At 70.6% G+C, this 57671-nt stretch carries 50 protein-coding genes (2 of these 50 cut by a window edge); 18 read left to right on the top strand and 32 right to left on the bottom strand.

From position 1 onward, the window contains the following. From LUX31_RS30905 to LUX31_RS30875, 7 genes are all read right to left on the bottom strand, one after another. Positions 1-953: the start of a sarcosine oxidase subunit alpha family protein gene (locus tag LUX31_RS30905; RefSeq protein ID WP_235478591.1), read on the bottom strand. The gene continues 2323 nt to the left of window position 1, outside the view; only the first 953 of its 3276 coding nucleotides appear in the window; its start codon is at positions 951-953; its stop codon lies off the left edge, out of view. Between the two features lie 24 nt (positions 954-977). Next, entirely contained in the window at positions 978-2210 is a 1233-nt protein-coding gene (locus LUX31_RS30900) for a sarcosine oxidase subunit beta family protein (RefSeq protein WP_235478590.1), read from the bottom strand. A gap of 41 nt (positions 2211-2251) precedes the next feature. After that, positions 2252-4699 (bottom strand): GcvT family protein, encoded by a 2448-nt coding sequence (locus LUX31_RS30895; protein WP_235478589.1) that lies wholly within the window; start codon positions 4697-4699, stop codon positions 2252-2254. 488 nt (positions 4700-5187) lie between these two features. Continuing rightward, a complete protein-coding gene (locus LUX31_RS30890; RefSeq protein ID WP_235478588.1) occupies positions 5188-6171 on the bottom strand; it encodes an ABC transporter substrate-binding protein in 984 nt (327 codons plus the stop codon). A 13-nt stretch (positions 6172-6184) separates the two neighbouring features. After that, entirely contained in the window at positions 6185-8203 is a 2019-nt protein-coding gene (locus LUX31_RS30885) for an ABC transporter permease (RefSeq protein WP_235478587.1), read from the bottom strand. Beyond that, a complete protein-coding gene (locus LUX31_RS30880) occupies positions 8200-9312 on the bottom strand; it encodes a quaternary amine ABC transporter ATP-binding protein (protein ID WP_235478586.1) in 1113 nt (370 codons plus the stop codon). Before LUX31_RS30880 ends, LUX31_RS30885 begins: the two co-directional genes overlap by 4 nt. Positions 9313-9332: 20 nt before the next feature. Further along, complete coding sequence (locus LUX31_RS30875; protein WP_235478585.1) at positions 9333-10805, bottom strand: aldehyde dehydrogenase family protein; 1473 nt, start codon at positions 10803-10805, stop codon at positions 9333-9335. Positions 10806-11047: 242 nt separating this feature from the next. On the opposite strand from LUX31_RS30875, the gene purU reads away from it, so the two are divergent. Next, positions 11048-11932 carry a formyltetrahydrofolate deformylase gene (gene purU, locus LUX31_RS30870; RefSeq protein ID WP_235478584.1) on the top strand — a complete coding sequence of 295 codons (885 nt, stop codon included), beginning with the start codon at positions 11048-11050 and terminating at the stop codon, positions 11930-11932. Between the two features lie 250 nt (positions 11933-12182). On the opposite strand, the gene LUX31_RS30865 is transcribed toward purU, so the two are convergent. The 4 genes from LUX31_RS30865 to betA form a co-directional block, all read right to left on the bottom strand. Continuing rightward, positions 12183-12410, bottom strand: a complete 228-nt coding sequence (locus LUX31_RS30865; RefSeq protein ID WP_235478583.1) for a hypothetical protein — start codon at positions 12408-12410, stop codon at positions 12183-12185. Further along, a complete protein-coding gene (locus LUX31_RS30860) occupies positions 12407-15883 on the bottom strand; it encodes a DUF4132 domain-containing protein (RefSeq protein ID WP_235478582.1) in 3477 nt (1158 codons plus the stop codon). The genes LUX31_RS30865 and LUX31_RS30860 overlap by 4 nt, the downstream gene beginning before the upstream one ends. Positions 15884-16081: 198 nt before the next feature. Beyond that, positions 16082-16927, bottom strand: coding sequence for a 5,10-methylenetetrahydrofolate reductase (locus tag LUX31_RS30855; RefSeq protein WP_235478581.1), 846 nt, complete (start codon positions 16925-16927; stop codon positions 16082-16084). Between the two features lie 3 nt (positions 16928-16930). Further along, entirely contained in the window at positions 16931-18604 is a 1674-nt protein-coding gene (gene betA / locus LUX31_RS30850; protein ID WP_235478580.1) for a choline dehydrogenase, read from the bottom strand. A gap of 201 nt (positions 18605-18805) precedes the next feature. On the opposite strand from betA, the gene LUX31_RS30845 reads away from it, so the two are divergent. Next, the gene (locus LUX31_RS30845) at positions 18806-19552 is read left to right on the top strand and encodes an IclR family transcriptional regulator (RefSeq protein WP_235480121.1); all 747 of its coding nucleotides are present in this window, start codon (positions 18806-18808) and stop codon (positions 19550-19552) included. A gap of 75 nt (positions 19553-19627) precedes the next feature. On the opposite strand, the gene LUX31_RS30840 is transcribed toward LUX31_RS30845, so the two are convergent. The 6 genes from LUX31_RS30840 to icmF form a co-directional block, all read right to left on the bottom strand. After that, positions 19628-20749, bottom strand: a complete 1122-nt coding sequence (locus tag LUX31_RS30840) for an aromatic ring-hydroxylating oxygenase subunit alpha (protein ID WP_235478579.1) — start codon at positions 20747-20749, stop codon at positions 19628-19630. A gap of 154 nt (positions 20750-20903) precedes the next feature. After that, positions 20904-22070: an NAD(P)/FAD-dependent oxidoreductase gene (locus LUX31_RS30835; protein ID WP_235478578.1), complete on the bottom strand. Its 1167-nt coding sequence runs from the start codon at positions 22068-22070 to the stop codon at positions 20904-20906. Further along, a complete protein-coding gene (locus LUX31_RS30830; protein ID WP_235478577.1) occupies positions 22067-22429 on the bottom strand; it encodes a bifunctional 3-phenylpropionate/cinnamic acid dioxygenase ferredoxin subunit in 363 nt (120 codons plus the stop codon). The genes LUX31_RS30835 and LUX31_RS30830 overlap by 4 nt, the downstream gene beginning before the upstream one ends. A 260-nt stretch (positions 22430-22689) precedes the next feature. Beyond that, positions 22690-23337, bottom strand: a complete 648-nt coding sequence (locus LUX31_RS30825) for an MBL fold metallo-hydrolase (RefSeq protein WP_235478576.1) — start codon at positions 23335-23337, stop codon at positions 22690-22692. Next, positions 23337-24422, bottom strand: coding sequence for an S-(hydroxymethyl)mycothiol dehydrogenase (locus LUX31_RS30820; RefSeq protein ID WP_235478575.1), 1086 nt, complete (start codon positions 24420-24422; stop codon positions 23337-23339). The genes LUX31_RS30825 and LUX31_RS30820 overlap by 1 nt, the downstream gene beginning before the upstream one ends. Before the next feature lie 123 nt (positions 24423-24545). Continuing rightward, the gene (gene icmF / locus LUX31_RS30815) at positions 24546-27773 is read right to left on the bottom strand and encodes a fused isobutyryl-CoA mutase/GTPase IcmF (protein WP_235480120.1); all 3228 of its coding nucleotides are present in this window, start codon (positions 27771-27773) and stop codon (positions 24546-24548) included. A 299-nt stretch (positions 27774-28072) separates the two neighbouring features. Between icmF and LUX31_RS30810 the strand changes: the two genes are divergently transcribed. Continuing rightward, positions 28073-30091, top strand: a complete 2019-nt coding sequence (locus LUX31_RS30810) for an NADPH-dependent 2,4-dienoyl-CoA reductase (RefSeq protein WP_235478574.1) — start codon at positions 28073-28075, stop codon at positions 30089-30091. Positions 30092-30101: 10 nt separating this feature from the next. Then, a complete protein-coding gene (locus tag LUX31_RS30805; RefSeq protein WP_235478573.1) occupies positions 30102-30656 on the top strand; it encodes a PadR family transcriptional regulator in 555 nt (184 codons plus the stop codon). Here the strand turns inward: LUX31_RS30805 and LUX31_RS30800 are convergent. Continuing rightward, positions 30646-31677, bottom strand: a complete 1032-nt coding sequence (locus LUX31_RS30800) for a medium chain dehydrogenase/reductase family protein (protein ID WP_235478572.1) — start codon at positions 31675-31677, stop codon at positions 30646-30648. The genes LUX31_RS30805 and LUX31_RS30800 overlap by 11 nt on opposite strands. Before the next feature lie 95 nt (positions 31678-31772). On the opposite strand from LUX31_RS30800, the gene LUX31_RS30795 reads away from it, so the two are divergent. Beyond that, positions 31773-32426 carry a TetR/AcrR family transcriptional regulator gene (locus LUX31_RS30795; protein ID WP_235478571.1) on the top strand — a complete coding sequence of 218 codons (654 nt, stop codon included), beginning with the start codon at positions 31773-31775 and terminating at the stop codon, positions 32424-32426. Positions 32427-32550: 124 nt separating this feature from the next. Here LUX31_RS30795 and LUX31_RS30790 read toward each other — a convergent pair whose 3' ends face one another. From LUX31_RS30790 to LUX31_RS30765, 6 genes are all read right to left on the bottom strand, one after another. Next, positions 32551-33870, bottom strand: coding sequence for a cytochrome P450 (locus LUX31_RS30790; RefSeq protein WP_235480119.1), 1320 nt, complete (start codon positions 33868-33870; stop codon positions 32551-32553). A 127-nt stretch (positions 33871-33997) separates the two neighbouring features. Then, positions 33998-34591 (bottom strand): GTP-binding protein, encoded by a 594-nt coding sequence (locus LUX31_RS30785; protein WP_235478570.1) that lies wholly within the window; start codon positions 34589-34591, stop codon positions 33998-34000. Continuing rightward, positions 34566-34946 (bottom strand): DUF742 domain-containing protein, encoded by a 381-nt coding sequence (locus LUX31_RS30780; protein ID WP_235478569.1) that lies wholly within the window; start codon positions 34944-34946, stop codon positions 34566-34568. Before LUX31_RS30780 ends, LUX31_RS30785 begins: the two co-directional genes overlap by 26 nt. Beyond that, complete coding sequence (locus LUX31_RS30775) at positions 34943-35344, bottom strand: roadblock/LC7 domain-containing protein (protein ID WP_105973205.1); 402 nt, start codon at positions 35342-35344, stop codon at positions 34943-34945. Before LUX31_RS30775 ends, LUX31_RS30780 begins: the two co-directional genes overlap by 4 nt. Continuing rightward, positions 35341-36552 (bottom strand): ATP-binding protein, encoded by a 1212-nt coding sequence (locus LUX31_RS30770; protein ID WP_235478568.1) that lies wholly within the window; start codon positions 36550-36552, stop codon positions 35341-35343. Before LUX31_RS30770 ends, LUX31_RS30775 begins: the two co-directional genes overlap by 4 nt. Positions 36553-36902: 350 nt before the next feature. Beyond that, positions 36903-37088 (bottom strand): DUF2087 domain-containing protein, encoded by a 186-nt coding sequence (locus LUX31_RS30765; RefSeq protein WP_235478567.1) that lies wholly within the window; start codon positions 37086-37088, stop codon positions 36903-36905. Positions 37089-37336: 248 nt separating this feature from the next. On the opposite strand from LUX31_RS30765, the gene LUX31_RS30760 reads away from it, so the two are divergent. Further along, positions 37337-37624 carry a chaplin gene (locus LUX31_RS30760; RefSeq protein WP_235478566.1) on the top strand — a complete coding sequence of 96 codons (288 nt, stop codon included), beginning with the start codon at positions 37337-37339 and terminating at the stop codon, positions 37622-37624. A gap of 73 nt (positions 37625-37697) precedes the next feature. Here the strand turns inward: LUX31_RS30760 and LUX31_RS30755 are convergent, their stop codons facing one another. From LUX31_RS30755 to chpG, 7 genes are all read right to left on the bottom strand, one after another. Beyond that, positions 37698-38561, bottom strand: coding sequence for a tyrosinase family protein (locus tag LUX31_RS30755; protein ID WP_235478565.1), 864 nt, complete (start codon positions 38559-38561; stop codon positions 37698-37700). Further along, positions 38545-38997 (bottom strand): tyrosinase cofactor, encoded by a 453-nt coding sequence (locus LUX31_RS30750; protein WP_235478564.1) that lies wholly within the window; start codon positions 38995-38997, stop codon positions 38545-38547. Before LUX31_RS30750 ends, LUX31_RS30755 begins: the two co-directional genes overlap by 17 nt. An 82-nt stretch (positions 38998-39079) precedes the next feature. Continuing rightward, positions 39080-39589, bottom strand: coding sequence for a hypothetical protein (locus LUX31_RS30745; protein WP_235478563.1), 510 nt, complete (start codon positions 39587-39589; stop codon positions 39080-39082). 152 nt (positions 39590-39741) lie between these two features. Further along, complete coding sequence (locus LUX31_RS30740; RefSeq protein WP_235478562.1) at positions 39742-40239, bottom strand: DUF5949 family protein; 498 nt, start codon at positions 40237-40239, stop codon at positions 39742-39744. 152 nt (positions 40240-40391) lie between these two features. Beyond that, positions 40392-40682 (bottom strand): hypothetical protein, encoded by a 291-nt coding sequence (locus tag LUX31_RS30735; protein ID WP_235480118.1) that lies wholly within the window; start codon positions 40680-40682, stop codon positions 40392-40394. Between the two features lie 167 nt (positions 40683-40849). Further along, positions 40850-41617, bottom strand: coding sequence for a hypothetical protein (locus tag LUX31_RS30730; protein WP_235478561.1), 768 nt, complete (start codon positions 41615-41617; stop codon positions 40850-40852). Between the two features lie 218 nt (positions 41618-41835). After that, positions 41836-42075: a chaplin ChpG gene (gene chpG, locus LUX31_RS30725; RefSeq protein ID WP_235478560.1), complete on the bottom strand. Its 240-nt coding sequence runs from the start codon at positions 42073-42075 to the stop codon at positions 41836-41838. Between the two features lie 338 nt (positions 42076-42413). On the opposite strand from chpG, the gene LUX31_RS30720 reads away from it, so the two are divergent. The 9 genes from LUX31_RS30720 (at position 42414) to LUX31_RS30680 (ending at position 53118) form a co-directional block, all read left to right on the top strand. Then, entirely contained in the window at positions 42414-43517 is a 1104-nt protein-coding gene (locus tag LUX31_RS30720) for a DUF3344 domain-containing protein (protein WP_235478559.1), read from the top strand. Positions 43518-43562: 45 nt separating this feature from the next. Next, positions 43563-44744, top strand: coding sequence for a glycosyltransferase (locus LUX31_RS30715; protein WP_235478558.1), 1182 nt, complete (start codon positions 43563-43565; stop codon positions 44742-44744). After that, the gene (locus LUX31_RS30710) at positions 44741-46204 is read left to right on the top strand and encodes an exopolysaccharide biosynthesis polyprenyl glycosylphosphotransferase (protein ID WP_235478557.1); all 1464 of its coding nucleotides are present in this window, start codon (positions 44741-44743) and stop codon (positions 46202-46204) included. The genes LUX31_RS30715 and LUX31_RS30710 overlap by 4 nt, the downstream gene beginning before the upstream one ends. 77 nt (positions 46205-46281) lie before the next feature. Further along, positions 46282-47541 carry an O-antigen ligase family protein gene (locus LUX31_RS30705; protein ID WP_443046081.1) on the top strand — a complete coding sequence of 420 codons (1260 nt, stop codon included), beginning with the start codon at positions 46282-46284 and terminating at the stop codon, positions 47539-47541. Positions 47542-47579: 38 nt separating this feature from the next. Further along, entirely contained in the window at positions 47580-49430 is a 1851-nt protein-coding gene (locus LUX31_RS30700) for a lipid II flippase MurJ (protein WP_235478555.1), read from the top strand. Continuing rightward, positions 49360-50166, top strand: coding sequence for a polysaccharide deacetylase family protein (locus LUX31_RS30695; RefSeq protein WP_443046015.1), 807 nt, complete (start codon positions 49360-49362; stop codon positions 50164-50166). The genes LUX31_RS30700 and LUX31_RS30695 overlap by 71 nt, the downstream gene beginning before the upstream one ends. A 5-nt stretch (positions 50167-50171) precedes the next feature. Continuing rightward, on the top strand, positions 50172-51326 hold the full coding sequence (locus LUX31_RS30690; protein ID WP_235480116.1) for a glycosyltransferase: 1155 nt from the start codon (positions 50172-50174) through the stop codon (positions 51324-51326). After that, positions 51323-51970, top strand: coding sequence for a lipopolysaccharide biosynthesis protein (locus LUX31_RS30685; RefSeq protein ID WP_235478554.1), 648 nt, complete (start codon positions 51323-51325; stop codon positions 51968-51970). The genes LUX31_RS30690 and LUX31_RS30685 overlap by 4 nt, the downstream gene beginning before the upstream one ends. Further along, a complete protein-coding gene (locus LUX31_RS30680; RefSeq protein WP_235478553.1) occupies positions 51967-53118 on the top strand; it encodes a GNAT family N-acetyltransferase in 1152 nt (383 codons plus the stop codon). Before LUX31_RS30685 ends, LUX31_RS30680 begins: the two co-directional genes overlap by 4 nt. 22 nt (positions 53119-53140) lie before the next feature. Here LUX31_RS30680 and LUX31_RS30675 read toward each other — a convergent pair whose 3' ends face one another. Then, positions 53141-54445 carry a glycoside hydrolase family 26 protein gene (locus tag LUX31_RS30675; protein WP_235478552.1) on the bottom strand — a complete coding sequence of 435 codons (1305 nt, stop codon included), beginning with the start codon at positions 54443-54445 and terminating at the stop codon, positions 53141-53143. Positions 54446-54569: 124 nt separating this feature from the next. Here LUX31_RS30675 and LUX31_RS30670 point away from each other — a divergent pair, with 124 nt between their 5' ends. The 3 genes from LUX31_RS30670 to LUX31_RS30660 form a co-directional block, all read left to right on the top strand. Continuing rightward, entirely contained in the window at positions 54570-55868 is a 1299-nt protein-coding gene (locus LUX31_RS30670; RefSeq protein ID WP_235478551.1) for a carboxylate--amine ligase, read from the top strand. Continuing rightward, a complete protein-coding gene (locus tag LUX31_RS30665; RefSeq protein WP_235478550.1) occupies positions 55868-57133 on the top strand; it encodes an NAD(P)-binding domain-containing protein in 1266 nt (421 codons plus the stop codon). Before LUX31_RS30670 ends, LUX31_RS30665 begins: the two co-directional genes overlap by 1 nt. 105 nt (positions 57134-57238) lie before the next feature. Further along, positions 57239-57671: the 5' portion of a hypothetical protein gene (locus LUX31_RS30660; protein ID WP_235478549.1), read on the top strand. It continues 146 nt past the right edge of the window; only the first 433 of its 579 coding nucleotides appear in the window; the start codon lies at positions 57239-57241; the stop codon falls past the right edge of the window.

Below are 57671 nucleotides of genomic sequence, written 5' to 3'. Positions count from 1 at the left end.
TCGTCCACCCAGTCGAGGTGCTCGCCCGTGCCCAGGAGGCTGCCGCCCGGCTCCGGGCGGTCGTCCGCGAGGATGACGCGGGCGCCGGTGCGGGCGGCGGTCGCCGCCGCGGCGAGGCCTGCGGGGCCCGCGCCGACGATCAGTACGTCGCAGTGGGCGTGTACGGCGTCGTAGCGGGCGGGGTCGGGGGTGGTGGCGAGGCGGCCCTGGCCGGGGAGGCTGGTCGCGACCAGGCCGTCGTACAGCTCCACCGTGGTGGCGGGGAGCATCGGTTCGGGGAACGGGGCCTCGATCTGGATGACCGCGTTGGGTTCCTCCGGGCCGGCGGAGAAGATGCCTCGGGGGCGGCCGAGTTTGATGCTGGTGCCGGTGTGGATGACGCCGTTGGCGAGGAGGGCTGAGGCGAGGGTGTCGCCTTCGTGGCCGTGGTATTCGGTGCCGTCGAAGGTGAAGGTGAGGGGGTTTTCGCGGTTGACTCGGCCTCGGGTGGGGAGTCTGAACGGCTGGTTCTTCTCCCCCACCCCACCCCTTCCCGAAATTTCTGAGGGCTCCGCCCCCAGGCCCCCGGTCGGCCCTGAAGGGGCCTCGTCCTCAAACGCCGGACGGGCTGGATGGGTGCCCCCGGACTCAACAGGTGCCGTAGGAGCTGGAAAGGCGCGCCCCTCCTCAACAGGTACCGGAGCTGCCGGACGGTCCTCCCCCGCCCTGTACACCGCCAGGATCTCGTTCGTCCCCGTGTCCCGAACGGCGTTGAACCACCTGCGGCAGCCCGCCGAGTGGGTCCAGCGCTCGGCGAACGGACCCTTCGGGTTGGCGCGGAAGAACAGGTACCGGGCCCACTCCTCGTCGGTCAGGGCCGACGGGTCCTCCGGGTAGGGGACGTGGGCCTGGCCGCCGTAGTGGAACTCGGCCTCGTCGCGGGGCCCGCACCACGGGCAGGGGATGAGCAGCATGTCGTTCGGCTCCCTTGAGGATCCCTAGTGGGCCACCGCGGCCGCGCCGTGCTCGTCGACGAGCGCGCCGGTGGTGAAACGGTCGAGCGAGAAGGGGGCGTTGAGCGGGTGGGGCGTGTCGTGGGCGATCGTGTGGGCGTAGACCCAGCCGACGCCCGGGGTGGCCTTGAAACCGCCCGTTCCCCAGCCGCAGTTCAGGTACAGGTTGTCCACCGGGGTGAGACCGACGATCGGCGACGCGTCGGGACTCACGTCCACGATGCCGCCCCAGGTGCGCAGCACATGGGCTCGGGCGAACACCGGGAAGAGTTCCAACGCCGCCGACATCTGCTCCTCGATGATGTGGAACGCGCCGCGCTGCGTATAGGAGTTGTACGAGTCGATGCCCGCGCCCATCACCAACTCGCCCTTGTGCGCCTGGCTGACGTACACGTGCACCGCGTTGGACATCACCACCGTCGGATGCACCGGCTCCAGCAGCTCGCTGACCAGTGCCTGCAACGGGTGGCTCTGGAGCGGGAGTTCGATGCCCGCCATCGCCGCCAGGACCGAGGAGTGACCCGCCGAGCAGAGCGCCACCTTGCCCGCCGCGATCGGGCCCAGGGTCGTCTGAACCCCAACCACCCTCCCCCCGACCACATCCAGGCCCGTGACCTCACAGTTCTGGATGATGTCGATGCCCGCCGCGTCCGCCGAGCGGGCCAGCCCCCACGCCACGTGGTCGTGCTTCGCGATCCCGGCGCGGGGTTGATACGTACCGCCCATCACCGGATAGCGCACGTCCGGTGAGATGTTGACGATCGGGCAGACTTCCTTGACCTGCCGCTCGTCGAGCCATTCGGCGTCCACGCCGTTGAGGCGGTTCGCCTCGACCCGGCGCACGCTGTCGCGGACGTCCTGGAGGCTGTGGGCGAGGTTCAGCACGCCTCGCTGGGAGAAGAGGATGGGGTAGTCCAGCTCCTCCTCCAGTCCCTCCCACAGCTTCAGCGCGTGCTCGTAGATCCCCGCGCTCTCGTCCCACAGGTAGTTCGAGCGGATGATCGTGGTGTTGCGGGCCATGTTGCCGCCCGCCAGCCAGCCCTTCTCCAGCACGGCGACGTTCGTGATGCCGTGGTTCTTCGCCAGATAGTGGGCCGTGGCAAGGCCGTGCCCACCACCGCCCACGATGACCACGTCGTACGAACGCTTCGGCTCGGGCGTACGCCACAGCCAGTCGGGATGCTCCGGCAGTTCGGCGCCGGGGGTACGGGGGCTCATCGCGCGTCTCCGTCTTCTGCTGCCATGAGTGGACTGGGGTTCTAGCCCCGGAGGCGGGACATCGTCGGGTCGAACAGGGGCTCCTCGGCGACCACCGCCTCGACGCGCTCGTCGAAGTAGCCGATGTGCAACACCGTGCCGGGGGTGGCCAGTTCGGCGGGCAGCCAGGCATACGCGATGCCCTTGCCGATCGTGTAGCCGTACGCGGCGCTCGTCACGTAACCGACGGCCCGCTCCCCCTCGTACACCGGCTCCTTGCCCATGACGACCTGTCGCGGGTCCTCGATCGTCAGGCAGGTGAGCTTTCGCCGGACATCGGCCTTACGGCGTTCCAGGGCCGCCCTGCCGATGAATTCGCCCTTGTCGAGCTTCACCGCGAAGCCGACGCCGGCCTCGTACGGGTCGTGCTCGTACGTCATGTCGGTGCCGAAGGAGCGGTAACCCTTCTCCAGGCGGAGGCTGTTGAAGGCGCCGCGGCCCGCCACGATGCCGCCCAGGGGCTGTGCCGCCTGCCAGAGGGTGTCCCACAGCTTCTGGCCCTGGTCTGCCGTCGTGTACAGCTCCCAGCCGAGTTCGCCGACGTACGACAGACGCATCGCCGTCACCGGGACGCTGCCGATGTAGGCGCGCTTGGCGCGGAAATACTTCAGGCCGTCGTTCGAGAAGTCCTCGTCCGTCAGGGGCTGGAGGACCTTGCGGGCCAGCGGGCCCCACAGGCCGACACAGCACGTGCCCGGGGTGATGTCGCGGACCTGGACCGTGCCGTCGGCCGGGAGGTGGCGGGTGAACCAGTCGAGGTCCAGGTTGCCGTTGGCGCCGACCTGGAAGAGGTCGCGGGCGAGGCGGGCGACCGTGATGTCGCTGCGGATGCCGCCGTCGTGGTCCAGGAGGAGCGTGTACGTCACCGAGCCGACGGACTTGGCCACCTTGCTGGTGGTGAGGCCCTCCAGGAAGTCGGCGGCACCGGGGCCGGTCACCTCCAGGCGCTTGAGGGCCGTCATGTCGTACATCGCGACCGTCTCGCGGGTCGCCTGGGCCTCGGCTCCGACGATCGGGGACCAGAACTGGGCCGCCCAGTCGTTCGGGGTGGGCACGGAACGGCCTGCCACCAGGCCCGCGTTGGCCTCGTACCACTGCGGGCGCTCCCAGCCGTTCGCCTCCAGGAAGAAGGCGCCCAGGTCGCGCTGGCGGGTGTGGAAGGGGCTGGTGCGGATCGGGCGGGGGTGCCCGGACGGCTGGAGGGGGTGGAGGATGTCGTACACCTCCACGAAGTTCTGGCAGTCGCGGGCCAGGACGTACTCCGGGGACAGCTGGTGCGGCTCGAAGCGGTTGAGGTCGCACTCGTGCAGGTCGAAGGAGGAGCAGTAACCGTCGACCAGCAACTCGGCGACGGCACGGCCGACGCCCGCGGAGTGGGTGACCCAGACCGCCTCCGCCACCCAGAAGCCCTTGACGTCAGGGGACTCGCCGAGGAGGGGGAAGTTGTCGGTGGTGAAGGAGAACAGGCCGTTGATGCCCTCCTCGACCTTCGCGTCCTTGGTGGAGGGGAGGAGCGACTGGGTTTCCGTCCAGGCGGGCTCGAAGTCGTCCTCGGTGAACTTCAGCACCGAGGGCATTCCCCCGGCCGTGTCCGACTCGTCGAAGGAGAGGATCTCGTCGGCGGTGATCGGCATCGGGCAGTGGCCGTAGTAGCCGATGCCGATGGCGTCGAAGCGGTCGCGGTAGTAGAGGTCGGCGTCCTGGTGCCGCAGGATGGGCCGGACCGCCTCCTCGGTCTGGCCCGCGAGTGCGGGGACCGGCCCGGTCCAGGCGAGTTGATGCGCGAGGGGAGTGAGGGGGAGGTTCAGCCCGACCATACGGGCGATCTTCGGCCCCCAGATACCGGCGCAGCACACGACGATGTCGGCAGGGATCTCGCCCTGGTCGGTGCGGACGCCCGTGACCTGACCATCGACCTGCTGGACGTCCAGTACCTCGTGGCGGGGCAGGAAGGTCACGCCGCGTTCGGTGGCGCGGCGGATCTGGGCCTCGACGGCGAGGACCGCTTTGGCGAGACCGTCGGTGGGGACGAGGAGGCCGCCCAGGACGCGGTCGGGGTTGAGGAGGGGGTGCTGTTCCGCGCACTCCTCGGCGGTCAGGAGACGCGCCTCGATGCCCCAGGCGGTGATCCAGCCGTGGCGGCGGTGGAGTTCGGTGAGGCGCTCGGGGGTGGTGGCGACTTCCAGGCCGCCGACCTGGAGGAAGCAGGGCTTGCCGTCGACGTCCAGGGAGCAGAACTTCTCGACGGTGTAGCGGGCCAGTTCGGTCATCGTCTTGGACGAGTTCGTCTGAAAGACGAGACCCGGGGCGTGGGACGAGGACCCCCCGGTGGCGGGAAGCGGCCCCTGGTCGACCACGGTCACTTCGGTCCAGCCTCGCGCGGAGATCTCGTCCGCGAGTGCCGCGCCAACGACGCCCGCTCCGATGATGACCACTCGGGGTCCCGCCATCGCCGCACCTCCGGTTCAGTTGCTGTCTACGCAACATGATTCAGGTTGCGCAACTCAATGTGCCTTCCGTGCAGGTAGGTGTCAAGAGGCTCCGAAGGCCGGGAGAAGGGGCTTGTTTTCGCCCCCGCCGCCCCTACCCGTTCCCATCCCTGGGGGCTGCGCCCCCAGACCCCCGCTGCCGCGCTGAACGCGCTCGTCCTCAAACGCCGGACGGGCTGAAATACCTGGCCGACGTTCGAGGACAAACTCATTCAGCGCGCCCCTCCCACTCACCGGCCCGCACCACCCCCCAGCCCGTCCGGCGTTTGAGGACGAGGCCGTTCAGGCCGAAAGGGGGGTCTGGGGGCGCAGCCCCCAGGGGACGGGAATGGGTAGGGGCGGCGGGGGCGAAAACACAGCAGTGCCCGGCAGGCGGCGCACCCGTACGCGCACCGCCCACCGGGCAGCCATGCTCAACTCACTTCACCTCAGGACCAGGACCCCAGGTCCTACTTGATCCACGCGTCCACCTTCGCCCTGTTCGCGTCGACCCACTTCTTCGCCGCCGCCTCCGGCGTCATCTTGTCCTCGGCTATGTACTTCGCCACGGTGTTCTGATCGTCGTTCGTCCAGGTGAAGTTCTTCACCAGGTCATAAGCCGGGCTACCCGACTTCGCGAACTTCGCGCTGACGATCTTGTCCAGCTTGTACACGGGGTAGTCGCACGCGACCTTCTCCGCGTCCGCGTCACAACCCGCCGTGTACTCCGGCAGCTTGACCTTCACGAGCGGCACCTCGGCCATGAACCACTGAGGCTCGTAGAAGTAGCCGATCACCCATTCCTTGTTCTTCTCCGCCTTGCGGAAGGCCTGGATGAGCGCCGTCTCACTGCCCGCGTACACCACCTTGAAGTCCAGCTTCAGGTTCTTCACCAGCGCCTCGTCATTGGTGACGAACGACGGGTCACCGTCGAGAAGCTGGCCCTTGCCGCCCGACTCGGACGTCTTGAACTTCGCCGCGTACTTGTTGAGGCTGTTCCAGTCGGTGATGTCCGGGTACTCCTTGGCCAGCCACGGCGGCACGTACCAGCCGATCAGACCTTCGTTGCCGGTCGCACCGGCCTCGACCGCCGTCTTCTGGTCGGTGATGTACTTCTTCTTCAGGTCGTCGTGGCCCCAGTTCTCGATGACGGCGTCGACCTCGCCCGTCCCGAACCCCTGCCAGGCGATCTCCTCCTTGAGGTCCTTCTTGGTGACCTTGCAGCCGAGGTCGTTCTCCGCGACGTACGCGACGACCGCCGCGTTCGCCTCGTAACCCACCCACGGGTTGACCGCGAGATTGAAGGTGCCGCACTTGCCGGAGGACCCGGAGGAGGAACTGTCGGAGCCCGAGGAGTCGTCGCCGACCTTCGCGCCACCGCAGGCGGTGAGGGCGAGGCCCAGCGCCACTACGCCGGCCGCGCCGACTCTCCACTTTGTTGCTTGCCTTGCCATGGTGGTAGCTCCCTTACGCCCCGGCACGCCGCGCCGCTGCTTGAGTGATCCGGTCGAACATGACTCCGAGAAGGACGATGGCCAGCCCCGCGGCCAGCCCCTTCCCGTACAGCTGCCCCTGCGAGAAGCCGGCCACGACGTCGTAGCCGAGGGCGCCCGCGCCTACCAGGCCGCCCACAACAACCATCGACAGCACGTAGATCAGGCCCTGGTTGGTGGCGAGGGTCAGGGCGCCGCGTGCCATCGGCAGCTGGACCTTGGTGATGATCTGCCAGGTGTTGCACCCGGCGGAGGTGGCCGCCTCCACGGTGGTCGCGGGCACGTTCCGTATACCGTCCGCGATGATCTTCATGGCGACGGGCGCCGCGTAGACGATCGCGGCGACGATCGCCGTGAAGCGGGTCGCGCCGAACAGCGCGAGGAACGGTACGAGGTAGACGAACGGCGGCATGACCTGTGCCGCGTCCAGCGTGGGCCGGATGAGCCGGTCCGCGAGCGGACTGCGCCCCATCCACACCCCCACCACCACGGCCAGCAGCATCGTCATGACCGTGGCCACGAGCGTGGACGCCAGCGTCGTCATGCCGTCCGACCACACGCCGGTCGCCACGAGCAGCCCGACGCACACCGCCGTCGTCACCCCGGCCCGCCAGCCACCGAACACCACGCCGAGCCCGATCAGGACCGCGCCGACGAGCCACCAGGGCGAGTCGGTGAGCAGCGACTGGAACGGGTTGAGCAGACCGTTGGTCAGGGCGTCGCGGAAGGCGTTGGTGAGACCCGACAGGTTGTCCTGCACCCAGGTGCTCGCGGTGTCGGCGGCGCTCGCGACGGAGCTGCCGACACTGCCCTCGCCGGGGAACTCCGCCGCCCACACGTACGTGTGCGAGAGGTAGACGAGAACCGCGGCGACCGCCGCTCCCGCGACCACCAGCTGCCGTCGCCGGGCGAGAAGCGGGCCCGCCGAGCGCCGGGCCGCCTCCTCCCGTACGCTCGCCGCGGTCGTGACCCGGTCCAGGACGATCGCCATGACGACGATGGCGAGGCCCGCGTTGAAGGCCGTACCCACGTCGAGCGACTGGAGTGCCTGCATGACGGTCTTGCCGAGGCCGGGCGCGTCGATCAGGGCGGCGATGGTCACCATGGCGAGGGCGGCCATGATGGTCTGGTTGACGCCCATGACGACGGTCCGCTTGGACATCGGCAGCAGGACCTTCAGCAGCGACTGCCAGCGGGTCGCGCCCAGCGAGTCGGCCGCCTCGACGGTGGTCTCCGGCACGGACCGGATGGCGTGCGCGGTGATACGGATCGCCGGCGGGGCCGCGTAGATGACGGTGGCGATGGTCGCGGAGGCGCCGCCGATGAGGAAGAACAGGGTCAGCGGGGCCAGGTAGACGAAGGTGGGCATCGTCTGCATGAAGTCCAGGACCGGCGTCATGACCTTGTTGAACCGGTCGGACAGCCCCGCCCACACCCCCAGCGGGATCGCGAACAGCAGCGCCACGAACACCGCGCACAGGATCAGCGCGAGGGTGTCCATGCTCTCCTGCCACAGACCCTGGAGCCCGAAGAAGGTGAACCCGGCGACGGTCAGCAGCGCCACCCGCCAGTTTCCGACCGCCCAGGACACGAACCCGGCGATCCCGACGACCCCGAGCCACCCGATCTGCGGCAGGGGCCGGGTATCGGAGGGCTGCGAGATCAGATGCTGGACGAAGGTCACCAGGTTGTCGATGACCAGGCGGATCTCGTTGAAGAAGTAGAGGAAGAGCGGGTTGGAGTTGCGGTTGGCGCCGATCGAGTCGTTGACGTCGTTCAGCCACCGGTGCAGCCCGGTCAGGTCGGCCGCCGCGAGCGTCAGGGTGTTCGTGCCGCGCAGTACGGCGAACAGCACCAGCCAGACGACGAGGATCGCGCCGACCACCATCCGCCGGCTGACCTGCCGTACGGCGGCGACGGGCGCGGCCTCGGGCACGGCGTCCGCGGGCCCCGGCGGCTCGGGTTTCTGTGGCTTCTCCACGGCGACGGTCATCGCGCGTCGCCGCCCTTCTGGACCGGGATATCCCCGCCCCCGGCGACCACGGCGAGGATCTCCTCGTCGCCGACGATGCCGAGCAGCTTGCCGTTCTCGACGACCTTGACCGGCTTCTCGGCGGCGAGCACGGCCCGGGTGGCCTCCCGCACGACGACGTCAGGCCCGAGTTCGGGCCCGTCGAGAGCGTCACCGTCCGCGGCCGGCCGCATGATCCAGCGCAGGGTGAGGACGTCGGCACGCGGCACGTCCTTGACGAACTCGCGTACGTAGTCATCGGCAGGCGCACCCACCAGCTCATCGCCGGTCCCGCACTGCACCATCTTGCCGTCGCGCATGATGAGGATGCGGTCGCCCAGCTTGAGGGCCTCGGACAGGTCGTGGGTGATGAAGACCATGGTCTTGCCGACCTCGTGGTGCAGCCGGATGACCTCGTTCTGCATGTCCCGCCGGATCAGCGGGTCGAGGGCGGAGAAAGGCTCGTCGAAGAACAGAACATCCGGATCACCGGCCAACGCCCGCGCCAGACCGACTCGTTGCTGCATGCCACCCGAGAGCTGATCGGGGTAGGAGTTCTCGTACCCGGAGAGCCCGACCAGCTCGACAACCTCAAGCGCCCGCTTGACGCGCTCGGCCCGCCCCATCCCCCGTATCTCGAGCCCGAAGCCGACGTTGTCGACGACCCGCCGATGGGGCAGCAGTCCGAAGTGCTGGAAGACCATGGAGAACTTCTGCCGCCGCAGCTCACGCAGCCGCTTGTCGTCCGCGTCCCGGATGTTCTCGCCCTCGAAGACGATCTCCCCGGCGGTGGGTTCGATGAGCCGGGTGAGACATCGCACAAGGGTCGACTTCCCGGACCCGGACAGGCCCATGACGACGAACACCTCCCCCGGCGACACGTCGAAGTGCACGTCCCGTACGGCGGCGGTGCATCCCGTACGGTCCATGAGCTCGCGTCGGGTGAGCCCGCACAGCTCCTCCGATTCCGGCACCCGGTCGGCCTTCGGCCCGAACACCTTCCACAGGCCGCGCACGGAGATGACCGGCGTGCCGTCCGAGTCCTGGGACGTGCCGCGCCGCTGCGGCACCTCGGTCTGTACTGGGGTCATGATCGACCTCTTTTCGGCGTTCAGCCGCGAAACCAGTGCTGCGGCCGGGGTTGGATGTTCTGCCAGATGTGCTTGGGCTCTCGGTACTCGTCCAGGCCGGACGGTCCCAGCTCCCTGCCCACGCCCGAGTGCCCGAAGCCACCCCATTCCGCCTGCGGCACATAGGGGTGGTAGTCGTTGATCCACACGGTGCCGTGCCGCAGCCGCCGGGCGACCCGCTGGGCCTTGCCCGCGTCCTGCGTCCACACGGCCCCCGCGAGCCCGTACTCGGTGTCGTTGGCGATGCGTACGGCATCGTCCTCGTCGCCGCTGAACCGCTCGACGGTGAGAACGGGCCCGAAGGACTCCTCGTGCACGACGCGCATGTCCTGCGTGCACTCGTCGAGGACGGTGGGCGGGTAGTAGTGCCCGTCGGCGAGGGCGGGATCGTCCGGCCGCGCCCCGCCACACCGCAGGACGGCCCCCTCGGCGAGCCCGGCGGCGACATAGGCCTCGACCTTCGCGAGATGCTGGGCGGAGATGAGAGCCCCGGTCTCGGCGTCAGGATCAAAGGGCCCACCAAGCCGAATCTGCGCGGCCCGCCGCACGACCTCATCCACGAACCGATCGTGGATGGACTCCTCGACGATGAGGCGAGCCCCGGCGGAACAGACCTGCCCGGAGTGCAGAAAGACGGCCGTGAGAGCGAAGTCCACGGCCGTCTCGAAGTCGGCGTCGGCGAACACGACGTTGGGGTTCTTCCCGCCGAGTTCCAGGGCCACCTTTTTCACGCCCGCGGCGGCGGTGGCCATGATCCGTTTCCCGGTCTCGAGCCCGCCGGTGAAGGAGACCATGTCGACGGCGGGATGCTCGGAGAGCGGCGCACCGACCTCGGGCCCGGCCCCCAGAACAAGGTTGGCGACCCCGGCGGGAAGCCCGGCCTCGGCGAGCGCCCGCACGAGCAGGATGGAGGTGGAGGGGGTCAGCTCACTGGGCTTGAGGACGAAGGTGTTCCCGGCGAGGAGGGCCGGGGCGACCTTCCAACTGGCTTGCAGGAGGGGGTAGTTCCAAGGGGTGATGAGCCCGCACACACCGATGGGTTCGTAAACGACCCGACTGACGGCGTCATCACGCCCGGTGTCGATGACACGCCCGGCATCGACGCCACCGATCCCGCCGTAATGCCGAAAACACGAAACGACATCGGCGATGTCGTACTCGCTCTCCACCAGCCGCTTGCCGGTGTCGAGGGACTCGGCGCGGGCGAACTCCTTGACGTCGCGCTCGATGATGTCGGCGGTACGCAGCAGCAGCGCGCCGCGCTCCCGCTCGGGGGTACGCGGCCAGGGTCCCGTGTCGAAGGCGCGGCGGGCGGCGCCGATCGCGGCCTCGGCGTCGGGACGAGTCCCCTCCGAGACGGTGGCGGCGAGCCTGCCGTCAGCGGGACATCGAATTTCCCGACGGCCGCCGGCCACCGGCTCCCGCCATTCACCATCCACATACAGGTCTGCCACGCGCCAAGCCTTTCCACAGGAATTCGTTGCGCATCGTGCACCCAATTGCTTGTGGTGGAACACCCTGGCGAATGTGCGGACATACGTCAAGTAGTTGGCGGATGACGATTTCGACATGCGCGGCGGTTGCGCGCGCGACCGTACACACACGCACCCGACCGCCCTTGACGCGACCGGCCACCGAGCCGACCATGTTGCGTATCGCTCACCATGTTGTGCAATACGCACCACCGGAGGCTGACGTGTCCCCTAACTCCCCTCGACCGCAGGCCGGCAGCAGCGAGTACGTCCTCACCCTCTCCTGCCCCGACAGCTCGGGGCTGGTGCACGCCGTGAGCGGCTTTCTCGTCCGTAACTCGGGAAACATCCTGGAGAGCCAGCAGTTCGATGATCGGCTTCAGGGGCGTTTCTTCATGAGGGTCCACTTCGATGTTTCCGATCCAAACGCGGACCTGGAAAATCTGCGTTACCGATTCGGTCCCGTGGCGGAGGCGTACGGCATCTCCTGGACCCTGCGGGAAGCGTCGACGCCGACGCGCACGCTCATCATGGTCTCCAAGTTCGGCCACTGCCTGAACGACCTCCTGTTCCGCCGCCGCACGGGCGGCCTGAACATCGAGATCCCTGCGATCGTCTCCAACCACCGCGACTTCGAGAGCCTGGCGGAGAGCTACGGCGTCCCCTTCCACCACATCCCGGTGACAAGGGAGACGAAGCCGGAGGCGGAGGCGAGGCTGCTGGACCTGGTCCGCGAGTTGGACATCGACCTGGTGGTACTGGCCCGCTATATGCAGGTCCTCTCCGACGACCTGTGCAAGGAGCTGGAGGGCATGGCGATCAACATCCACCACTCCTTCCTCCCCAGCTTCAAGGGCGCACGCCCGTACGAGCAGGCGTACGACCGGGGCGTGAAGCTGGTGGGCGCGACGGCGCATTACGTCACGCCCGAGCTGGACGAGGGCCAGATCATCGAGCAGGACGTGGTGCGGGTGGACCACTCGCTGGATCCGGGGGAGCTGGTGACGGTGGGGCGGGACGTGGAGGCCCAGGTGCTGGCGCACGCGGTGAAGTGGCACAGCGAGAGCAGGGTGATGGTAGAGGGGAATCGGACGGTGGTGTTCCGCTGAGTTCGTATACCGGGGGTTTCCCACCCACCCGCCCGTCTCGGCATGTTTGCGAGGCGCGGAGATCGGCGCCCCCGATCCGGGAGAAGTGGCCTGGCACGGGTGGCTGACCGAGTCCGAGCTGCGGCGGATTCTGCAGCAGTGCCGGCGGGAGTGGGGGGTGTCCACGAGGCGTTCGGCAAGGGCGGTGACGGCTTCGCGGTCTTCTTCGAGGGCCTCGCGTTCGTCGTCGGTGAGGTTGAGTTGTTCCGTCCTAGACGGTCAGGAGTTGGCCGCGGCTTGAGGTCTTGGGGACGTAGAAGGGGCCGCGTGCGCAGGCCGGCCGGTGGGGGCACTTGGCGAAGAAGTCGTAGGAGCAGTAGCCCTCGCCCAGGTCGTAGTACTTCCAGGGCTGCTCGCCGTCGGCGGCAGCGCCCGTGAGATCCGCGTGCCGCCGCCCCGTCCCCGAACTGCGCCGTGCGGTGTGGTGCGTCGTCGTCACCGCGCCACCAGTTCCGTGAGGTCGGCGAGCAGCTCGGACGCGGTCACCGGGTCGAGTTGGGCGAAGGCGAGCCTGGACGGCTCCCCGGGCGGGTTCCACGCGCTGGGCTGCTCGGACAGCCCTATGAATTCCAGCGACTGCTCGGTGGAGACGTCGACGGCGCCGATCGTGAACCCCTCCGACGGACTGACGATGATCCAGCGGTCCTTCGCGACTCGCTTGGACAGCCAGCACTGCACACCCGCGAACATCGGCTCGTCGCGCTCCCAGCCGCGCCGTTCCAGGCCGAGCAGTCTGGCGGTCGGCACGGTGATGTTCTCGAACCGCTCCAACCGGTCGCCGGCCGCCTCGTCGTCCGTGAGCCGGTGCACGGCGCGGCCGAGCTGCGGGAAAGGCTGCAGGATCTCGTGGTCGGCGAACAGCTCCTCCCACTCCGTCAGCTCCTCGCCGAGGTGGAGCGGGTGCGCCAGCCGCACCGAGGCGTCCTCCGGCAACGTGAACTCCTCGTCCCGTACGTCGGCGAAGGTGCGGTCCTCCGCCGCACGGAACGCCGTCACCGCACCGGCGCCGCTGATGGCCGGGGTCCCGTACAGAGCCCTCTCCGAAGCCCCGGCCGGAACGCACAGCCACACCAGCCGCCGCACCAGATGCCACAGCAGGGGATGGGAGACGAACAGCTCGCGGAACTCACCGGTCGTCCAGCTGCGGCCCGCGACCATCGCGCCTTCCAGCCGGCGCACCTGGTCCGAGGCCACCGTCCGCACGTCCTTCTTCAGCGCCATGAACCGCTTGCGTTCCGCCGGCGCCAGCTCGGCGTCGTCGCGGGCACCCGGTTGGGGCAGGTCCTTGCGCCGCTTGCCGTCCTGATCCAGGACGCACGGCCGCAATTGCTCGTCGAAGCCCACGGTGAAGCGCCGGGGCCCGTAGTCCACGACGGTCGAGCCGTCGGCGTCCAGCCCGAAGTCCGGCACCAGCCGGTCGGCGAGTTCCTCGCCGGACAGCCCCAGATCGGCCGCCACCTGCTCGATCTTCTCCTGGGCCCGCGCCTTGAGCCCCTTGAACTTCACCCGCTGGGACACCCCGTGCAGATGCATCAGGGCGACGTCGCTGCCGATGGCCGCCAGGACGTCCAGGCCCTCCACGGCCCGCTTGTGCGCTCCCTCACCGGGCCAGTTCCGCAGGACCGGCGTCAGCCGGCGCACCGTGTCGTCGTCGCCGAGCCACCCCAGGGCGTGCAGCGCCCAGCTCTCCTCGGGCGGCATCCCGAACAGCCGCCACTGCTCGAAGAGGGACCAGGCGAAGGCGGCCAGCGACTCGGGGTCGCACGTCTCCTTCACCGTCTCCACACCCGTATAGACCGCGCCGGGCCGGGAGATGGCGAGCATGGTCAGCAGATGGCGCACGGACTCCGACGGCAGCGCCGAGGCCCGGTCGCGCAGCAGCACGCGCGGCAGCAGCCGGGGGTCCGCCCAGGCGGAGGGCTCCGGCATCTTCGACGGCAGCGCGAGCTCCAGACCGTCGGCCGACAGCAGGTCGCGGACGACCGCGACCGCCTTGGGGCTGTGACCGGCCGCCGCGTCGAGCACGGCGTCCTTGCCCCGCGTGGCGGCGATGGCCCGCAGCGCGTGCTCGGCGTTGTGGCGGGCGGCGCCCGCTGGACCGGCCGCGTCGGGCACCAGCAGCGCGGCGGCGTCCGCACCGTGCCGGGCGAACCAGGCGCGGGCCGTGACCGCGGCGGACTTCAGTCGCACGAACCAGTCGGCCATCAGCCGCGCGACCTCCAGTTGCCGGTACGGCAGGAGCAGCTCCCCGGCCACAGCGGGCTCCCGCGCCGCGGCGCGCAGCATCGGCGGCAGCGCGTCCCCCTCCCATCGGGCGGCCACCGGCTTCAGATTCTCGACCGGCTGCCACATGTACTCGGGAGTCCACTGCGCCAGCAGCGGGCGGTACGTGTCCGGACCGTCGGTGAACAGGGCGGCCAGCTGGTAATTGTCGAGGTCGGTGAAGCGCTCCCGCAGGGTTGCCACGTCGGGATACGGCTCGCCGTGCCGGCGCCGCGCCCGCCGCTCCGGCTCCCCGACGGCGGCATCCCATGCCTCGCGCTCGCCGGGCTGCCACAGCATGCGGGTCTCCTCCCCCGCGACGAGCCCCTTGACGGTTCTCGGTGCCGGCGCCGTCCGCTCGCGTGTCCACGGCGGGCTCACCAGCAGTTCGGGCAGCGCCTCGGCGGGGGCGTCGGCGGCGGCCGGGTGCAGCAGCTCCCGTACCACCCCGGCGGCCCGGGGCGGGAACTGTGCGAGCCGCGACTTCAGCAGCTCACCGTGCGTGGCCACATGCGCGGTCAGCAACTGGCCCAGCAGGAAGGAGTTGCGGCCCGGGGCGGGCGCCGCCCGGCCGGCCAGCAGACGGGCCGCGCGCACCGGATACCGGCGCACCGCCTCCAGCAGTGCCGGACGCACCTGTTTGTCGTCCGCGTGGGACATCAGCAGCTCGAACGCCTCGTCCGTCGGCAGCTCCGCCAGGATGCCCGCCTGTTCTTCCGCCGATGCCCCGTAGGAAGGCGTACGGTGCCGCCAGATCTCCGCGATCAGCGCGGCTACGGCCGGGCCGACGCCCTCGGCGACGGTCGCCGCGGTGGAGAGCTCGCCGTCGTAGGCGGGCACGCCGCCCGCCCGCAGCAGAGCCCGCAACTGCTCCTCGTCGTTCAGCGACTCGAACAGCATGGCGCGTACGACACGGTCCTCCCGGCCGCTCTCCCCCGGGTCGGCACAGCACTCCGCGACCCAGTCGGTCTCGGCCGGGACCAGATACGACACCACAATTCGGCGCCGCGCACCGCCGCGGTGCGCGGCCAGAGCCGCCACCACCTCGCGGTACTCGTCCTCACCGGCCATCGACAGCAGCGTCCGCACCCGGTCGGCGGCGCCCCGGCGCAACCACAGCCGCTGCGGCGAGTCGCCCTCGGGCAGGACGGCCAGCCTGGTGGTCCGGTCCTGGCCGCTCTGGTGGTCAAGCTCGAACAGCTCCACCGTGGCACGGGCAGCGAAGACCGTTCCGTGCCGCAGATCCCAGGCATCGACGACCTCTTCGTACAGCAGCTTCCCGCGGTCGGTGATCACGGCCAGGACCGCGGCGCCGACCGGGTCCGCCGTCCCCTCCAGATAGAGGCGTGCGGCGTCGGCGAGTTCGGGGTCGACGCCCGGGACGTCCCCGACGAGGACCGTGCCGGTCCACTGCTCCTTCGCCGCCGCGAGCCGCCTGTCCCAGTGGTCGAGAGCCGCCCCGTGGGGGACGTGCGTGAACCGCTCGATGCCGCCCCAGCGCGGGCGGAGCCTGTGCCGCCAGGCGGCGGGCAGCGTGAAGGAGGCCTCGTCGGGTGCCGCCGCAGAATCTTCGGCATCTCCGGTGCCCCTGGCGTCCGGCGTGTGGCCGGCGCCCACGGGCACGTACCCCTCGCGTTCCTTCTCCCGCACGGCTGCCTCTTCCTCGGACCCACGCCGACCCCAGGTCAGCGCTCCTGTGATGAACCGCCCCCGACACGGGCGATCGACGGGCCTCACAGTAGATCCAGTCACTGACAACGGCCGCTGGCGGCCCACCTGCTCGGCGACGGCCTCGTACAGCGACAACGGCGGTGACTGCGTTGAGGCCAACGCCCACTGCACCGACCCTCACCCCTCAAGCCGGTCCAGCACAGCCCGCCGCCATCGCTCCGTCTCCGCCACCTGATTGAACGTAAACAGGTGCAGCCCCGCCACCCCCGCCCCCGGCGCCCCAAGCGCCCCCTCCGCCCGCGAAAGCAACCGCTCCGGCGAATACCCACCAGGCGCAGCGAACCGCAGGAACCACAACGGGTGCCGGGCCAGGAACCGCGTCGACTCCCCCACGCCGATCTTCGTGGCCATCGACAGCAGCTTGGCCCGCTGCACAGGCCCGGCCACACCCACGTACACAGGCAGCGCAACCTCCCGCCGCCGTATACGACCCACCCACTCCCCCAGCACGCGCGCGTCGAAGCACAGATTGCTCACGATGTACGTCGCATGCTCCCGCTTGTCCCACATCGCCTGGATGGTGACGTCGTCGTGGATGAGCGGATGGCTCTCGGGATAGCCGGTCACGCCGACATGTGTGAACGGACTGCCCAGCTCGCCCAGCCGCCGCAGCACCGGCAGCGCGCCCTCGTACGCCCCGGCCGGTGGATCCGAGTCCCCCGCCGGGACGAAGACGTCGTCGACTCCCGCCTCCCGCAGCCGGTCGACGACGTCCTTCACATGGACGTCGTCCCGCAGCAGCCGCGCGGGCACATGCGGGACGACGCGATAACCGTGCCCCGCCAGCCGCCCGGCCAGGTCGAGGGTCGGTTCCAGCCCCTTGACCGGCGAGGCCGTCACCGTGACGACGACCTCGCGCGGAACATGGGCCAGCACCTTGTCCTCGGTGGCCTTGGCGGGCAGCACCTCGTACCGGACCCGCTCCAGCAGTTCCCGGAGCCCCCGAAGCCCTGATGCGGCCAAGGTCTACCCGGCCTGCTCTTCGTCACGGAGGCGGTAGTACGCCGCCTTCGAAGCCGGCAGCGGCTCCTTGCCGAGGATTAGATCGGCGGCCTTCTCGGCGATCATCATCACCGGCGCGTAGATGTTCCCGTTGGTGACGTAGGGCATGACGGAGGCGTCCACGACCCGCAGGCCCTCCACCCCGTGCACCCGCAGACTCTCCGGGTCGACGACCGCCATCTCGTCCGCCACGGGCCCCATCTTGCAGGTGCAGGACGGATGCAGAGCCGTCTCGCCCTCCTTGGCGACCCAGTCGAGGATCTGCTCGTCCGTCTCCACCTGGGGGCCCGGCGAGACCTCCCCGTCGTTGTACGGAGCCATGGCCGGCTGGCTGAGCAGCTTGCGCGCCACCCGGATCGCCTCGACCCACTCCCGCCGGTCCTGCTCGGTGGAGAGGTAGTTGAAGCGCAGCGCGGGGTGCTCGCGCGGGTCCTTGCTCTTGATCTTCACCGAGCCGATGGCGTCGGAGTACATGGGGCCCACGTGCACCTGGTAGCCGTGGCCGCCTGCCGGCGAGGAGCCGTCGTAGCGGACCGCGATGGGCAGGAAGTGGAACATCAGGTTGGGGTAGTCGACGTCCTCGTTGCTGCGGGCGAAGCCCCCGGCCTCGAAGTGGTTCGTGGCAGCGGGACCCTTCCTGAACAGCCACTGCAGCCCGATGAACGGAGCGCGCCACTTCGCCATGTACGGCTGCATGGACACCGGCTGCTTGCAGGCGTACTGGACGTACACCTCCAGGTGGTCCTGCATGTTCTCGCCGACGCCGGGGAGGTCGTGGACGACGTCGATGCCCAGGGCGCTCAGTTCCTCGGCGTTGCCGACGCCCGACAGCTGGAGCAGCTGCGGGGAGTTGATGGCGCCGCCGCAGAGGATGACCTCCTTGGCGCGGACCTGCTGAAGCGCGCCCTTGCCCCGCTGGTACTCGACGCCGACGGCCTTCTTGCCCTCGAAGAGGACGCGGGTGACCAGCGCCCGCGTCTTCACCGTGAGGTTGGGCCGCTTGCGGACGGGCTTGAGGTAGGCCTTGGACGCCGACAGCCGGCGTCCCCGGTGGACGTTGCGGTCGAACTTGGCGAAGCCCTCCTGCCGGTACCCGTTGACGTCGTCCGTCGCCGGATACCCCGCCTCCTCGGTGGCCTTGAGGAAGGCGCCGAAGAGCGGATTGCTTGCCGGGCCGCGTTCGAGGACGAGGGGGCCGTCGTGGCCGCGGAACTCGTCGTCGGGGTCGGCGGCGAGACAGTTCTCCATGCGCCGGAAGTAGGGGAGACAGTGGGCGTAGTCCCACTTGTCCATGCCGGGGTCGGCCGCCCAGCGCTCGTAGTCCAGAGGGTTTCCGCGCTGGAAGATCATGCCGTTGATGCTGCTGGAGCCGCCGAGGACCTTGCCGCGCGCGTGGTAGATGCGCCGGCCGCCCATGTGGGGTTCGGGCTCGGACTCGTACTTCCAGTCGTAGAAGCGGCTGCCGATGGGATAGGTGAGGGCCGCGGGCATCTGGATGAAGACGTCCCACGGGTAGTCGGACCGGCCGGCTTCCAGGACCAGTACCCGGTTGGCCGGGTCCGCCGAGAGCCTGTTGGCCAGTGCGCTGCCGGCCGATCCGCCGCCGACGATGACGAAGTCGTATTGCAGGGGAGCCATGATCTCTCGTCTCGCTCGCGCCGTAGATACGCGACGCATGCTAATCCAGTAGCGCTATACGCACCAGGTTGCGGGACACGCAACATGCAAGGTCTTGGTTTCGTAGCTGTTACCGGCAGGGGCGTTTTTTACTGCGCGTATAGTTTCGTTGTGAGCAACCACAGCACAGACACCGAAACGTCCAATTCACCGGCCGGCGGAGTGCAGTCGGTGGACCGCGCGATCAGCGTTCTGGAGATACTCGCCCAACGCGGCGAGGCAGGCGTCAGCGAGGTCGCTGCCGAGATCGATGTTCACAAATCGACCGCGTTCCGGCTGCTAGGCGCGCTGGAGGCACGTGGTCTGGTGGAGCAGGCGGGCGAGCGCGGCAAGTACCGCCTCGGCTTCGGCATCGTGCGGCTGGCGGGCGCGGTCACGGGAAGTATCGACATCACCCAGCAGGGGCGCCCGGTCTGCGAGCAGCTCGCCGAGGAGATCGGCGAGACCGTCAACATCGCCGTGCTGCAGGAGCACTACGCCGTCAACCTGTTCGAGGCACGCGGCCCCGGAGCGGTCAGCGCGTACAACTGGGTCGGCCAGCTGACCCCGCTGCACGCCACCTCCAGCGGCAAGATCCTGCTGGCCCACCTGCCCTCCAAGGAGCGCACCGCGCTGCTGAACGGGGCGGGTCTGAAGAAGGTCACCCCGCACACGATCACCGCGAAGTCGAAGCTGGAGAAGGACCTCGGGGAGGCTCGGGAGCGGGGGTATGCGTGGACGCGGGAGGAGTTGGAGCTCGGGCTGCACGCGATGGCGGCGCCGATCCGGGACAGGGACGGGGTGGTTGTGGCGGCGGTGAGTGCGTCGGGGCCGTCTTATCGGTTCACGGAGGAGCGGTTGCATGAGTTGGCGCCGCTGCTGGTGAAGGGGGCGGCGGAGATCAGTCACCGGATGGGGTATCTGGGGTGAGTTTGTTGGGTGCGGGCCCGGTGGGGGCTGGTCGCGCAGTTCCCCGGGCCCCTAAAAGCCGATGCCCGCGCACCCCTACTGAACGAGCCGCTCGTTCACCCAGTCGTGGAAGGCACCTATGTGGTGCTCGCTCGGAACCAGCACGCCGCCCTTCGCATACAGCCGGGAACTCATCCCTGGCTGGGTGCGCTCGCAGGCCTCGAAGTCCTGCCGGTTGACCCGGTCGAACAGCTCCACGGACCGGCTGACGTCCTTGCCGCTCTCGACGACGTGCGGGAGGTAGAGCCAGTCGCACTCGACGATCGTGCGGTCGACGGCCACCGGGTACATGCGGTGGAAGATCACATGGTCGGGTACGAGGTTGATGAACACCTGCGGTCTGACGGTGATCGCGTAGTAGCGGCGGTCCTGGTCCTCGGCGACGCCCGGGATGCGGTCGAGCCCCTCGGAGCCGTCGATCGTGAATCCCTGGACCTCGCCGCCGAACTCGGCGCCGTGGCCGACGTAGTACTGGGCGGCGTAGCCGTCGGCGAACTCGGGGAGTACCTCGGTGAGTTCGGGGTGGATCGTGGCGCAGTGGTAGCACTCCATGAAGTTCTCGATGATGAGCTTCCAGTTGGCCTTCACGTCATAGACGATCCGTTTGCCGACCGAGAGGTTGTCGATGTCGTAGTGCTCGATCGACTCGACGTCACCGAGTCTGCTGACGACCTCGCCGATGACGTCCTCCTCGAAGGAGGGCGGGTTCTCCGCGAGGCAGACCCAGACATAGCCGAGCCACTCCCGCACGGCCACGCTCACCAGGCCGTACTCGGTACGCCCGACGTCCGGCATCTTCGTGAGGTTGGGCGCGGCGACGAGCTTGCCGTCGAGCCCGTACGTCCAGGCGTGGTACGGACATTGGAAGGCCCGCTTGACCTCGCCGGTCTCCTCGGTGCAGAGCTTGGCGCCGCGATGCCGGCACACATTGAAGTAGGCGCGGATCGAGTTGTCCCGCGCCCGCGTCACGAGGATGCTCTCGCGGCCCACGTCGACGGTCCGGAAGGCACCGGGCTTCGCCAGCTCGGACGCACGCGCGACACAGAACCACATGGTCTCGAATATGCGCTCCTGCTCCTGCGCGAAGATCCCCGCGTCCGTATAGGAGGAGCCGGGGAGGGTGGCGATCAGACTGTCGGGCAGACTGGTCGAGGTCACAGGGCACTCCTCGGAGAAACGTAGTGATCAAAGATCGGTAGACGTGATGTCGGGCAGCAGCGCCCCAGTTGACAGCGGGCAGCGCCCCGCAGGGGCGCGCCCGCTAGGGGCGCGGGGAACTGCGCGACAAGCCCCCACCGGCCCGCAGCCGAATTCACCGCACGACCGGCAGAGCCAACTGCTTACGCCACCGCACAAACAACCGGGGCTGATTCATCCCCAGCACAGCCACCGGCTCCCCACCCCGCCGATAAACGGCAAGGACATTACGGTCACCAACAGCACCTTCCTCAACCGTCACACTGTCAGCGCCCCCCGCGAACCCGGCGAACTGAATCTTCACCCCGTACTGATCCGACCAGAAATAGGGCGGCCGGGGCACCCCCGGCTCAACCGCCCCGCCCGCCAACAACGCAGCCACCGCAGCAGCAGGCCGCTCCACCGCCCCGGTCCAGTGCTCGACCCGCCGATGAACGCCCGCCCGCGGGTCGTACCAGTTGGCACAGTCACCAACCGCAACAACGCCCGCCAGGCTGCTACGCCCGTCCGCCCCGCACTTGACCCCGTTGTCGAGAACGACCCCGGACCCGTCCAACCACTCGACGCAGGGCCGCGCCCCCACCCCGACGACGACGATGTCGGCGGGAACACTGCGCCCGTCGTCCAGCAGAACAGCGTCCACCTGCCGCTCCCCGCTCAGCCCCTTCACCCCGACCCCGCACAACAGCCGTACGCCATGGTCGGCATGCAGTCCGGAGACGACGGCGCCCATGGTCTCGCCCAGGGGACCGGCCAGCGGTGTCGGGGCGGCCTCGATGACCGTGACGTCGAGGCCGAGGGCGTACGCCGTGGAGGCGACCTCCGCGCCGATGAAGCCGCCGCCGATCACCACCAGGCGTCCACCGCGGGCGAGTTCGTCGCGCAGGGCGCGGGCATCGTCGAGGGTGCGCAGGGTGTGCACGCCGGTGAGGCCGTCGGCGCCCGGCAGGGTGCGTGCGGCGGCGCCGGTCGCGATGACGATGCCGTCGGCGCGCACCACCTGGCCGTCGGCGAGGCGGACGGACCGGTCGGTGCGGTCGAGGCCGGTGGCGCGGGTGCCGAGCAGCCACTCCGCGCCGAGGTCCTCGCCGTCCGTCTCCAGTCCGAGGTCCGCCTCGCCGAGGGTTCCGGCCAGGAACTCCTTGGACAACGGCGGTCTGTCGTACGGGCGGTGCGCCTCGTCGCCGATGACGACCAGCCGTCCGTCGTAGCCCTGCTTCCGGAGGGAGCGCGCCGCCGACAGCCCGGCCAGCGAGGCGCCCACCACGGCAACTGTCCTCACGCGGGACCCCCGGCGAGCCGGGCGGCGACGCAGGGCGGGAGGTTGGGGGCGTCCGTGGACACCCGTACGTAGATCATGCCGTCCTCGACGACGACCTCGTGGGTCCGCACCGGCAGCTTGGCCGGCGGGGAGTCCACCGCGCCGGTGCGCAGGTCGAACTTGGAGGCGTGCAGCGGGCATTCCACCTCGCAGCCCTCCAGCCAGCCGTCGGCGAGCGAGGCATCCTGGTGGGTGCAGGTGTCGTCGATGGCGAAGACCTCGCCGTCGTCGGTGTGGAACACCGAGACGGGCGGGTCGATGTCGAGCCGGAGGGCCTCACCTCGCGGGAGATCCGCGAGACGGCACGCGGGAATCATCATGACACCTCGGTGCGTATAGCGAAACGGATTGCGGTAAGCGCAACGTCAGTTTGAGGGCGCCCAGAACCCTTGTCAAGAAGTCCAGGGACCGGGATGAGCCAACTCGCGAGTTGCGTAATGGACAACACACATCACATTGCACAACCTGAAACCAAGCGAGCCCGATGCCGGAATGAGCGCTTCGGCGCAGCTCAGACAGACATCGGGCAGCAATGGACCCCAGAGGGCGGGGTGTACGGATCGCCGGACGGGCCGGACGGTCAGAAACCGCGGTCGATCCACTCCTGGAGGTGCGGCGCCTCGGCGGCGACGGTGGTCGTATCACCGTGCCCGGTGTATACGACCGTGTCGCCCGGCAGGGTCAGCAGCCGGTCGCGGATCGAGTCGACGATGGTCGGGAAATGGCTGTACGACCGTCCCGTCGCCCCCGGACCTCCCGCGAACAGGGTGTCACCGCCGAAGAGGGCGGTCAGGGCGGGCGCGTACAGGCAGACCGCGCCCGGGGCATGACCGGGCGTGTGCAGCACGGTCAGTTCGACCCCGGCCACGGTGAGGACCTGACCGTCGGCCAGCTCGCCGTCGGGCGCGCGCTCCGGGTGGGTCTGCTTCCACAGCGGCAGGTCGTCGCCGTGGAGCAGGATCGGGGCACCGGTGCGCGCGGCGAGTGCGGGGGCCGCGTCGATGTGGTCGTTGTGGGCGTGGGTGCACACGACGGCCCGGAGCGTACGGCCGCCGAGAGCCGCCGCGATGGCGTCGGCGTCATGGGCGGCGTCGATGACGATCGCCTCGTGGTCGTCGCCGACGATCCACACGTTGTTGTCGACGTCCCAGGTTCCGCCGTCGAGCGAGAACGTGCCCGAGGTGACGAGGCGTTCGATGCGGGCGGGCTGCTGGATTCGCGCGGCCATCACAGCACCACCACGGAACGCAGCACATCGCCACCGTGCATCCGCTCGAACGCCTTCTCGACGTCGTCGAGCGCGATGGTCTCGGTCACGAAGGCGTCCAGCGGGAGGCGGCCCTGGAGGTGGAGGTCGATGAGCATCGGGAAGTCCCGGGAGGGCAGGCAGTCGCCGTACCAGGACGACTTCAGCGAGCCACCGCGCCCGAAGACGTCGATCAGCGGAAGCTCCAGCTTCATCTCCGGTGTCGGTACGCCGACCAGCACCACCGTGCCCGCGAGGTCACGGGCGTAGAAGGCCTGCTTGTACGTCTCCGGGCGGCCGACCGCCTCGATGACGACGTCGGCGCCGTGGCCGCCGGTCAGCTCGCGGATCGCCTCGACGGCGTCGGCCTCCTTGGAGTTGACCGTGTGGGTGGCGCCCAGGGTGCGGGCGGTGGCCAGTTTCCGGTCGTCGATGTCGACGGCGATGATCTTCGCGGCACCGGCGAGGTTGGCCCCGACGACCGCCGCGTCGCCCACGCCCCCACAGCCGATGACGGCGACCGTGTCACCGCGTCCGACGTTGCCGGTGTTGATGGCGGCCCCGATACCGGCCATCACCCCGCACCCCAGCAGCCCGGCGACAGCGGCCGAGGCGGCCGGGTCGACCTTGGTGCACTGCCCGGCCGCGACGAGGGTCTTCTCGGCGAAGGCGCCGATGCCGAGGGCAGGGGACAGCTCGGTGCCGTCGGTGAGCGTCATCTTCTGCTTGGCGTTGTGCGTGTTGAAGCAGTACCAGGGCCGCCCGCGCAGACAGGCACGACAGTTCCCGCACACGGCACGCCAGTTGAGGATCACGAAGTCACCGGGGGCCACGTCCGTGACGCCCTCCCCGACCGACTCCACGACTCCGGCCGCCTCATGGCCGAGGAGGAAGGGGAAGTCGTCGTTGATCCCGCCCTCGCGGTAGTGCAGGTCGGTGTGGCAGACCCCGCAGGCCTGGATCTTCACCAGCGCCTCGCCCGGACCGGGATCGGGCACGAGGATCGTCTCCAGGCTGACGGGGGCGCCCTTCCCCCGGGCGACGACAGCACGGACCTGATGAGTCATGGCCACTCCTCGGCTGGTACAACCTGGATGTTGCTCATTGCGGCACACATCTCATGTGCCGCAACACAGCATCGTGGAGCGCCAAGCAGCGGTCAAGAATGTCGGAGCTTCCTCAGCCGCTCCTCACACATTCCTCCGGTACTGCCCGCCGATCTCGAAGAACGCCTCGGTGACCTGGCGCAGCGTGCACACCCTGGCGGCGGCCATCAGCGCCTCGAAGGCGTTCTCGCCGCCCACCGCGGCCTCCTTCAACCGGGCGAGCGCCTGCGCGGCCTCCGCGCCATGCGCGTTCTGGAAGTCGCGGACGCGCGTGAGCTGGGACTCCTTCTCGGTCTCCGTGGCACGGGCCAGCTCCACCTCGTGGGGCACCCCTTCCCCACCGGGCCGACGGAAGGTGTTGACCCCGATGATCGGCAGCGTGCCGTCGTGCTTGCGCTGCTCGTACAGCATCGACTCGTCCTGGATGCGCCCGCGCTGGTACCCGGTCTCCATGGCCCCGAGTACGCCACCCCGCTCGTTGATGCGATCGAACTCGGCGAGCACGGCCTCCTCGACCAGGTCGGTGAGCTGGTCGATGATGAACGACCCCTGGAGCGGGTTCTCGTTCATGGCGAGCCCCCACTCCCGGTTGATGATCAGCTGGATCGCCAGCGCCCGCCGCACCGACTCCTCGGACGGTGTGGTGACGGCCTCGTCATAGGCGTTGGTGTGCAGGGAGTTGGCGTTGTCGTAAATGGCGATGAGCCCCTGCAGGGTGGTGCGGATGTCGTTGAAGTCCATCTCCTGGGCGTGCAGGGAACGGCCCGAGGTCTGCACGTGGTACTTCAGCTTCTGGCTGCGCTCATTGGCCCCGTACCGCTCCTTCATCGCGACGGCCCAGATCCGCCGGGCGACCCGACCGAGGACGGAGTACTCCGGGTCCATCCCGTTGGAGAAGAAGAAGGAGAGATTGGGCGCGAAGTCGTCGATGCTCATGCCCCGTGCCAGATAGGCCTCGACGTACGTGAACCCGTTGGCGAGAGTGAAGGCGAGCTGGCTGATCGGGTTCGCCCCGGCCTCGGCGATGTGGTAGCCGGAGATGGACACGGAGTAGAAGTTGCGGACCTTCTGCTCGATGAACCACTCCTGGATGTCGGCCATCATCCGCAGCGAGAACTCGGTGGAGAAGAGACAGGTGTTCTGCCCCTGGTCCTCCTTGAGGATGTCGGCCTGCACGGTGCCCCGCACATTCGCGAGTGCGTACGCGCGCAGCTGGGAGGCTTCTTCGGGCGACGGATCACGCCCCTCGCGCGCACGGAAGGCATCGTTCTGCTGTTCGATGACGGTGTTGAGGAAGAAGGCGAGGACGGTCGGAGCGGGCCCGTTGATCGTCATGGACACGGAGGTGGTGGGAGCGACGAGATCGAACCCGTCGTAGAGCGCCTTCATGTCGTCGAGGGTGGCCACGGAGACCCCGGAGGTGCCGACCTTGCCGTAGATGTCGGGGCGTTCGTCGGGGTCACGGCCGTAGAGGGTGACGGAGTCGAACGCGGTGGAGAGCCGGGTGGCCGGCTGTCCCTCGGAGAGCAGCTTGAAGCGCCGGTTCGTACGGAACGGATCACCCTCCCCGGCGAACATCCGCGCCGGGTCCTCGCCGTCCCGCTTGAAGGGGAACACTCCGGCGGTGAACGGGAAGAGGCCGGGCAGATTCTCCCGCCGCCAGAACCGCACCAGCTCGCCGTGGTCGATGAAGGCGGGCAGCGCGACCCGGGGGATCTTGTTGCCGGAGAGGGACTCACGGTTCAACTGGGTACGGATCTCCCGGTCCCGTACCTTCACCACCTGCTCGTCCCCGGAGTACGACGCCACGACCGCGGGCCAGTCCCGGATCTGGTCCCCGATCTCGGGCGGCAGGGCCCGGCGGGCGTCGGCGAGCAGCGCCCCGACGCCCTCGCCGTCGGCACCGGCCTCGACCAGCTCACCCATGACGGCATCCAGCCGCTGCACCCGCCGGGCCGCCTCGGCGAGCGTCTCGGTCCGGGCGTGATAGGCCCGCACCGCCTCGGTGATCTCGGCGAGATAGCGCACCCGCTCGGCGGGCACGACCCGCCGGATTCCGGAGGAGTGCCGCACGGCGACGGGCGCCAGGGCACCGTCGGACAGGGGCAGCCCCCGCTCACCCAGATCGGCCTTCAGATACTGGTAGAGCGCGGTGACACCGTCGTCGTTGAAGGTGGCGGCGGAGGTGCCGAACACCGGCATGTCCTCGGGCTTCTTCCCGAACGCCTCCCGGTTCCGCACAAGCTGCCGGCCCACGTCCCGCAGCGCGTCCTTGGCCCCGCGCCGCTCGAACTTGTTGATCGCCACGACATCGGCGAAGTCGAGCATGTCGATCTTCTCCAGCTGCGAGGCGGCGCCGAACTCCGGCGTCATCACATACATCGAGGTGTCGACGTACGGCACGATCGCCGCGTCACCCTGGCCGATACCGGGCGTCTCCACGATGACAAGATCGAACCCGGCGGCCTTGACGACATCGATCACGTCGGACAGATGCTCGGGCAGCTCATGACTGCCACGCGTGGCCAGACTCCGGAAGAAGACCCGGCTCCCGTCCAGGGAGTTCATCCGGATCCGGTCGCCGAGCAGCGCCCCGCCACCCCGGCGCCGGGTCGGGTCGACGGCGATCACGGCGATCCGCAGCTTGTCCTGCTGGTCGACGCGGAACCGCCGTACGAGTTCGTCGGTGAGCGAGGACTTCCCGGAGCCGCCGGTGCCGGTGATTCCGAGAACGGGCGTCACGCGCGCCGCAGCGGCGGTACGCACCTGCTCCAGCAGCTCGGCGGGCAGCTTGCCCAGCTCGGCGCCGGTGATGGCACGGGCGATGGCGAACCGATCACCGGTAAGTACGGAGGCGGCATCAACAGGCTTGCTGTCCCAAAGATCAAAATCGCAGTCTCTGACGACCGAGTTGACCATCCCGGCGAGGCCCATCCGCTGCCCGTCCTCGGGCGAGAAGATGGTGACACCGCTCCGCCGCAGCCGAGCGATCTCGTCGGGCACGATGACACCGCCCCCGCCGCCCACCACCTGGATGTGCTCGGCCCCCTGCCCCCGCAGCGACTCGACCAGGTACTCGAAGTACTCAACATGCCCGCCCTGATAGGACGACACAGCGACACCGTGCGCATCCTCTTCGAGCGCCGCGTCCACGACCTCCCGCACCGACCGGTTGTGCCCCAGGTGGATCACCTCGGCACCCTGGGACTGGAAGATCCGCCGCATGATGTTGATCGAGGCGTCATGCCCGTCGAACAGCGCCGAGGCGGTGACCAGCCGGACGGGGTGCACGGGACGGTGGAGATCGTTCACGGTCATGCCTTCCCATTTACTTGGACGTCCTAGTAATCAGGATACTAGGACGTCCAAGTAAATGGGGGGAGGTGACGCACCCCACGGCCATTCCAGCCCGTCCGGCGTTTGAGGACGAGGCCGTCCAGGCCGACAGCGGGGGTCTGGGGGCGCAGCCCCCAGGAACGGGATGGGACGGGTAGGGGCGGCGGGGGCGAAACCCCATTCCCCATGTGCCGCACGCCATTATGCAACTAGTTGCAAAACAACCCCCACGTCCCCTAAAAAGAAACCAACCCACCCCACCCCCGGAGACCCCCATGAGCCCATACCCCCACCTCCTGAGCCCACTACACCTCGGCTTCACCACCCTCCCCAACCGCATCCTCATGGGCTCCATGCACACAGGCCTGGAAGAAGCCCCCCACGGCTTCACCCGCATGGCCGAGTTCTACGCCGCCCGAGCCCGAGGAGGCGCCGCCCTCATCGTCACCGGCGGCATAGCCCCCAACGACGCCGGCCGCCCCTACGAAGGCGGAGCCAAACTCACCACCGACGCCGAAGCAGAACAACACCGAACCATCACCACCGCCGTACACCGCGAGGGCGGAAAAATCACCCTCCAGATCCTCCACTTCGGCCGCTACGCCTACCACCAGAACCTCGTAGCCCCCAGCCCCCTCCAGGCCCCGATCAGCCCCTTCCCCCCACACGAACTCACCGACGCCGAGGTCGAACAGACCATCGACGACTACACCCGCACCGCCGTCCTCGCCCGCCGGGCCGGCTACGACGGCGTAGAGATCATGGGCTCCGAGGGCTACCTCATCAACGAGTTCATCGCCACCCAGACCAACCACCGCACCGACCGCTGGGGCGGCTCCTACGAGAACCGCATGCGCTTCCCGGTCGAGATCGTCCGCCGGGTACGCGAGGCCGTGGGCGAGGACTTCATCCTCATCTACCGCCTGTCGATGCTGGACCTGGTCCCCGGCGGCTCGACACTGCCCGAAGTGATCACGCTCGCCAAGGCCGTGGAGACCGCCGGAGCCACGATCATCAACACCGGCATCGGCTGGCACGAGGCCCGTATCCCCACCATCGCCACCTCGGTGCCGCGCGGCGCGTACACCTGGGTGACGAAGAGGCTCATGGGCGAGGTCGGCATCCCCCTCGTCACCACCAACCGCATCAACACCCCGGAACTCGCCGAGCAGTTGCTCGCCGAAGGGTGCGCGGACATGATCTCCGTGGCCCGCCCGATGCTCGCCGACCCGGACTTCGTGAACAAGGCCGCCGCCGGGACGCCCGAGGCGATCAACACCTGCATCGGCTGCAACCAGGCCTGCCTGGACCACACCTTCAGCGGAAAGATCACGTCCTGCCTGGTCAACCCACGCGCCTGCCACGAGACGGAACTGATCCTCTCCCCCACCCGCCTTCGCAAACGCGTCGCGGTGGTCGGCGCCGGACCCGCCGGCCTCGCCTGCGCCGTCTCCGCAGCCGAACGCGGCCACGAGGTCACCCTCTTCGACGCCGCCCCCGAGATAGGCGGCCAGCTGAACGTCGCCCGCAAGGTCCCCGGCAAGCAGGAGTTCGACGAGACGATCCGCTACTTCCGCCACCAACTGGCCGCCCACGCCGTGGACGTACGCCTCAACACCCGAGCAACCGCAGACGACTTGGCGGCGGCCTACGACGAGGTGGTGGTGGCCACCGGCGTAACCCCCCGCACCCCCGACATCCCCGGCGTCGACCACCCCAGTGTCGTCGGCTACCTGGACGTCCTGCGCGACAACGCCCCCGTCGGCGACCGCGTCGCGATCCTCGGCGCCGGCGGCATCGGCTTCGACGTCGCCGAGTACCTCACCGACACCGGCGACAAGGCGCACGAGGACCCGGCGGCGTACTTCCGCGCCTGGGGCGTCGACATGGACCACCGCACCCCCGGCGGCCTGGCTGCGCCCGAGCGGACCGCGTCGCCGCGCACCGTCCATCTGCTCCAGCGCAAAGCCACCAAGGTCGGCGCGGGCCTCGGCAAGACCACCGGCTGGATCCACCGCGCCGAACTCAAGCACCGGGGTGTCACCATGACCCCGGGCGTCGAGTACGACCGTATCGACGACGCCGGACTCCACCTCACCGTCGACGGCACCAGCACCGTCCTCCCGGTCGACACCGTCGTCCTGTGCACCGGCCAGGACCCACGCCGAGACCTGTACGACGACCTGCTGGCCGCCGGCTGCGACGCGCACCTGATCGGCGGCGCCGACGTGGCCGCCGAACTGGACGCCAAACGCGCCATCAAACAGGGCACCGAACTGGCAGCGACCCTCTAGGAACCCTGACATGTCACTCCCGCACGCGATCCTCACCGCCCTGCTCGAAAAGCCGTCCTCGGGGCTGGAGTTGACCCGCCGCTTCGACAGGTCGATCGGCTATTTCTGGTCGGCGACGCATCAGCAGATCTACCGCGAGCTGGGCAGACTGGAGACCGAGGGACACATCCGCGCCCTGCCCGCCGAGCAGCCGACCCGCGGCCAGAAGAAGAGCTACGAGGTCCTGCCCGCGGGCCGCGAGGAACTGGCCCGCTGGACCGCCGCACCCCAGGACCCCAAGCCGTACCGCGACACCCTGCTGCTGCGCCTGCGCGCCTCGGCGGTGGTCGGCACGGAGGGCATCGAGGCCGACCTGCGCCGCCATCTCGCCCTGCACCAGCGCCAGTTGACGGAATATCAGGAGATCGAGAAGCGGGACTTCCCACCCGGCCCGGCCGACCCCCAGGACCGTCTCCAGCATCTGGTCCTGCGCGCGGGCATCGACCTGGAGACCTTCTGGACCCAGTGGCTCACGCACGCCCTGACGGAGTTCGCGGGACTGCCCGACGACCGCCCTACGGAGTGAGCACGACCTTCCCGGTGATGGTCCCCGACTCGGCGAGCCGCATGGCGTCGGCGGCGCGGACGAGGGGCAGCCGGGCGGCGACCTCGGCGGTGACGTCACCGCTGCGGAGGGCGGCGAAGAGCTGGGTGAGGTCGGCGTGCAGCCGGGTCCTGAACCGGTTCTTCGCCAGGGCCCGACCGGCCCAGACGTTGTAGAAGTAGGCGCGGCGGCGGTTGGGCAGCGCGTTCCACACCCACACCCGGCCGAGCAGCTTGAGCACCGGCCACTGCTTGGAGCCCTCGGCGTCCCGCGTGGAGGCGCTGCCGTACGAGACGAGCGTGCCGCCGGGTGCGAGGAGGCGCCAGGAGTCGGTCACGCTGCGCCCGCCGACGTGGTCGAAGACGGCGTCCACTCCCCCGGGGGCGAGTTCGCGGACCCGGGCGGCGACGTCCCCGGTGCGGTAGTCGACGGGGACGACGCCCCTCTCCCGCAGCGCGTCGTGGTGCCGTACGGACGCCGTACCGATCACCTTCACGCCCGCCGCGTGGGCGAGTTGGACCAGGACCGTGCCGACGCCGCCGTTGGCACCGTGCACCAGGACGGTCTGCCCGGCGCGGACGCGGGCCTTGCGGTGCAGCATCTGCCAGGCGGTGATGCCGTTGAGCACCACCGTCTCCGCCTCCGCCGCGCCGACCCCGTCGGGCACCGGCACCACGTCGGCCGCGTCGACGAGTACATGACTGGCCCAGCCGCCGACCTTGAGCAGCGCGGCCACCCGGGTGCCGGTCAGGTCCGGCTCGACGCCCTCGCCGGTGGCGATGACGGTGCCGACGAGGTCGTAACCGGGCACGAAGGGGAACGCCGGCTGGTCGTAGTACCGGCCGCGGCGCATCTGCTGTTCGGCGAAGGAGACACCGGTCGCCTCCATCCGGATCACGACCTGCCCGGGACCGGCGGTGGGAACGGCTCCGTGCCGGACTTCCAGCCCTTCCGGCTCCACCTTGCCCGGCAGAACGACCTCGACGAATGCCTCTGTGCTCATGACGGCCTCCATGACCAGTTTCCCGTTGTCGCGTTGGTTAGAGGCTATAACTCGATGAACGCGAGTGTCAATAACTTGAGTGATAACCTCTAACCATGACGGAATCAGGGGACACGAAGACGGAGACCCCGCGCGAGCGCTACCGCGCCCAGGTGCGTACGGAGATCAAGGAACGGGCGTGGGAGCAGATCGCCGCGGCGGGTGCGTCCGCGCTCTCCCTCAACGCCGTCGCCAAGCAGATGGGCATGAGCGGACCCGCGCTCTACCGGTACTTCGCCGGGCGTGACGAGCTGATCTCCGAGCTGATCAGGGACGCGTACCGAAGCCTCGCCGACACCTTCCGCGCGGCTGCCGAGCCCGCCCCCGACCTGGCCGCACTCGCCCACGCCCTGCGCGACTGGGCCCTGGCCGACCCCCAGCGGTACTTCCTCGTCTACGGCACCCCCGTACCCGGCTACCACGCGCCCTCCGACGTCACCGGGATCGCGTCCGAGATCATGACGACCCTGCTCGACGCCTGCGCCGCGCTGCCCCCGGCCGGCCCCGGGACCCCGTTCGACGCGCACATCGACGACCACCGGATGTGGGCGGCCGGCCACCCCGCACCGCCCGCGGTCCTCCGCCGGGCCCTGGTCTGCTGGACCCGGCTGCACGGTGTCCTGTCCCTGGAACTCGCCGGCCACTTCACCGGGATGGAGTTCGACCCGGCCCTGCTGTTCGCGGCCGAGGTGGACGAGCTGCTCGCCTGAGGACGGGCGGGAACAGCGAAGCGCCCTGTGTCCGAGGCAGGAACCTCGGGCACAGGGCGCTCGCGCAAGCCGGCCCGACAGGATCGACCGGCCCGATCGGCCTAAGTGGGTGGGCAGTTGGTCCTCAGAGCCGGAAGACATCGAGGAAGGAGCTCCAGAATCCCTTCTTGCGCTGTTCCTGACGGGCCGCCGGGGCCGCCGCCTGCTGCGGGGCCGGACGGTGTACCGGGTCCGTCGCCGCGGGCATCGGGGCCTGGTTGCGCATGGCCGCCGCGATCCGCGTGGCCGGCGTCGGGCTGAACCGCACCGGCAGCGAGACCAGCGCGCGGTGGAAGGGGCCGGGCCGCCACAGCAGGCTGTCCTGCGGGACCGAGAGGGTCAGGTCGGGCAGCGCGTTGAGGATCTTCTCGATCGCCGTGAGCGCGATGACCAGGGCCGGGTCCTTGGCGGGGCAGGCGTGCGGGCCCGCGCCGAAGGCCAGGTGGGCGCCCTTGCTGGCCATCTGCCGGGCCTCGTTGAGGGCCGGGTCGCTGTTGGCGGCGGCGAAGCTGATGACGACCGGGGTGTTCGCGTCGACGGGTACGCCGCCGAGGTCGACGTCCTGCAGCGGGTAGTGCGTCGCGTAGTTGGCGATGGGCGGGTTGTTCCACAGCACGTGGTCGATGGCTTCCTCGACCAGCATGCCGCTGCCGCGCTCCGACGGACCGTCGGACAGCAGCAGGAGCAGCGAGCTGGCGATGAGGTTGCGCTGGGGCTCCAGGCCCGCGCCCATCAGCACGATCAGCTGGTCCCGGAGTTCCTCGTCGTTGAGGCCCGCCGAGTGCTGGATCAGCCAGGAGGTCACGTCGTCGCCGGGCTCGCGGCGCTTGAGCGTGATCAGCTCCTGGAGGCAGGTGGCGACGATCTCGATGCCCTTGATGGCGTCGTCCTGGCCGTCGAACATGGCGGACATACCGGTGTTGAGGCGGTCGCCGATGTCGGCCGGGCAGCCGAACATCTTGTTGAACAGCAGCAGCGGGATCAGCTTGGCGTAGTCGTTGAGGAGGTCGGCCCGGCCCCGCTCGCTGAACTGGTCGATCAGATAGTCGGCGATGGGCTCGACGTCCCGCCGGATGCGGCTGATGTTCAGCTTGGCGAGGCTCTCGGTGACGGCCTTGCGCAGCCGCAGATGCACCGCGCCGTCGGTGAACAGGACGTTGGGCCGGTACGCCATCATCGGCAGGACGGGGCTGTCCAGGGAGATGCGGCCCTCGTTCAGGGCGGCCCAGCGGCGCGAGTCACGGGCGAACAGGGTGGTGTTCTGGAGCACCCTGAGGGCCATCTCGTGCTGGACGACGAGCGTGGCGTCCACGCCCGGTGCCAGCTCGACGGGTGCCGCCGGGCCGTGGGCGCGCAACTTGTCGTAGCTGCCCTGCGGGTCGGCGGCGAAGTCGGCGCCGTGCATGGGGCATCTGGCGGGAGCGCTCGGCGTGGCACCCGCGTGCTGTATGTCCATGGAGGTTCCTTTGGGTTCCCCACGCCTCGGGGGCGGGGGACGGGGGTGAGGAAAAACCTTGTGCGGAGCCCTGTGCTCAGGCCGCGCGGGCGAGCAGGTGCTGCACGAGGGCGATCAGCGCTCTCGCGGACGACTTCGGGTCCCGGGCGTCGCAGTAGACGACCGGGGTGTCGGGCAGCAGGTCGAGGGCCTCGCGGATCTCGTCCTCGTCGAACTCGCCGCCCTCCGGGTCGAAGGTGTTGACGGCGATGGCGTACTCCAGGCCGTACTTCTCGACCAGGTCGATCACCGGAAACGTTTCGGCCAGCCGGGACGGGTCGACCAGGAGCAGGGCTCCGAGCGCGCCGCGGGCCATGTCCTCCCACAGCTGCATGAAGCGCTGCTGACCGGGCGTACCGAACAGGTACAGCACCAGTTCCTCGCTCAGCGTGAGCCGGCCGAAGTCCAGCGCGACCGTGGTCGTCACCTTGTCCGGCGCGCCCTTGAGGTCGTCCACGTGGGCGGACGCCTGCGTCATCTTCTCCTCGGTGCGCAGCGGGGTGATCTCCGACAGCGAGCCGATGTACGTGGTCTTGCCCACCGCGAAGTGCCCTACGACAAGGATCTTCGCGGTGGTGGTCACCGCGTCTGAGACGTAGATCGTCTCAGCCGTAGAGGGATTCGAGTCCATGCAGCACCTTTTCGATGATTCCTCTGTCGACGGACTGGGCGCGTGGGGGCGCGGCACGGCGCAGGAGATGACCCTGTTCGAATAAATCGGTCAGCAGGAGCCGGGCGACGCCCACCGGGAGCGTCAGGTGCGCGGCGACCTCCGCGACGGAGAGGTAGCCGCCGCCGCACAGGTCCCAGATGGCCCGTACCTCGGGGCTGGCGCCGAGCGGCAGTTCCCGTTCGGGAGCCAGGGTGACCAGGGTGTGCAGGGACAGGTCATCGGCGGTCGGCAGCCGCCGCCCGCCCGTGATGACGTACGAGCGGACGAAGTCGCTGGTGACCGTGACCGGAGCTTCCTCGCCGTGGGCGTTCATGCGTCCGCACCGGCGTTCTGACGCGGCGGGGTGGTCATCGCCTTGCCGAGCGCGCCCACCTGCTGCTGCATCCGGAAGGACATGGCCTCCATGTCGACGTCCAGCGCGGCCGACACGGCGAGGTAGGCACCGCTGCCCGCGGCGATCAGGAAGATCCAGCCGCCGTCGTACTCGATCAGGGTCTGCTTCCACAGACCGCGTCCGGAGCCGACGAAGGGGGCGACGGCCCGGCTGAGGGACTGCATCGAGCTCATCGCGGCGGCGTTGGTCTCCGCCTCGTCGCGCTCGATGTCACTGGACCGCTCCAGCAGGAGGCCGTCGGCCGATACGAGGATCGCGTGACGGGCGCCGCGGACTTGCAGCACATCGTTCAGCACCCACGACAGATCGGGATTCACTGGTCCTGTGGTCCTTCCATGGTGGTCGTATCCCGCCCAAGCAGCGTTCCGCGCTGGAACGCACCGATACGTGAGGCCGTCACCTCTGTGTTGAACTCCGGCTCGGCCGGCTCCTGAGGCGAGGGCACCACCGCGACCGGGCTGCCGCGCCGCCGCCGCTTGGGCAGGCCGCCCGCCGTCGTCCCGATCGGACGCGGCGGTCCGCCGGGCGTGGCCACCGGGGTCAGCCGCTGCGGGGCGGCCGAAGGAGCCTCGGGCTCCTGGGGTTCGGCCTTGGCGGCACCGCCCTCGGGCTCGGGAACGTCCGTCGTCAACAGGTTCTCAGGCAAGAGAATCACCGCCCGTACGCCGCCGTAGGGGGACACCGAGTCGACCGAGACCTTGAAGCCGTACCTGGTGGCGAGCATCCCGGACACGGCGAAGCCGAACTTCGGCGGGTCGCCGAGGCTCGTGATGTCGACCGGCGCCTGCGGGGAGAGCAGGACGGTGGCCCGCGCCTTCTCCTCGGTGTTCATCCCGAGGCCGGCGTCGTCGACGATCAGGCAGACCCCGGTGGGTACGGCCTGGATGTTGATGTCGACGCGGGTGCCGGGCGCGCTGTAGTTGGTGGCGTTGGCGAGCAGTTCGGCGAGGACGACCGCGACGGGCTCGACGGCCCGACTGGCCACCGAGACGTTCACCTGCGTGTTGATGGTGACGCGGTCGAAGTGCTTGATGCGGCCCTGGGCACTGCGGGCCACGTCGTACACGGAGGCGGTGGACTCGCGCCGGCCGAGCCAGCCGCCGCAGAGCACCGCGATGCCCTGGGCGCGGCGGCCGAACTGGCTGTTGGTGTGGTCGATCATCATCAGGTCGCCGAGGACCTGTTCGTCGTCGCCGTAGCGGCGCTGCGACTTCTCGATGATGAGCTGCTGTTCGTCGGCGAGGACCTGGAGCGTCCGCATCGCGGACTTCAGGACGGCCTTGGTGTCTTCCTCCGCATCCTTGCGCACCGCGGCGAGGTCGCCGGCGTGCTGTGCGTTCAGCTGGGTGTATTCCGCATAGAGGCGGTCGCGGTCGCTCTGCGCGGCTTCGCGGGCGCTCTGCAGGTCGTTGCTCTTCCTGCGGAGGGCCATGTTGGTTCTGCGGGCCCGCATCACTGCGACGACCGCAGCGACCAGGACCACGAGCAAGATCCACAGCAGTGGATCCTGGATCAATGACGTCATGAGACTCTCTTCAAGTCGCCTTGCGACAGGAGCAGTTGCAGTCCGATGGGTCCGGCCTGGAACACGGGCCCAGCCCGGTGGCGAACCTTACCGGCGGACCAACTCAGCCACTCCTTCGCGATGGGGCCCTTAGAGACTGTCCCCCGTGCGCGCGGCACGCCTCAGCCTACTGAAAGTGGGATGATCTTAGCAGTCAAGAGAGCGTCAAAAAGGTTCCGCTTACGCTCACTTGGAGACCTTCACACAGCATTCGCGAACGGGTCCACGACAGTTATGGACCCGATACCGTTCGGGCACGGAAAGGCCCGCTCCCCCGTCATCCGGGAAGCGGGCCAAGGGTGTTGAAGCGCTCAGGCTGCGTCGGCGTCCACCTCGCACCACACGCGGAGCCGCTCGTCGACGAGCCGCTCCGGATACTCCACGCCGGTCTCGAAGTGCTCGGGGAGCCGCGCGAGACGACCGTCCGCCCCTACGAAGGTCCGCAACACGTTCTGGGTCTGCTGCCGCTCGTTCTGCTCGGCCTGGTCGGATGCCATGCCTGAGGTTAACCGTCCCTGTGGACTGAGCGGAAGTGAGCCCCTTCAGCCGCGCGCCCCGAACGGTCCTGGGCGAGCTGGTCCCCGGCGTACTCGACCCCGGGGCGGCGACACGCGGCTGACAACCCCTGCGCTTCGAAAAGGGTGACGCCCGGCCCGACGCCGTTACCAGGCGTGAGCGGGCGCGTTGTAGGGGAAGTGCGGGCGCGAGTCGAGCGCCCGCACTCATCGAACCAAAGGAGAACGTGATGTCTCGCATCGCGAAGGCTGCCGTCGCCGCTCTCGGCACCGGTGCCGTGGTGCTCGGCGGTGCCGGTATGGCCACGGCTGACGCGGGTGCCCAGGCCGAGGCCGTCGGCTCGCCCGGCGTCCTGTCCGGCAACGTCCTGCAGGTCCCGGTCCACGTACCCGTCAACGTGTGCGGGAACTCGATCAGCGTGATCGGTCTGCTGAACCCGGCCTTCGGCAACACCTGCGTCAACGTCAGCGACGACGACCACAAGGGCAACCCCGGCCCCGGCGGCTACGGCAGCTGACCTGTCGTACGCGAACACCGCGAGAGCCCCGACGGATCCACCGTCGGGGCTCTCGCGCATGTTCCGGTACGTGTCACGCGTACCGATAGATCTGGCTGTGCTCCTCCAGCTGATCCGGTGTCACGTCCCACGGCGGCAGCGACTCGTGCCGGGCGACGACCCGGCCGCGCTGCGCGTCGCCGAACCCCGGCGGCCGCTCGGGCAGATAGCGCGAGCCGTGCCGGCGCTGCCAGCGGGACCAGCACAGGTCGACGAAGGCGTGGTGCAGCCAGAACACCGGGTCGTTGACAGACGCGCCACCGACCATGTGCCCGCCGACCCACCGGTGGACGCGGTTGTGGTTGCGCCAGGAACCGGGGCCGCGCCCGCTCCCCCACCCTTCGAGCCTGTTGCGGAACCCCTTCGCGGACGTCGAGTTCCACGGCGACACGTCGTAGACGGGATCGTCGAGGGCCACGTCCAGATCCTGCCGGGTCGGCAGCGTGAGCGGCTGGCGGACGCGGCCGAGGTCCCGGGTGAGGAACTCACCGTCGGTGACGCTCTCCCTGATGGTCCAGTCGCCGTGGTCGTAGGCGAACGGCCCGCTCATGACCCGCTGGTCGGAGGCCCGCCCGGTCCCGCCGAGCAGATCCTCGCTCCAGGGCACCCCCGCCGCCGTACGGTCCCGGGTCCAGTCCCAGTACGGCAACGTCACCGACGGGTCCACGCGCTGCAGGGCCCCCTCCAGGTCCAGCAGGAACCGCCGGTGCCAGGGCAGGAAGGAGGGCGCCATGTGCGCCGTACGCAGCCCGTCCTCGCCGTCGGAGACGTAGTACTCGATGTGCGTGCGGACGAACTCGTCGTACTCGCCCCGCCGTTTGATCTCCATCAGCGCCCCGACGAACCTCCGCCGCTCGCTCCGCGTCAGCGTGCTGACGTCCTTACGCGTGTACGCCACGACCGCCCCCTCCCCCGCCCTCGACCGTCAACCGCCGCCCGGGGCCCAGCTCGTCGACGGCGGCGCGGGCCGCCTCCAGGGGCGTGGGGTACGAGCGGTAGTGGTCGACCATGCTCAGATACGTCCCGTCCGCGCGCCGCATCAGATGCAGGGGCCGCCCGTCCACGGTGACGTGCCACCGCCCGCCGCCGGGCGTGCTCATGGCGTGCGTCATGTGGCCGGCGTCTGCCCTCATGCCCCGCAGCCGACGGCCCCGGTACGTCTCGTCGAAGGACGACGCCTCGTCGCCGGGCTCCCGTCGGGGCCACGCGGCGGCGACGACCGGGACCACGGCCAGGGCGAGGGCCGACACGCACAGGGCGCGCAGCGCGTCCCGCCGCGTTCCGGAGCGGGCGGGGGGACCCGCCGGGCCCCGGGGCACTCTGCTGACGAACAAGACTCTCGCCTCTCTCCTGGTTCCGTTCGTTCGGTGATGCGACCGCCCGGTGGCCAGCGCGTCCGGTTCGTCAGCCTGTGGACTACAGCGAGCCGAGTCCCAGGGCGCCCGTCGGGGCCGTCTGCAGCAGCGGGGTGAGTACGGCGGCCTGGGGCTCCTTGAGCGTCGGCAGGCCGAACACCTCGGGGTTGGGCGCGGTCAGCGGGGTCTCCACGGACAGACCGGGGGTCAGGGTCCGCAGGTCGGCCGCGGGGAGGCTGACGGCGGCCTCGTCGAAGCCCTTCCCGAGCACCTGCGGCAGCGGCGTCTCGGCCGACAGCCCGGGCAGCGCGGCACCGAGCGGCACCTGCGGCAGCGCGCTGGCCGGGATCATCTGGCCCTCGACATAGCGCGGCCCCTCGGGCACGCCCGGCATCAGCAGCGGCAGTTCGCCGCCGACCTTGGGCAGGTTCACGTTGAGGGACTTCTCGACGCCGTCCAGCGGTACGGGTACGGGGACCGTGTCGGCCGCGACGGCGGGGGCCGCGGCGCCCACCGCCGCCGCCACGCCGGTGAGGACGGCGGCGGCAAGGGTTCGAGTGGTCGACTTCATGGCAAGTACGGTCCTTTACAGGAATCGGGGGAGTTCGTCCGTACCGCGTAACGATCCTGAGAACCGCATCAGCTCAAGATTCCCCCGAGTGGTGCATTAGTCGTCAGATCAGCCCGGAGAGCGGCCCCGTCCGCCGCTCCGGACTCAGGCCGTCAGCTGCGCAGGCTGCGGGCCGGGAGGATGACATGGGCCGCGGCGGTGAGGGTCTCCTCGGCGCCCGCGAAGGCGGCCAGGGCCTCCGGCTCGACGGTCTTGCCGGGCTGGGCCTCGGGCCAGGGGCGGGTGGTGAACACCAGGTAGGCGAAGCCCCGTTCACCGACCGCGGTGAGCCACTCCGGGGGCGGGGTGCACTGGGCGTTGAGCTGCGGCATGTTGACGACGGCCGTACCGGCCTCGACGAGCAGGCTGACCGGCAGGCTCGGCCGGGTCGAGCCGTCGACGATGTCGCCGCCGACCGGCAGACCGGTGTTGGCGAGGAGCTGCTCGACGGCGACGGCCGAGGCCTCCGGACCGCCCTCGCCGTCCCCGAGGGAGTAGGCGAGGAGGTAGGGCATGTCGCCGTCGGGGGCGTCACCGCTCCAGGCCATGACGACGAGCGTGCCCAGGTCGGCGATGCGGAAAGGGCGCGTTTCGCTTGAGGTTGAGGTCACCGCGGAACCCTATCGACGGGAATTGGCGCGGCCGGCCGTGTTCTCACTCGACCGGGGGATTTCCCGCCGGTATCCACACGAAAGAGGGACGGGGCTCGAACAGCGCGAAGGACCGATTCCGCGCGCCGGAACCGGTCCTTTCAAGACGTGCGTCAGCCCTGGAGGGGGAGCCCGCCGAGCAGCCCGCCGTTCGAGTTGAGGGCGGTCGTCGCGCCCTTCACCGTGCTGAGCACCGACTCCTTGTTCTCGGTGTCCAGCGCGTTCGACTGGTGCTGGAGCGGCTGCAACTGGTCCACGTCGAGGGGGCCCTTGGTGAGCGTGTTCACAGCGCCGTTGAGGCTGGTGGGCGTGAGGTCGGCGGTGTCGTAGGCGAACGCGGGGGCGGCAGCTCCGGCGATGACCAGGGACCCGGCAACAACAGCGGCAGCCTTCAGGGACTTCATCATGTTCCTTTCTTCGGGAATTCTGTCGCCGTGCCTAACGAGCCCCGGTCACGGCGGAAACCCTGTATGCAGAAATTGGATTGACGCACAAAAGGAATTGGCGCCCGGGCAGAAGAACAGCCGCCGCGCCGACCGGTGAGGTCGACGCGACGGCCGGGACGAGACCCCTAGCTGGCCGGCAGTCGCAGGGGCGGTACCGGGACCGGCAGCTGCGGCACCTCCGCCGGCAGCTTGGGCAGCGACGGCAGTCCGGCCAGATCGGGCGCCGGCAGACCGCTGCCGAGCAGCGTGGCGGCGACGAGACCGACGAGGCTCGTCACCACCCCGGTGACGGCCGGGACGACGTTCGCGACATCGCCGGACGTGACCGCCGTGAGCAGCGTGTCGACCGCCTTCTGCAGCGCGGTGAGCGCGTCGCCCTTGATGTCGAGCGGCCCCTTGACCGCCTTGCCGTCGGTGAGGGGCGCCGGAAGCGTGGAGTAGACCGGCAGCGAGGGCGTCGTCGGAAGCGCCGGGGCCGTCGGCAGGGCGGGAGTGGTCGGCAGGGCAGGAGTCGTGGGAAGGGCCGGCGTCGCCGGGACGTCCGCCGGCGGAGTGACCGGTGCTGCCGGGGCAGCCGCCGTGGCCTCGGCGATGGCCGCCTTCACCGCGTCGCCCAGCTTCGTCGCCTCGTCCAGCGGCAGTTGGCCGTTGTCCGCCTTGAGGACGGCGTTCAGCAGATCGGTGACGGGTTTGACCACGCCGCCCAGGTCGCCCAGCGACTTGACCTGCGCGAGCAGCGCGTCGGCGTTGGGGACGGGAGCCTGGGAAGCCGCGTGGCCGCGCTCGCGGGCCGCGTCGCCGTCGTCCGCCAGGGCGGCCGGTGCGCCTATTCCGAGCAGGAGGGTGGCGCAGAGAGCGGTGGACGCGATACGCCGTGCGGGCAGAGCGCGCATGGAAGTTCCTTTCGGTGGTGCGGTGGAGCCGTGACGTGCCGGACAGATGTGTCCACCGTCAGATCCACCGTTGCCACCTGCAACCGGTCCGGCATTCACCGCCGCCATTCGGAGCAAACACCTCGGAGCGAACGCCTCGGAGGGAACGCCCGGAACGCGAACCGGCCGCCCTCCCCTGAAGGGAGAGCGGCCGGCAGAAGGGTCCGCGCCGACTTACGTCAGTCGTTGACGCAGGTGTTGCCGAACGCCGGGTTCAGCAGACCGATGACGTTGATGGTGTTACCGCAGACGTTGACCGGCACGTGGACCGGAACCTGCAGGACGTTGCCCGACAGGACGCCCGGGGAGTGGGCAGCGACGCCGTGCGCGTCGCTGTCGGCGGCGGCGACACCGGCGGTACCCGCCACAGCGGCGACGGCAACGGAGGAAAGGGCGAGGCCCTTCGCGATACGCGACATGGAGAAGTGCTCCTTGGGAGTTGTTCACAAACATCCGGGCGGGGATGCCCGACGCCGTGTCAACGCGTGGCGCGCGCCCGGGTTGTGCCGCCAATGGGGTGATCTCTCGGGCCGCCCGGGCACACGATTCCGACACAGTCGTCATGAATCACCAATAAATACGCATAGCGACTAGAGTGACTCACCTTCCGCCAGCAGCCCCAAAGCCACCCAAAAGGTCGACCGCCACCCGGAATCCGTCGCGTGAAACAGACCGGGAGCGGATGCGGCACATAAGTGATGTCCACATTTTCTGTCCGTCGGTCCACGACCTTTTCCCCGAAAGGGCAACGCCGGTCATGCGTATTTCCCCGGGTCTTCCGCTGCGCCGTGCGATGGTGGGCGTCTTTGCCCTCGCCGCGATCTGCACTCCGGGAGGTACGGCGACGGCCGAGCCCGGCAAGGAGGCCGCGCGCCTCGCGTTCGCCCCGCGCTACCAAGCCCTCCAGCACGGCGGGATCGTCCGCGCGGCCAACACGTCCATCAGCTGCCGCGCCACCCTCGGGACCTGCGCGGGCGTCCGCAGGGGCGAGCAGCTCGCGAGCGGGACCGGCGGCGCGAAGGCGGCGGTCAACGGTGACTTCGACATGTTCTACGTCGATGTCGACAGCGATCCGAACACGTACAACTCCAGCCGTGCGGAGGTCCGGGTGCCGCAGGGCGGGCGGGTCTCGTACGCGCGGCTGTACTGGGGCGGCAATCTCAAGGTCGGTGAGCAGAAGCCGCCGGAGGACAACGGGCGGGTGCTGATCGCCGAGCCCGGCGGGGAGTACAAGGAGCTGCTCGCGGACTCGGTCGTCGGGCACCGGGTGGCGCGCGGTGCCGACGCGTTCCAGGCCTCCGCCGATGTCACGAAGCTGGTCCGGGAGAGCGGTTCGGGGCTGTACACGGTCGCGCAGGTCAATGTGGCGATGGGGAGGTCGGCGGTCGGCGCGTGGGGCGGCTGGACGCTGGTCGTGGCGTACGAGAAGGCCGCGGAGCCGCTGCGGCACCTCGCCGTGTGGGACGGGTTCGACACGCTGGAAGCCCGTGAGGGTGACGTTCCGTTGGTCCGGTTGGCCGAACTGGGGTTCCCGGTGGGCGCGAACGGGCGGGCGGGTCTGGTCGCCTACAACGGGGACCGCGGCAGCCCCGGCGACTCCCTGACGGTGTCCGTCGCGGGGCGCACGACCGTGCTCGGGGACGCGGCCAACCCCCGCGACGACGTGCTGAATTCCACGATCGGCGGCGCCGCCTCGGAGCGCGTTCCGGCGTACGCGAACACCCTCGGCTACGACTCCGACGTGTTCGAACTGGGTACGGCGCTGCGGCGCGGTGGTGACCAGCTGGCCTTCCGGCTCGTTTCCCAGCGGGACGCGGCGTGGGCCGGCGCACTTTTCGTGGCCGTCGACGCCCGGCAGTAGCCGAGGCGCGTCCAACGCCGCCACCCGTGAGCGAGGAAACCGCGCATGCAACTGTCAGCACCCGACCCCCGGCCCCGGGTCCTGCACATCACCCAGCCGGTGGACGGCGGGGTGGCCCGGGTCGTCACGGACCTGGCGCGGGCACAGCTCGCCGCCGGTCTTGACGTCACGGTCGCCTGCCCGGACGGCGGTGAACTCCCGGCGCGACTGCGGGCGCTCGGCGCCGGCGTACGCCCCTGGCACGCGACGCGCGCCCCGGGCCCCTCGCTCGCCGGGGAGGTACGGCGGCTCGGACGGCTGATCGGGGCGGTGCGGCCGGATGTCGTGCACGCGCACAGCGCGAAGGCCGGGCTCGCCGCCCGGCTGGCGGTACGGGGCCGGGTGGCGACGGTGTTCCAGCCGCACGCCTGGTCGTTCGAGGCGGTCGGCGGGTCCACCGCGGCCCTGGCGCTCAAGTGGGAGCGGTGGGGGGCGCGTTGGGCCTCCCGCGTGGTGTGCGTGAGCGACGCCGAGCGGGCGACCGGCGTACGCGCCGGGATCACCGGGCAGTGGCGGGTGATCCCGAACGGGATCGACACCGAGCGCTTCCGGCCCGCGGCCCAGAACCCCGTACGGGCCGGGATTCCGCTGCTCGCCGAGGTCGATCCGGGTGCTCCGCTGGTCGTGTGCGTGGGGCGGCTGTGCCGGCAGAAGGGGCAGGACGTGCTGCTCCGGGCGTGGGGCGAGATCGCGGAACGGGTGCCGGGGGCGCGGCTCGTGCTCGTCGGGGACGGCCCGGACGCCGGGCGGCTGCGGGCGCTCGCCCCGGACTCCGTGCTGTTCGCGGGGGCCGTCGCCGATGCCGTCCCCTGGTACCGGGCCGCCGATCTGGTCGTCCTGCCCTCGCGCTGGGAGGGCATGGCGCTGGCGCCGCTGGAGGCGATGTCCTGCGGGCGGCCGGTGGTCGTCACCGATGTGGACGGCGGGCGCGAGAGTCTGCCCGCCGCTCTCGCACCGCGCTGTCTGGTGCCGGCCGAGCACCCCGCCGCGCTGGCCGGAGCCGTCACCGAACTGCTGCTCGACCCGCCGCTGCGTGAGTCGCTGGGGCAACTGGGGCGTCGGCACGTCCTGTCCGCGCACGACGTACGGCACACCGCCGAGGCCGTCGCGGGCGTGTACCGCGAGCTGATCACCGCGCACGCCGTGCCGCCCGTGCGCGCCGAGTACAGGGAGTCCATCCACTCGTGACTGCGGAAAGTACCGTCCCCTCCCCCGGCGGAGGGCCGCGGGAGCACGGATTCTCGACCGTGTCCGCCGTATCTGCGTCCGCCGTCTCGGTCATCCCGCCCCGCGGGTCGGCCGGCGGCTTCAGATTCCCGGCCGGCCGGCGTCCCGCGCCCCGGCCGGCCTCCCCGCTGCCGCTGCTCGCCGTCGACAGCAGCGCCGCCCTGCTCGGCGTCCTGGCGCTGACCGAGCCCCTGCGCCACCCCCTCCTCGTCGGCGCGCTGCTGCTCGGTGTGGTCGTACTGAACACACGCGCCTCGCTCTACCGGCCCGAGTCCGTGCCCGCGTTCCTCGACGAACTGCCCGCCGTCTGCGGCCGGATCGCGATGGGCTGGCTGGCGCTGGCCGCCGTGGTCGGGGCGTACGCACCCGCCGACGCGCTGTCCGCACGGACCCTCGTCCTGGGCTGCGCGGTACAGGCGACGGCGAGTGCGGTGGGCCGCGGGACCGTCCACCGGGTGCGGCGCCGGGCGCGGCTGCGCCGCCCGCACACGGCCCTCGTCATCGGCCCGGCCGGCACCGCCCGGCGCGTGGCCGCCGCCTTCCTGCGCCACCCGGCGTGCGGGGTACGGCCGGTGGGGCTCGTCACCGACCACCCGGACGGTGTGGCGGGCCTGCCCGTGCTGACCACCGGCGAGGAGGTCGAGCGGGCGCTGATCCAGAACGGCGTCCGGGCCGTGCTCGCCGTCCATCCCTCCGTACGGGCCGAACAGGGGCCGCTGCTGCGGGCGTTGGCCGAGTCGGGCTGCACGGTGTGGGAGATCGACGCCGAGTCCCCCTCGTACGAGAGCGCCGAACGGCTCGCCGGGTTCTCCTGCCGGCGGCTCGCGATGGTGCCGGACCGGCCGGGCAGCATCGGCAAGCGCATGCTCGATGTCGTGGTCTCGGGCGCGCTGCTCCTGATGGTCTCGCCTCTGCTGCTGCTCTGCGCGGTCGTGCTGCGGCTGACCGGCGGGCCCGGTGTGGTCTTCCGGCAGGAGCGCATCGGCATGGACGGGCGGCCCTTCACCCTCCTCAAGTTCCGTACCCACCGCCCGGTCGACGAGATGGAGGCGGCGACCCGCTGGAGCGTCGCCGACGAGCGGCGCATGAACTGGTTCTGCCGCTTCCTGCGCCGGACCTCGCTCGACGAACTGCTCCAGCTGTGGAACGTCCTCTGGGGCGACATGAGCCTGGTCGGTCCGCGGCCCGAACGCCCGTACTTCGTCGGGCAGTTCAGCCAGACCTACCCCGGCTACGCAGCCCGCCACCGGATGCAGACCGGGATCACCGGGCTCGCCCAGATCCACGGTCTGCGCGGTGACACCTCGATCGAGGACCGCTGCCGGTTCGACAACGCCTACATCGACAACTGGTCGCTGTGGCAGGACATCTGCATCCTGCTGCGCACCGCCGCCGCGCTCGTCCGACCGACAGGAAGTTGAGAGCGGTGAGCCACAGCCCCGCGCTGACGTTGCCGTACAGAGTGCCCCTCGCCTCCTTCGCCCCACTGCTGCCGGTCATGCTGGTGATCGCCCTGCTCGCGCTGCCGGCCGCGCAGGGCTCCGACGGCGGGGCGACCCCGGCCGACGCCGTCTCCGGGCTCGTGGTCCTCTACTGCGCGATCCGGCTCGTACGGGAGCGGCGGCGCCCCCTGTCCCGTACGGCCGCCGTGGTGCTCGGGATGCCCGTGGTCGGGCTCGCGGTCGCGGCCGTCGGGGCGTCCTCGCCGGGGGCCGGGATCGGAGGCCTTGGACGCTACCTCCAGATCTTCGTGCTGGTCCCGGCGTCCGTGGTGCTGCTCGTCCGGGACCGGCGCGACTTCCGGGTGCTGGCCTGGGCGTTCGTCGCCTTCGCCCTGTTCCAGGGGGCGGTCGGGGTGCACCAGTACGCGACCGGGACCGGCGCCTCCTACCAGGGCGAGGAGATCCGGGCGGTGGGCACCTTCGGGCCCGCCGACGTGATGGGCATGGCGACCGTGGTGTCGTTCGGGCTGATGTGCGCGGTGGGGCTCGCCCTCGGGTCAACTGCCGCGCGCCAGCGGGCCGTTGCCACCGGCTGCGCCCTGGTGCTGCTCGCCCCGCTCGCCGTCTCCTTCAGCCGCGGCGCCTGGATCGCCACGGCGGCGGCCTGCGCGATCCAGGTGGCGCTGGCCGGGATGCGGCGCGCGCTGAAGGTGGGCGCGGTGGTGGCCGCGTCGGCGGTGATCCTGGTCGGCGGGCTCGGTGTCGGTACGGCGATGCTGCAGGAGCGGATCAGCAGCATCACCCAAGTCGCCGACGCCCCCGACCAGTCGGTCACCGACCGGTACACGATGTGGGCGGCGGCGACCGACATGTGGAGCGAACACCCGCTCACCGGCGTCGGGTTGAAGGGCTTCCCCGAACACCGCGACGGACACGCCTCGTTGGCCCTGTCCTCGGGCAGCGACACGGAGGGCGCGGGCGCTGCCTACCGCAAACAGCCACTGCTGTCCCCGCACAACATGTACCTGCTGGTGCTGAGTGAGCAGGGGCTCATCGGGCTCCTCGCCCTCGGCGGCAGTTGGCTGGCGCTGCTCGTGTGCGGTCTGCGCGGGCTCGTGCGGGTGCGCCGAAGCCGTACGTCCGGACTCGACTGCGCGCTCGTCGCCTGCGGGCTGCTGCTCTGGCAGTTGATCGACTTCCTGTACGCCGACATCGGCGGGCCCGCGACCGTGCTGACCGCCCTCGCCTTCGGGCTCGTCGCCTGGTGGGCCCTCGTCGGCGGCGACTGCGTGCCCGAGGCCGAGGCCTCGGCGTGACGAACGTGACGCCTCCTCGGCCCGAGGGAGAGACCAGGGTGACGCTGCCCGCGGCACGCGCCGCCGCTTCGCCGACAACGAAGGGAAGCGGCGAGGAGGGGGACGAGGGGGGTAGTGCCGCTGCCGAACTCGCCCCCGTCTCCCGGAAGTTCCTCGCCCAGGCCACGCTCATCACGGCCGTCCTCTCGGTCGCGGGGGCGCTGCTCGGGCTGGTCCGGGACCAGTCGCTGGCCCGGCTGTTCGGGGCCGGCAGTGACACGGACGCCTTCCTCGTCGCGTGGACCGTGCCGGAGTTCGCGGCGACGCTGCTCATCGAGGACGGGCTGGCCTTCGTCCTGATCCCGGCGTTCAGCATGGCGCTGGCCCGGCGCGCCCAGGGTGCCCCCGGTGATCCGGTGCGGGCGCTGGTCGCGTCGACGCTGCCCCGGCTGGCGCTGGCCTGCGCGGGGGTCGGCGCGCTGCTGATCGCCAGCGCTCCCTACCTGGTCGAGGCGCTCGCCCCCGGGCTGCCCGACCCGTCGCTCGCCGTGGACTGCACCCGCCTCACCGCCACCTGCGTGTTCAGCTTCGGGCTCGCCGGGTACTGCAGCGCGGCCCTGCGCGCGCACCGGCGGTTCCTGGCCCCCGCGGCGATCTACGTGGCCTACAACGTCGGCATCATCACGGCGATGTTCGTGCTGGGCGGGCACTGGGGGGTGCGCTCGGCGGCGGTCGGGGTGGCGGTGGGCGGCGCCCTGATGGTCGTCACCCAACTGCCTTCCGTGCTGCGGCAGTTGCGGCGGCGCCGGTCGGCGGTACCGGAAGAGATCGTGGTGGAGGAGACGTCCGGGGCGCCGATGGCGTTCGCGCTCGTCGCGCCGGTGCTGCTGTTCGCGCTGACCCGGCAGTCGCAGGTGCTCATCGAGCGGTTCCTCGCCTCCACGCTGCCCGCCGGGGCCATCTCGCACCTGAACTACGCGCAGAAGGTCGCGCAGATCCCGATGACGCTGTCGCTGATGCTGTGCACGGTCACCTTCCCGGTGGTCGCGCAGGCGATCGCGGAGGGCGACACCGAGCGGGCCCGCGACCGCGTGGAGCGGGATCTCGCTCTGGCCGCCTGGGTCGTGCTGCTCGGCGCGGCGGCGGTGGTCGCGTGTGCGCCGCAGATCATCGAACTCCTCTTCCAGCGGGGCGCGTTCACCGCCCGGGACACCGAGGCGACGGCCACCGTGATGCGCGTGTACGCGGTCGGGCTGCTCGGGCACACGCTGGTCGGCGCGCTCATCCGCTCGTACTTCTCCTCGAACCGGCCCACCTGGTACCCGCTGGCCTCGATGACCGCGGGCATCGTCGCGACCACCTGGATCGGCGTGTGGGCCGTCGGCCCGTGGGGGGTCTCCGGGATCGCCGCCGCCAACGCGGCCGGGATCACACTGTCGGCCGTCCTGCTGCTGTACGGGGCACGTGAGCCGAAGGGATGCGCCGGTGTCGAGGGTGCGAGCGCGCGGAGGCCCGAAGGGCTGAGCACGGTCGTGCCCTCGACACCGGCTGTGGCATCCCGTAGGCGAGCGCTTGTGAGAAGAGTTCCGCGCAGTGTGCCGATCCGGACCCGGCGGGTGCTGGCCGAGCTGAGCAAGCCGGTGCGCGCGGCGGTGTGCGCGACGGCCGCGGGGGCGTTCGTGACCAGCCGGATCGACGGGCCGGTGGCGGGGCTCGCCGCCGGTACGGCGACCGTGACCGTCGTCTTCTTCCTGCTGGGCCGGCTCATGCGGGCCCAGGCCGTGCAGAGCTTCGTCCTCGCCCTCCGTTCCGTACGCTCCCTGACCCGAAGGCTGCCGCATGCCCGCAAGCGCACCCGCACCCACGCCCACGCCCGCCCCCGTCCCCGCCGCCGCGACCGCGTCCGCTGACCGGCGCCGAAGAGCCGCCCGCCCCGGTTCCGTCCCCTGGGTGGCGATGTACCACTCCGTGGGCGACTGCTCGGACGACCCTTACCGCATCACGGTCACGCCCGACCGCCTCGACGCCCAGCTGCGGTGGCTGCACCGGCGCGGGCTGCGGGGCGTCGGGGTGGCCGAGCTGCTCGCCGCCCGTGCCCGGGGCGAGGGGCGCGGCCTGGTCGGGCTGACCTTCGACGACGGGTACGCCGACTTCCTCACGGGCGCCCTTCCGGTGCTTGAGCGTTGGGACTGCGGCGCGACCCTCTTCGTGCTGCCGGGGCGGCTCGGCGGGGAGAACGCCTGGGATCCGCTGGGCCCGCGCAAGCCGCTGCTCACGGCGGACGGCATCCGGGCCGTCGCCGAGGCCGGCATCGAGATCGGGTCGCACGGACTGACGCACGTCGACCTGACGAAGGCGGACGACGAGCTGCTGCGTGCCGAGGTCGCCGAAAGCAGAGCACTGCTCTCGGAGTTGAGCGGTGCTCCGGTGGCGGGGTTCTGCTATCCGTACGGGACCGTCGACCAGCGGGCCGTCGACGCCGTGCGGGACGCCGGATACGGATACGGCGTCGCCATCGACCCCGGGCAGCTCAACGGCGTCCACGTCCTCCCCCGCGTCCACATCGGCGAGAACGACACCGCCGTACGCCTGCATCTCAAGTACCGGCTGCACCGGCTGCGGCGCCGGCCGGTCGAGGGGGTGTGAGCGCGGTGAAGGCCCTGCATGTCATCACCGGGCTCGGGGTCGGCGGCGCCGAGCAGCAACTGCGGCTGCTGCTGCGGCACTTGCCGGTCGACTGCGATGTCGTGACGCTCACCAACCCGGGCTCGGTCGCCGACGGTCTGGTCGCCGACGGCGTCCGGGTCGTCCACCTCGGCATGGCCGGCAACCGGGATCTCGCCGCCCTGCCCCGCCTGGTCGACGTCATCCGCTCAGGCGGCTACGACCTCGTGCACACCCACCTCTACCGGGCCTGCGTGTACGGCAGGATCGCCGCGCGGCTCGCGGGCGTACGGGCGATCGTCGCCACCGAACACTCCCTCGGCGACTCACAGATGGAGGGGCGCCCGCTGACCACCGGGGTCCGCGCGCTGTATCTCGCCAGCGAACGCCTCGGCCGCGCCACCGTCGCCGTCTCCCCCACGGTCGCCGCCCGGCTCCGCCGCTGGGGCGTGCCCGCGCCCCGGATCGAGGTCGTCCCCAACGGCATCGACCTGGCCCGGTTCCGCTTCGACCCGGTCGCCCGGCACCGCACCCGAGAGCGTCTCGGACTGCCCGAGGGCGCGTACGTCGTCGGCGGCATCGGACGCCTGGCGCCCGGCAAGCGCTTCGGCGACCTCATCGACGCGCTCGCCCAACTCCCCGACGACTACTGGCTGTTGCTCGTCGGCGGCGGCCCCGAGGAGCACACCCTGCGGCGCACGGCGCACGAGGCGGGCGTCGCCGACCGGGTGCTGTTCACCGGCGAACGGCCGTACGTGCCGGACGGCACCCCCGGCCCCGACCTGCCCTCCCTCACCTCCGCGATGGACCTGCTCGCCTCCCCCTGCCCGGAGGAGGCCTTCGGCCTCGCGGTCGTGGAGGGCCTGGCCGCCGGGCTGCCCGTCCGGTACGTCTCCTGCCCGGCGATCGAGGACCTGCCCCCGGAGTCCGCCGAGGGCGCCCGGCGCGTACCCGGCGGCGCGGACTCCTTCGCGCGCGCCCTCGCCGAGGCCCGCGCGCTGGGCCCGCGGGACCGCACGCCCCCCGCCGCCGCCCACCACTACGACATCACCCGCAGCGCCGCGCAGCTCATGGACGTGTACGCGGCCACCACCCCCGCCATGACCCCGTCCCCGTCACCCCAGGGAGTCCCCTCCTCATGACCGACAACCCCAGCAGAGCCCCCCACCTCACGCCCCGCACCCGCACCCTCCGCCCATGGACCCTCCTCGCGGCCGGCGCCGTCCTCGGCGGCCTCCTCGGCGGCGCGTACGGCACCCTCAAGCCCCCTACCTACACGGCCACCAGCTACGTCGTCGCCGTACCGACCGAGCAGTCCGACCCGGCGTCCGCGCTCGGCTTCGCGCAGGCGTACGGGCGGGTCGCCACGCAGCTCGCGGTGCTCGGGGACGCCCAGGTGTGGGCGGGCGTACCGGTGTCGACGCTGCGGAAGAGCGTGCAGACGGCGACCTCGCCGGACGCGCCCATGATCGCCGTCTCGGCCACCTCCTCACGCCGCGACCTCGCCACCGACATGGCCAACGCCGTGGCCCGCTCCCTCACCCGGCACGCCAACGACACCAAGGGCTCCACCCACGTCGAGCTGCTCCAGTTCTCGCGCGCGGTCAAGCCGACCGAGCCGTCGTCAGCCTCGCGCACGGTGACCGGGCTGGTCGGCGCGAGCGCGGGCGGGCTGCTCGGCGGGCTGGCGCTGCTGGTGCGACCCCGGCGCGGTACGGAGGAACCGGCGCCCGCGGCCTCCGTACCGGGCCCTGCCACCGCCGCCGATGTGCACGGACAGCTGTGACGGTCACGGCCACGGGCGCCCTGCGCGCCGAAGTCGTCAGCGACGAGACCGCCTTCGCCGAACTCGCCCCGGCCTGGGGCCGGTTGTACAAGCGGTGCGGCGCGGCGACCCCGTTCCAGAGCCATGCCTGGCTGCACTCGTGGTGGCTGTCGTACGGCGTCCCGGGCCGGCTGCGGATCGTCGTGGTCCGCGATCCGGAGGGCGAACTCCTCGCCGCCGCCCCGCTGATGCGCGTACACCGCCCGCTGCCCGCCCTGGTGCCGCTCGGCGGCGCGATCTCCGACTACGGTGACGTCCTCCTCGACGACGACACGGCCGACGAGGCCGCCGCCGCCCTCGCCGAGGGCCTCTCCGACGCCGCCCGCACCGCGCTGATCGACCTCCGCGAGGTCCGTCCGGGCGGCGCCGCGGAACGTGTGTACGAGCGCTGGCGTGGCCCCCGACGCCAGGTCAGGGACTCCCTGTGCCTGGAACTCCCCGCCGTCTCCATGGACGGCCTGGTCTCCCGGCTCCCCTCCTCCAAGGCCCAGCGGGTCCGCGCCAAGCTGCGCAAGCTGACCGCGCTCGGCGTCGAGCGGCGCGTCGTCCAGCCCGACGACGTCGACGCGGCCCTGGTCCGGCTGCTCGAACTGCACCAACTCCAGTGGCAGGGGCGGAAGGTGACGTCGGAACACCTCCAGCCCCGGTTCCGCGAACACCTCGCCCGCTCGGTCGGGCCGATGGTGCGCTCCGGGGACGCCGTGGTCACCGAGTTCCGCCTCGACGACAGCGTGGTCGCCGTCGATCTGACCCTGCTGTCGGGACGCCTCGCGGGCGGCTATCTGTACGGCGCCCATCCGGGCCTGCGGAAACGGAAGGCGGACGTCGCCGTGATGCTGCTCGACGCGTGCGCCGAGCACACCGGGGCCGGCGGGCACGACACGCTGAGCCTGCTGCGCGGCGACGAGCCGTACAAGCACCACTGGCGGCCCGAACCCGTCGTCAACCAGCGGCTGTTGCTGGCCCGGCGGCTGACGGCGCCGCTGATGTCGGCGGTCGTGTGCGATGTCGCCGCCCGCAGCCGGGGCAAGGAACTCCTGCGCCGGCTGCGGGACCGCGAGGGAAGCGGCGGTGGAGCGGAGAACGGGAACGGTGGCGGCGGATCGTGAACGACCCGCCGCCACCGGGCGGTCACCGGTTGCGCGACCACCAGTCGAACTTCAGGCACAGCTTCCCGCCGAGCCAGTACTCCACCCAGTCGCCCAGCTCCAGCGGCGAACAGTTGTCCGGCGGCAGCGGCACGGGCGGCGTGACCGGGTCCGTCGGCTTCGGCGGCTCCGGGGTCGGGTCGGGCGTCGGGACCGGGGTCGGCACCGTCGGCTCCGGGTCCTTACGGCCCGTCAGGATCTGGCGGTACACCTCGGACGCCTTCGGATTGCTGCCGCACTGCCACACGCCGTGCGGACAGTAGTCGGTCAGCGTGTTGTACAGCGGCTTGTGCTCGTCCATCCACGCGAGCATGCGCCGCATGTACTCCGGGTTGTCGCCGTTGCGGAACAGCCCCCATTCCGGATAGGAAATGGGCTTTCCGTGCGCCTTGGCGAAATCCACATGCGCCTGAAGTCCGTACGGCTCGCTGATCTGCTCGTCGAATGAGATCCCGCGCGGCTGGTCGTACGAGTCCATACCGATGATGTCGACCGTGTCGTCCCCCGGATAACACTGCGTCCAGGGAATGGCGTCACGGCCCCGGGTCGGATTGAAATCGAACCGGAATTTCTGGCCCGGCACCGACCGCATGGTGGTGACGATCCTGTTCCAGTACTTCTTCCAGGCCTCCGGGTCCGGCCCGCAGCGAGAGGTGTAGGTAATGCCGTTCATCTCCCAGCCGAGCACGATCACGGTGTCCGGGATCTTCAGCGCGACCAGCCGCTCGGCGAGGGCGCGGAAGTGGTGATCGTAGAGACCGGCCGCGCCGCGCCGCAGCAACTTGCGGACCTCGCGGTCGGAGACACCCTCCTCGTTGCGCTCCTGCATGGGCACGTTGAGGACGAACAGCCGGTCCTCCTCGGCCCGCCGCCAGTCCGCCCACACGTCGAGGAACCCGGGCAGCCCCTCGATGTTGCTCCACAGGTCACCCGGCAGGTAGGTGTGCCCGACGGTGAGATCGGCGCCGCCCAGCCAGCGGCTCAGCTCGGCGATCCTGGCCGTGCCACGGGCGCCGTCGTAGTCGACGTACGCGCCGAACGCGGGCAGCTTCGGGGGCTCGGGAGGGTCGGGGGGCTCGGGTTTGGGCGGCTCGGGCGGCACCGGGGGTTCGGGGGCCACGGGCGCGACCGGGCCCACCGTCCCGGTCGGTGGTACGGGCACGGGAGGATCGGCCACCCCCGCGCCCACGGCGTAGCCCGGACCCGACGCCAGGACAGCCGACGCGGCGACCGCCGCCGTCATGAACGCCAGCCGTCCGGATCGGGCCCGTCGCTTGTGTGCGGCCATTCCTGCTCCTTCTTCTGCTCCTTCTCCTGCTTTTCACCTACTGACACTCAGTCATACAAATGCGAATTCCGCCACCGCGCCTAAGACTTTCGAGTGAACCGACCCGAAGGAAACCCGAAAACACATGTCCGTGTCGCTCCTCGACACCCGCGTCCCCGCCGTCCTGGTACGGACCGACAGGAATCCCTTTCACCACGGAACGCTCGGCGCCGTACGCTCCCTCGGCCGGGCCGGCATCGACGTCCACCTGATCGCCGACGTGAGCGGAAGTCCCGTACGCAGATCCCGTTTCGTACGCCGGCTGCATCCCCCGCCGCCGCCCGGCGCCGCCCCCGACGACATCGCCCGCACGCTGCTGCGGGTGGCCGCACAGGTCGCGCGGCCCGCCGTACTGATCCCGCTCGACGACGCGAGCGCCGTCGCGGTGGGCCGGGCGCGGGCGGAGCTGGCGCCCGCCTATCTGCTGCCGCAGCAGCCCGGCGCGCTGGCCGAACGGGTCGCCGACAAGGCCGAACTGGCCGCCTTGTGCGCGGCCGTGGGCGTGCCGCATCCACTGACGCTGATTCCGGACAGCGCGGCCGAGGCCGCCGCCGCGGCCTGGCGGCTCGGGCTTCCGACGATGGCGAAGTGGAGCCGGCCCTGGCTGCTCCCGGCGGGCAGCGGCCTGCGCAGCACGGTCGTGATCCGCTCCGCCCGGCAGGCGCGGGAGCTGTATCTGCGCACGGAGGAGGCGGGCAGCCGGCTGCTGCTCCAGGAGTTCCTGCCGCCCGGGCCCGACCTCGACTGGTTCAGCCACGGGTACGCCGACCGCACCGGGACCGTGCGCGGTGGCGGCCCCGGCCGCAAGCTGCACGCCTGGCCGCGCGGCGCCGGACTGACCGCGGTGGGCCACTGGACCCCGAACGCGCCGGTACGGGCGCTCACCGAACGCCTGATCGGTGAACTGGGCTACCGGGGCATCTTCGACCTCGACTTCCGCCGCTGCGCCACGACCGGCGGCTACCACCTGCTCGACTTCAACCCGCGCCCCGGCGCCCAGTTCCGGCTCTTCACCGACACGGCCGGATTGGACGTCGTACGCGCCCAGCACCTCGATCTGACCCACCGTCCGATGCCGGAGGGGGCGCCCCGGCCGGGGCGGGCGTTCGTGGTCGAGAACTACGCGCCGCTCAGCGCGCTGCGTCCGGCGCCGGCCGGCCGCGAACTGGCCTGGCACGCCCCGGACGACCTCGCGCCCGGCTGGGCGATGTGGGCCCTGTGGGCGCGGCACGTCGGCCGCCGGCTGCCGTCCCGGCTGCGCCGGCTGTGCGAGCGGGCCGGGCCGGACGACACGCGGGCCCGCGTGGTCCGGCAGGCGGCGAGCCCGCCGGGGCCCCTGACCGACGACTCCCTGTCCGACGACGAGAAAGCGAGCAGTTGCTGATGTACGACCTGCTGGTGGTGGGCGCGGGCCCGTACGGTCTGTCCATCGCCTCACACGCCGCGGGCGCCGGGCTCCGGCTGCGCGTCCTCGGCCGGCCCATGGCGTCCTGGCGGGACCACATGCCCCGGGGCATGTACCTCAAGTCGGAGCCGTGGGCGTCGAACCTGTCCGACCCCGACGGCCGCTGGCGCCTGGACACGTACTGCGCCGCCCGGGGCGTCGAGGCACGGCACGGGGAGCCGATCCCGCTGGAGATGTTCGCCGCGTACGGCCAGTGGTTCGCCCGCAACGCCGTGCCCGAGGTCGACGAGCGGACAGTGACGCGGGTGGCGCCCGTCGCCGGGGGCGGGGGCTTCGAGGTGGTGACGGAGGACGGCGAGACGGTACGCGCCCGGACGGTCGCCCTGGCCGTCGGTGTCCTCCCCTTCGTAGAGATCCCGGCCACCCTCCGCAGTCTCGACCCCGACCTCGTCTCGCACAGCAGCCACCACGGCGACCTCGACCGCTTCCGGGGCCGGGACGTCACGGTGATCGGCGGCGGCCAGGCGGCCCTGGAGACGGCGGCGCTGCTCGCCGAACAGGGCACGCGGGTACGGGTGTTGGCGCGGGCGGAGCAGCTGACCTGGAACGACGTGCCGCCCGCATGGGAACGCCCCTGGTGGCGGTCGGCCCGCGCACCGCACAGCGGCCTGGGCTGCGGCTGGCGCAACTGGTTCTACGCCGAACGCCCCGGCCTCTTCCACCGCCTCCCCGGACCGACCCGGGCCCGCATCGCCGCGACGGCGCTGGGCCCGGCGGGAGCGTGGTGGGTACGCGCCCGCGTCGAACCGGCGGTGGAGGTGCTGCTGGGTCAGGAGGTGGTGGAGACGCGAGAGTTGGCGGGCGGGGCGGGTGGCGTACGGCTGGACACGGTCACCCGGTCCGGCGAGCGGTGCTCTGTGGAGACCGAACATGTCATCGCGGCGACGGGGTTCAGGGCGACGGCCGACCGGCTGGGTCTGCTGGACGCGCGACTGGCCGATGGCTTGGGCGCGTTGGCGGACGGGTCACCGGCGGTCGGGCGGCACTTCGAGTCCTCGTACCCCGGCCTGTTCCTGGCGGGGCTGGTGACGGCGTCGGGCTTCGGGCCTGCGATGCGGTTCGTGCATGGGGCGACGTTCACGGCGGAGACGCTTGTGCGGGGGGTGCGGCGGCGGTTGCGGGCGGGGGTGGGGGGTGGTGACGTGACCGTGCAGCGCGCTCCGCTGGATGGGCAGTTCGTCTAGCGCGGCCCGGTGGGGGCTGGTCGCGCAGTTCCCCGCGCCCCTGAACGAGCCCCGCGCGCCCCTTACGGGGCTTGCGGGGCTCGTTCGAGTTGCGAGGGCTTACCCGTGTCTCACTCGTGGGCGCCTGGGCCGCCGCGTCGGCCTCGTCTGTACAGGACGATTCCACCCGCGATCATCGCGACACTGACCGCCGATGCCGCGAGCAACTCCTCCCGGCTGCCGGTCGGCGGCAGGTGGGGCGGCTTCGTCGGCGGGGTGGTCGGCGGGGTGGTGATGGGGGGCGTTGTTGTCGTCGGCGGGTGTGTGGGGGGCTTGGTCGGCGGTTTCGTGGGCGGCTTCGTCGGGGGCTTGGTGGGCGGCTTCGTCGGAGGCTTCGTCGGGGGCTTGGTGGGCGGCTTCGTCGGAGGCTTCGTCGGGGGCTTGGTGGGCGGCTTCGTCGGAGGCTTCGTGGGCGGCTTCGTCGGAGGCTTCGTGGGCGGCTTCGTCGGAGGCTTCGTCGGGGGCTTGGTGGGCGGCTTCGTCGGAGGCTTCGTGGGCG

The organism is Streptomyces sp. GQFP (assembly GCF_021545335.1).
In the GTDB taxonomy this organism is placed as follows: Bacteria; Actinomycetota; Actinomycetes; order Streptomycetales; family Streptomycetaceae; genus Streptomyces.
This window is presented reverse-complemented; position numbering and strand designations above follow the sequence as displayed.

Excerpts from the sequence above, each read along its gene's own strand:
- LUX31_RS30745 (WP_235478563.1), bottom strand. The coding sequence starts at position 39,589 with ATGAAGTCGACCACTCGAACCCTTGCCGCCGCCGTCCTCACCGGCGTG.
- LUX31_RS30890 (WP_235478588.1), bottom strand. The coding sequence starts at position 6,171 with ATGGCAAGGCAAGCAACAAAGTGGAGAGTCGGCGCGGCCGGCGTAGTG.
- LUX31_RS30800 (WP_235478572.1), bottom strand. The coding sequence starts at position 31,677 with ATGAGCACAGAGGCATTCGTCGAGGTCGTTCTGCCGGGCAAGGTGGAG.
- LUX31_RS30780 (WP_235478569.1), bottom strand. The coding sequence starts at position 34,946 with ATGAACGCCCACGGCGAGGAAGCTCCGGTCACGGTCACCAGCGACTTC.
- LUX31_RS30720 (WP_235478559.1), top strand. The coding sequence starts at position 42,414 with ATGCGTATTTCCCCGGGTCTTCCGCTGCGCCGTGCGATGGTGGGCGTC.
- LUX31_RS30665 (WP_235478550.1), top strand. The coding sequence starts at position 55,868 with ATGTACGACCTGCTGGTGGTGGGCGCGGGCCCGTACGGTCTGTCCATC.
- LUX31_RS30900 (WP_235478590.1), bottom strand. The coding sequence starts at position 2,210 with ATGAGCCCCCGTACCCCCGGCGCCGAACTGCCGGAGCATCCCGACTGG.
- LUX31_RS30785 (WP_235478570.1), bottom strand. The coding sequence starts at position 34,591 with ATGGACTCGAATCCCTCTACGGCTGAGACGATCTACGTCTCAGACGCG.
- LUX31_RS30795 (WP_235478571.1), top strand. The coding sequence starts at position 31,773 with ATGACGGAATCAGGGGACACGAAGACGGAGACCCCGCGCGAGCGCTAC.
- LUX31_RS30670 (WP_235478551.1), top strand. The coding sequence starts at position 54,570 with ATGTCCGTGTCGCTCCTCGACACCCGCGTCCCCGCCGTCCTGGTACGG.
- LUX31_RS30885 (WP_235478587.1), bottom strand. The coding sequence starts at position 8,203 with ATGACCGTCGCCGTGGAGAAGCCACAGAAACCCGAGCCGCCGGGGCCC.
- LUX31_RS30805 (WP_235478573.1), top strand. The coding sequence starts at position 30,102 with ATGTCACTCCCGCACGCGATCCTCACCGCCCTGCTCGAAAAGCCGTCC.
- LUX31_RS30705 (WP_443046081.1), top strand. The coding sequence starts at position 46,282 with ATGCTGGTGATCGCCCTGCTCGCGCTGCCGGCCGCGCAGGGCTCCGAC.
- LUX31_RS30770 (WP_235478568.1), bottom strand. The coding sequence starts at position 36,552 with ATGACGTCATTGATCCAGGATCCACTGCTGTGGATCTTGCTCGTGGTC.
- LUX31_RS30730 (WP_235478561.1), bottom strand. The coding sequence starts at position 41,617 with ATGCGCGCTCTGCCCGCACGGCGTATCGCGTCCACCGCTCTCTGCGCC.
- LUX31_RS30825 (WP_235478576.1), bottom strand. The coding sequence starts at position 23,337 with ATGGCCGCGCGAATCCAGCAGCCCGCCCGCATCGAACGCCTCGTCACC.
- LUX31_RS30715 (WP_235478558.1), top strand. The coding sequence starts at position 43,563 with ATGCAACTGTCAGCACCCGACCCCCGGCCCCGGGTCCTGCACATCACC.
- LUX31_RS30735 (WP_235480118.1), bottom strand. The coding sequence starts at position 40,682 with ATGAAGTCCCTGAAGGCTGCCGCTGTTGTTGCCGGGTCCCTGGTCATC.
- LUX31_RS30895 (WP_235478589.1), bottom strand. The coding sequence starts at position 4,699 with ATGGCGGGACCCCGAGTGGTCATCATCGGAGCGGGCGTCGTTGGCGCG.
- LUX31_RS30675 (WP_235478552.1), bottom strand. The coding sequence starts at position 54,445 with ATGGCCGCACACAAGCGACGGGCCCGATCCGGACGGCTGGCGTTCATG.
- betA (WP_235478580.1), bottom strand. The coding sequence starts at position 18,604 with ATGGCTCCCCTGCAATACGACTTCGTCATCGTCGGCGGCGGATCGGCC.
- LUX31_RS30685 (WP_235478554.1), top strand. The coding sequence starts at position 51,323 with ATGACCGACAACCCCAGCAGAGCCCCCCACCTCACGCCCCGCACCCGC.
- LUX31_RS30765 (WP_235478567.1), bottom strand. The coding sequence starts at position 37,088 with ATGGCATCCGACCAGGCCGAGCAGAACGAGCGGCAGCAGACCCAGAAC.
- LUX31_RS30810 (WP_235478574.1), top strand. The coding sequence starts at position 28,073 with ATGAGCCCATACCCCCACCTCCTGAGCCCACTACACCTCGGCTTCACC.
- LUX31_RS30820 (WP_235478575.1), bottom strand. The coding sequence starts at position 24,422 with ATGACTCATCAGGTCCGTGCTGTCGTCGCCCGGGGGAAGGGCGCCCCC.
- LUX31_RS30695 (WP_443046015.1), top strand. The coding sequence starts at position 49,360 with ATGCCCGCAAGCGCACCCGCACCCACGCCCACGCCCGCCCCCGTCCCC.
- LUX31_RS30790 (WP_235480119.1), bottom strand. The coding sequence starts at position 33,870 with ATGCACGGCGCCGACTTCGCCGCCGACCCGCAGGGCAGCTACGACAAG.
- chpG (WP_235478560.1), bottom strand. The coding sequence starts at position 42,075 with ATGTCGCGTATCGCGAAGGGCCTCGCCCTTTCCTCCGTTGCCGTCGCC.
- LUX31_RS30830 (WP_235478577.1), bottom strand. The coding sequence starts at position 22,429 with ATGATGATTCCCGCGTGCCGTCTCGCGGATCTCCCGCGAGGTGAGGCC.
- LUX31_RS30760 (WP_235478566.1), top strand. The coding sequence starts at position 37,337 with ATGTCTCGCATCGCGAAGGCTGCCGTCGCCGCTCTCGGCACCGGTGCC.
- LUX31_RS30880 (WP_235478586.1), bottom strand. The coding sequence starts at position 9,312 with ATGACCCCAGTACAGACCGAGGTGCCGCAGCGGCGCGGCACGTCCCAG.